Annotated in this window: 50 protein-coding genes, 2 tRNA genes and 1 other annotated feature (1 of these 53 running past the window's edge); of the genes, 25 read left to right on the top strand and 27 right to left on the bottom strand. The window is 61.1% G+C overall.

The features are described 5' to 3' along the window. Nucleotides 1–188: a binding site (T-box leader), on the top strand; it begins 58 nt to the left of the window's first position. Between the two features lie 95 nt (nt 189–283). The 5 genes from D1159_RS10510 (at nt 284) to D1159_RS10490 (ending at nt 4508) form a co-directional block, all read left to right on the top strand. Beyond that, the gene (locus D1159_RS10510) at nt 284–1294 is read left to right on the top strand and encodes an ABC transporter substrate-binding protein (protein WP_161845624.1); all 1011 of its coding nucleotides are present in this window, start codon (nt 284–286) and stop codon (nt 1292–1294) included. 45 nt (nt 1295–1339) lie between these two features. Then, entirely contained in the window at nt 1340–2269 is a 930-nt protein-coding gene (locus D1159_RS10505; RefSeq protein WP_161845623.1) for an ABC transporter permease, read from the top strand. A gap of 1 nt (nt 2270) precedes the next feature. After that, nucleotides 2271–3074, top strand: coding sequence for an ATP-binding cassette domain-containing protein (locus D1159_RS10500; RefSeq protein ID WP_161845622.1), 804 nt, complete (start codon nt 2271–2273; stop codon nt 3072–3074). Between the two features lie 77 nt (nt 3075–3151). Next, a complete protein-coding gene (locus D1159_RS10495) occupies nt 3152–4111 on the top strand; it encodes a glycosyltransferase family 2 protein (protein ID WP_161845621.1) in 960 nt (319 codons plus the stop codon). Beyond that, nucleotides 4098–4508: a GtrA family protein gene (locus D1159_RS10490; protein WP_161845620.1), complete on the top strand. Its 411-nt coding sequence runs from the start codon at nt 4098–4100 to the stop codon at nt 4506–4508. Before D1159_RS10495 ends, D1159_RS10490 begins: the two co-directional genes overlap by 14 nt. Before the next feature lie 230 nt (nt 4509–4738). Here the strand turns inward: D1159_RS10490 and D1159_RS10485 are convergent, their stop codons facing one another. Next, nucleotides 4739–4918 carry a ribbon-helix-helix domain-containing protein gene (locus D1159_RS10485; RefSeq protein ID WP_161845619.1) on the bottom strand — a complete coding sequence of 60 codons (180 nt, stop codon included), beginning with the start codon at nt 4916–4918 and terminating at the stop codon, nt 4739–4741. A 119-nt stretch (nt 4919–5037) separates the two neighbouring features. Between D1159_RS10485 and D1159_RS10480 the strand changes: the two genes are divergently transcribed. Beyond that, on the top strand, nt 5038–5229 hold the full coding sequence (locus D1159_RS10480) for a hypothetical protein (protein WP_161845618.1): 192 nt from the start codon (nt 5038–5040) through the stop codon (nt 5227–5229). 406 nt (nt 5230–5635) lie between these two features. On the opposite strand, the gene ppk1 is transcribed toward D1159_RS10480, so the two are convergent. After that, the gene (gene ppk1 / locus D1159_RS10475; protein WP_161845617.1) at nt 5636–7759 is read right to left on the bottom strand and encodes a polyphosphate kinase 1; all 2124 of its coding nucleotides are present in this window, start codon (nt 7757–7759) and stop codon (nt 5636–5638) included. Further along, nucleotides 7756–8670 (bottom strand): phosphatase, encoded by a 915-nt coding sequence (locus D1159_RS10470; RefSeq protein WP_161845616.1) that lies wholly within the window; start codon nt 8668–8670, stop codon nt 7756–7758. The genes ppk1 and D1159_RS10470 overlap by 4 nt, the downstream gene beginning before the upstream one ends. A 174-nt stretch (nt 8671–8844) precedes the next feature. On the opposite strand from D1159_RS10470, the gene D1159_RS10465 reads away from it, so the two are divergent. Further along, a tRNA-Ala gene (locus D1159_RS10465) sits at nt 8845–8920 on the top strand. Between the two features lie 128 nt (nt 8921–9048). Continuing rightward, a tRNA-Val gene (locus tag D1159_RS10460) sits at nt 9049–9124 on the top strand. Between the two features lie 325 nt (nt 9125–9449). On the opposite strand, the gene D1159_RS10455 is transcribed toward D1159_RS10460, so the two are convergent. The 4 genes from D1159_RS10455 to D1159_RS10440 form a co-directional block, all read right to left on the bottom strand. After that, nucleotides 9450–11606 (bottom strand): molybdopterin-dependent oxidoreductase, encoded by a 2157-nt coding sequence (locus D1159_RS10455; RefSeq protein ID WP_161845615.1) that lies wholly within the window; start codon nt 11604–11606, stop codon nt 9450–9452. Between the two features lie 19 nt (nt 11607–11625). After that, nucleotides 11626–12336: an arylmalonate decarboxylase gene (locus tag D1159_RS10450; RefSeq protein WP_161845614.1), complete on the bottom strand. Its 711-nt coding sequence runs from the start codon at nt 12334–12336 to the stop codon at nt 11626–11628. A gap of 26 nt (nt 12337–12362) precedes the next feature. After that, nucleotides 12363–13355, bottom strand: coding sequence for an ornithine cyclodeaminase family protein (locus tag D1159_RS10445; protein ID WP_161845613.1), 993 nt, complete (start codon nt 13353–13355; stop codon nt 12363–12365). A 63-nt stretch (nt 13356–13418) separates the two neighbouring features. Further along, nucleotides 13419–14801, bottom strand: a complete 1383-nt coding sequence (locus tag D1159_RS10440) for an MmgE/PrpD family protein (protein WP_161845612.1) — start codon at nt 14799–14801, stop codon at nt 13419–13421. 109 nt (nt 14802–14910) lie between these two features. Between D1159_RS10440 and D1159_RS10435 the strand changes: the two genes are divergently transcribed. Together D1159_RS10435 and D1159_RS10430 are read left to right on the top strand one after the other, a co-directional pair. Continuing rightward, a complete protein-coding gene (locus D1159_RS10435; protein WP_161845611.1) occupies nt 14911–15894 on the top strand; it encodes a LysR family transcriptional regulator in 984 nt (327 codons plus the stop codon). A gap of 276 nt (nt 15895–16170) precedes the next feature. Beyond that, entirely contained in the window at nt 16171–16731 is a 561-nt protein-coding gene (locus D1159_RS10430; RefSeq protein WP_161845610.1) for a flavodoxin family protein, read from the top strand. Nucleotides 16732–16872: 141 nt separating this feature from the next. Here the strand turns inward: D1159_RS10430 and D1159_RS10425 are convergent, their stop codons facing one another. The 4 genes from D1159_RS10425 to D1159_RS10410 are packed head-to-tail and all read right to left on the bottom strand — an operon-like array spanning nt 16873 to nt 20179. Beyond that, on the bottom strand, nt 16873–17385 hold the full coding sequence (locus tag D1159_RS10425; RefSeq protein WP_161845609.1) for a 4Fe-4S dicluster domain-containing protein: 513 nt from the start codon (nt 17383–17385) through the stop codon (nt 16873–16875). A 1-nt stretch (nt 17386) separates the two neighbouring features. Then, nucleotides 17387–18652, bottom strand: coding sequence for an NAD(P)/FAD-dependent oxidoreductase (locus D1159_RS10420; protein ID WP_161845608.1), 1266 nt, complete (start codon nt 18650–18652; stop codon nt 17387–17389). A 23-nt stretch (nt 18653–18675) separates the two neighbouring features. Continuing rightward, nucleotides 18676–19737 (bottom strand): NAD/NADP octopine/nopaline dehydrogenase family protein, encoded by a 1062-nt coding sequence (locus tag D1159_RS10415; RefSeq protein WP_161845607.1) that lies wholly within the window; start codon nt 19735–19737, stop codon nt 18676–18678. Between the two features lie 43 nt (nt 19738–19780). Further along, a complete protein-coding gene (locus D1159_RS10410) occupies nt 19781–20179 on the bottom strand; it encodes a tautomerase family protein (RefSeq protein ID WP_161845606.1) in 399 nt (132 codons plus the stop codon). A gap of 309 nt (nt 20180–20488) precedes the next feature. Between D1159_RS10410 and D1159_RS10405 the strand changes: the two genes are divergently transcribed. Together D1159_RS10405 and D1159_RS10400 are read left to right on the top strand one after the other, a co-directional pair. Then, on the top strand, nt 20489–21685 hold the full coding sequence (locus D1159_RS10405) for a M20 family metallopeptidase (RefSeq protein WP_161845605.1): 1197 nt from the start codon (nt 20489–20491) through the stop codon (nt 21683–21685). 194 nt (nt 21686–21879) lie between these two features. Beyond that, nucleotides 21880–23193 carry an amino acid permease gene (locus D1159_RS10400; RefSeq protein ID WP_161845604.1) on the top strand — a complete coding sequence of 438 codons (1314 nt, stop codon included), beginning with the start codon at nt 21880–21882 and terminating at the stop codon, nt 23191–23193. Nucleotides 23194–23614: 421 nt separating this feature from the next. Here the strand turns inward: D1159_RS10400 and D1159_RS10395 are convergent, their stop codons facing one another. Then, nucleotides 23615–24853: a M20 family metallopeptidase gene (locus D1159_RS10395; RefSeq protein ID WP_202621032.1), complete on the bottom strand. Its 1239-nt coding sequence runs from the start codon at nt 24851–24853 to the stop codon at nt 23615–23617. A 246-nt stretch (nt 24854–25099) separates the two neighbouring features. Between D1159_RS10395 and D1159_RS20035 the strand changes: the two genes are divergently transcribed. The 10 genes from D1159_RS20035 to D1159_RS10345 all read left to right on the top strand — a co-directional run bounded on the left by D1159_RS20035 (nt 25100) and on the right by D1159_RS10345 (nt 39775). Continuing rightward, nucleotides 25100–27214, top strand: coding sequence for a sigma 54-interacting transcriptional regulator (locus tag D1159_RS20035; RefSeq protein ID WP_161845603.1), 2115 nt, complete (start codon nt 25100–25102; stop codon nt 27212–27214). A gap of 291 nt (nt 27215–27505) precedes the next feature. Beyond that, nucleotides 27506–28690, top strand: coding sequence for a MalY/PatB family protein (locus tag D1159_RS10385; RefSeq protein ID WP_161845602.1), 1185 nt, complete (start codon nt 27506–27508; stop codon nt 28688–28690). 74 nt (nt 28691–28764) lie between these two features. Beyond that, nucleotides 28765–30327 carry an AbgT family transporter gene (locus D1159_RS10380; protein WP_161845601.1) on the top strand — a complete coding sequence of 521 codons (1563 nt, stop codon included), beginning with the start codon at nt 28765–28767 and terminating at the stop codon, nt 30325–30327. Nucleotides 30328–30417: 90 nt separating this feature from the next. Next, the gene (locus tag D1159_RS10375; protein WP_161845600.1) at nt 30418–31599 is read left to right on the top strand and encodes a Xaa-Pro peptidase family protein; all 1182 of its coding nucleotides are present in this window, start codon (nt 30418–30420) and stop codon (nt 31597–31599) included. A 66-nt stretch (nt 31600–31665) separates the two neighbouring features. Further along, the gene (locus D1159_RS10370; RefSeq protein WP_161845599.1) at nt 31666–33366 is read left to right on the top strand and encodes an FAD-dependent oxidoreductase; all 1701 of its coding nucleotides are present in this window, start codon (nt 31666–31668) and stop codon (nt 33364–33366) included. An 18-nt stretch (nt 33367–33384) separates the two neighbouring features. Beyond that, nucleotides 33385–34674 (top strand): L-serine ammonia-lyase, iron-sulfur-dependent, subunit alpha, encoded by a 1290-nt coding sequence (locus tag D1159_RS10365; RefSeq protein ID WP_202621031.1) that lies wholly within the window; start codon nt 33385–33387, stop codon nt 34672–34674. A gap of 437 nt (nt 34675–35111) precedes the next feature. Continuing rightward, nucleotides 35112–36158, top strand: coding sequence for a BMP family protein (locus tag D1159_RS10360; RefSeq protein ID WP_161845598.1), 1047 nt, complete (start codon nt 35112–35114; stop codon nt 36156–36158). A gap of 63 nt (nt 36159–36221) precedes the next feature. Beyond that, complete coding sequence (locus tag D1159_RS10355) at nt 36222–37304, top strand: ABC transporter permease (protein ID WP_161845597.1); 1083 nt, start codon at nt 36222–36224, stop codon at nt 37302–37304. Nucleotides 37305–37315: 11 nt separating this feature from the next. Continuing rightward, entirely contained in the window at nt 37316–38242 is a 927-nt protein-coding gene (locus tag D1159_RS10350; RefSeq protein WP_161845596.1) for an ABC transporter permease, read from the top strand. Nucleotides 38243–38251: 9 nt separating this feature from the next. After that, nucleotides 38252–39775, top strand: a complete 1524-nt coding sequence (locus D1159_RS10345; protein WP_161845595.1) for an ABC transporter ATP-binding protein — start codon at nt 38252–38254, stop codon at nt 39773–39775. Nucleotides 39776–40313: 538 nt separating this feature from the next. On the opposite strand, the gene D1159_RS10340 is transcribed toward D1159_RS10345, so the two are convergent. The 7 genes from D1159_RS10340 to D1159_RS10310 form a co-directional block, all read right to left on the bottom strand. Beyond that, complete coding sequence (locus D1159_RS10340; protein ID WP_161845594.1) at nt 40314–41132, bottom strand: PTS system mannose/fructose/sorbose family transporter subunit IID; 819 nt, start codon at nt 41130–41132, stop codon at nt 40314–40316. Continuing rightward, nucleotides 41122–41877: a PTS sugar transporter subunit IIC gene (locus D1159_RS10335; protein ID WP_161845593.1), complete on the bottom strand. Its 756-nt coding sequence runs from the start codon at nt 41875–41877 to the stop codon at nt 41122–41124. Before D1159_RS10335 ends, D1159_RS10340 begins: the two co-directional genes overlap by 11 nt. Before the next feature lie 214 nt (nt 41878–42091). Then, nucleotides 42092–42565 (bottom strand): PTS sugar transporter subunit IIB, encoded by a 474-nt coding sequence (locus tag D1159_RS10330; RefSeq protein WP_161845592.1) that lies wholly within the window; start codon nt 42563–42565, stop codon nt 42092–42094. After that, nucleotides 42562–42981 carry a PTS sugar transporter subunit IIA gene (locus D1159_RS10325; RefSeq protein WP_161845591.1) on the bottom strand — a complete coding sequence of 140 codons (420 nt, stop codon included), beginning with the start codon at nt 42979–42981 and terminating at the stop codon, nt 42562–42564. The genes D1159_RS10330 and D1159_RS10325 overlap by 4 nt, the downstream gene beginning before the upstream one ends. Nucleotides 42982–43089: 108 nt before the next feature. Then, nucleotides 43090–44142, bottom strand: a complete 1053-nt coding sequence (locus tag D1159_RS10320) for a zinc-binding dehydrogenase (protein WP_202621030.1) — start codon at nt 44140–44142, stop codon at nt 43090–43092. A gap of 19 nt (nt 44143–44161) precedes the next feature. Beyond that, nucleotides 44162–44935 (bottom strand): fructose-bisphosphate aldolase, encoded by a 774-nt coding sequence (locus D1159_RS10315; protein ID WP_161845590.1) that lies wholly within the window; start codon nt 44933–44935, stop codon nt 44162–44164. A 42-nt stretch (nt 44936–44977) separates the two neighbouring features. After that, nucleotides 44978–45235 carry an HPr family phosphocarrier protein gene (locus D1159_RS10310; RefSeq protein ID WP_161845589.1) on the bottom strand — a complete coding sequence of 86 codons (258 nt, stop codon included), beginning with the start codon at nt 45233–45235 and terminating at the stop codon, nt 44978–44980. Nucleotides 45236–45488: 253 nt separating this feature from the next. Here D1159_RS10310 and D1159_RS10305 point away from each other — a divergent pair, with 253 nt between their 5' ends. Continuing rightward, nucleotides 45489–47129 carry a PucR family transcriptional regulator gene (locus D1159_RS10305; protein WP_161845588.1) on the top strand — a complete coding sequence of 547 codons (1641 nt, stop codon included), beginning with the start codon at nt 45489–45491 and terminating at the stop codon, nt 47127–47129. A 311-nt stretch (nt 47130–47440) separates the two neighbouring features. Here the strand turns inward: D1159_RS10305 and D1159_RS10300 are convergent, their stop codons facing one another. From D1159_RS10300 to D1159_RS10270, 7 genes are all read right to left on the bottom strand, one after another. Further along, nucleotides 47441–47677 carry a helix-turn-helix domain-containing protein gene (locus tag D1159_RS10300; RefSeq protein WP_161845587.1) on the bottom strand — a complete coding sequence of 79 codons (237 nt, stop codon included), beginning with the start codon at nt 47675–47677 and terminating at the stop codon, nt 47441–47443. A 143-nt stretch (nt 47678–47820) separates the two neighbouring features. Next, a complete protein-coding gene (locus D1159_RS10295) occupies nt 47821–48258 on the bottom strand; it encodes a hypothetical protein (RefSeq protein WP_161845586.1) in 438 nt (145 codons plus the stop codon). Nucleotides 48259–48263: 5 nt separating this feature from the next. Further along, nucleotides 48264–49145, bottom strand: a complete 882-nt coding sequence (locus D1159_RS10290) for a DUF4367 domain-containing protein (protein ID WP_161845585.1) — start codon at nt 49143–49145, stop codon at nt 48264–48266. Between the two features lie 76 nt (nt 49146–49221). Continuing rightward, on the bottom strand, nt 49222–49785 hold the full coding sequence (locus D1159_RS10285) for a sigma-70 family RNA polymerase sigma factor (RefSeq protein WP_161845584.1): 564 nt from the start codon (nt 49783–49785) through the stop codon (nt 49222–49224). A gap of 21 nt (nt 49786–49806) precedes the next feature. Beyond that, the gene (locus D1159_RS10280) at nt 49807–50163 is read right to left on the bottom strand and encodes a helix-turn-helix transcriptional regulator (RefSeq protein WP_161845583.1); all 357 of its coding nucleotides are present in this window, start codon (nt 50161–50163) and stop codon (nt 49807–49809) included. A 276-nt stretch (nt 50164–50439) separates the two neighbouring features. After that, nucleotides 50440–51084, bottom strand: a complete 645-nt coding sequence (spoIIR, locus tag D1159_RS10275) for a stage II sporulation protein R (RefSeq protein WP_161845582.1) — start codon at nt 51082–51084, stop codon at nt 50440–50442. A gap of 16 nt (nt 51085–51100) precedes the next feature. Beyond that, on the bottom strand, nt 51101–51385 hold the full coding sequence (locus tag D1159_RS10270) for a translation initiation factor 2 (protein WP_161845581.1): 285 nt from the start codon (nt 51383–51385) through the stop codon (nt 51101–51103). Between the two features lie 267 nt (nt 51386–51652). On the opposite strand from D1159_RS10270, the gene sleB reads away from it, so the two are divergent. After that, a complete protein-coding gene (gene sleB / locus D1159_RS10265; protein WP_347563676.1) occupies nt 51653–52276 on the top strand; it encodes a spore cortex-lytic enzyme in 624 nt (207 codons plus the stop codon). 360 nt (nt 52277–52636) lie between these two features. Next, on the top strand, nt 52637–56920 hold the full coding sequence (locus tag D1159_RS10260; protein WP_161845579.1) for an S-layer homology domain-containing protein: 4284 nt from the start codon (nt 52637–52639) through the stop codon (nt 56918–56920). Nucleotides 56921–56983: 63 nt separating this feature from the next. Here D1159_RS10260 and D1159_RS10255 read toward each other — a convergent pair whose 3' ends face one another. Beyond that, on the bottom strand, nt 56984–57484 hold the full coding sequence (locus D1159_RS10255; protein WP_161845578.1) for a hypothetical protein: 501 nt from the start codon (nt 57482–57484) through the stop codon (nt 56984–56986). Nucleotides 57485–57671: the final 187 nt, after the last annotated feature.

Here is a 57671-nt window from a genome sequence, read left to right as displayed (position 1 = left end):
GGTGAGATCGGGGCGGCGGGCGGCCGGTGAATGGTCTTCAGAGGGCGGCTTGAACGGGAAACCTAGTAGAGGCCGACGGGTCCCCCACCCGTTATCCATCGGGCGCGTATGATGGTACGCGAAGCGAGCGGACGCCGCAAGGCGTCAATTTGGGTGGTATCGCAGAAGCAGGCGCTTTTGTCCCATGTGTGGGACGAAGGCGCTTTTTGTTTCCAAAAACGGCCGTTGGCAGCGGCCCCTCCATCGCCGCCCAGAGCACTTTTATTTTATGGAGGAACACGACATGAAAAAGACTCTGTTTACAACCGCACTCTCTCTGGGCGCCGTCCTGACCCTCACCCTCACCGGCTGCGGCGGCGGCAGCGGCGCGGCCCAGTCCCCCGCCCCCGCCGGCGGCCAGACCTACCGGATCGCCATCGTCCAGCAGCTGGACCACGCCTCTCTGGACGAAATCCGCGCCGCCATCATCGCCGAGCTGGAGGCCCGGGGAGCAAAAGAGGGCTTTACCGTGGAGTACAAGGAATACTTTGGCCAGAACGATCCCACCCTTCTGGGCCAGATCGGCGCCCAGGTGGCCGCGGGGGACTATGATCTGGTCATCCCTATCGCCTCCATGGCCGCCCAGTACATGGTCACCGCCACCGAGGAACAGAACATGCCTGTGGTCTACGCCGCCATCAGCGACCCGGAGGCCGCCGGCCTGACGGGGATCGACCGGGTCACCGGCACCAGCGACGCCCTGAACACCCCCTTTATCCTGGACATGATGCTGGCCTATAATCCGGAGGTAAAAAATGTGGGCCTGCTCTACTCCCTGTCCGAGACCAACTCCGCCGCCCCCATCGCCCAGGCCAAGGAGTATCTGGACGCAAAGGGCATCGGCTATGTGGAGAAGACCGCCAGCGCCGCCAGCGAGGTAGTCTCCGCCGCCAACAGCCTGGTAGGCCAGGTGGACGCCGTCTTCACCCCCACGGACAACGTGATCATGGCCTCTGAGCTGGCCATCGCGGACACCTTTAAGGACGCCAAGCTCCCCCACTACACCGGCGCAGACTCCTTCGTGCGCAACGGCGCCTTCACCACCTGCGGGGTAAACTACACCGAGCTGGGCACCTACACCGCCGGCATGGCCATTGACGTACTCCAGACCGGCGTCATCCCCGAGTACCACGTGATGGAGGGCGGCATCATCACCGTCAACACCGACACCGCCGCCGCCCTGGGGGCGGACTACAGCGTCTTTGCCTCCATGACCTCTTCTCCTCTTAACGAGGTCGTCACCACCGAAGAATAAAAAATAGGGTCCTGTGCCCCCGCAACCGTGCGGGGGCACAGCGCCATGAAAGGAGTTTTTTCTGTGCTGATTGTCCTTCAGGGCGCGCTGGAGCAGGGCTTCTTGTATGCCCTGGTGGCCCTGGCCCTCTTTCTGAGCTACTCCATTCTGGACATCGCCGACCTGACCACCGACGGCGCGTTTACCCTGGGATGCGCCGTATCCGCCACGGTCTGCCTGGCAGGCCACCCGGTGCTGGCCCTGCCTATGGCGGTGGCCGCCGGGGCGGCGGCGGGATTTGTCACCGCCTTCCTCCAGACCAAGCTGGGGGTGCCCTCCATTCTGGCGGGGATTATCACCAATTTCGGCCTCTACTCCATCAATATGATGGTCATGGGGGGCGCAAACCGGCCCATCGGCCTGAAAAACCAGACCGTCTTTACCCTGGCTCAGGGCGCCGGGGTGCTGGGGGGCTGGGCCAAGCTGGCGGTGGCGGCGGTGATTGTGCTGGCCGCGGGCGGCGCTCTGGTTTTCTTTCTTGGCACCCGCCTGGGGCTGTCCATCCGGGCCACAGGGGACAATAAGGACATGGTCCGGGCCTCCTCCATCAACCCGGTGTTCACCATCACTGTGGGGCTGTGCGTGGCCAACGCCCTCACCGCCCTGTCCGGGGGGCTGGTGGCCCAGTACATGAAGAGCAGCGACATCAACCAGGGCACCGGTATGGTCGTCATCGGCCTGGCCAGCCTGATCATCGGCCAGACCCTGATCGGCAGGGGCGGCATGGCCCGCTGCGTGGCGGCGGTGCTGCTGGGCAGCGTGATCTACCAGCTCTTCTACGTGGCCGCCCTGCGCTTCAACGTGCCGGGGGAATATCTGAAACTGATCGCGGCGGTGATTGTGGCCGGGGCCATCGCCATGCCCGCACTGAAGCAGTGGGCCGGGCTGCAAAAGCGCCGCCATGCCGCCCGCCGGCACAGAGGAGGGGAACGCTGATATGCTCAAGCTGGACGGAATCTCCAAAACCTTTTACCCCGGCACCGTCAACGAGAAACGGGCCCTGAACCGCGTCACCCTCCACCTGGAGCGGGGGGATTTCGCCGCCATTGTCGGGTCCAACGGGGCGGGAAAGTCCACTCTGTTCAACGCCATCGCCGGGGTCTTTTTTGCCGACGCCGGCGCCATTACCGTGGATGGAACGGATTTCACCTTCCTGCCGGAATACCGCCGCAGCCGCCAGATCGGCCGGCTCTTCCAGGACCCCATGCGGGGCACCGCCCCCAATATGACCATTGAGGAAAACCTGGCCCTGGCCTATCTGCGCACCGCCAAGCACCAGACGGCCTTTTTCAGCCGGGTGAGCCGGGAGGAAAAGAACTTCTTCCGGGACCAGCTGGCCCTGCTGGACATGGGGCTGGAGGATCGGATGCGCCAGCCGGTGGGCCTGCTCTCCGGCGGGCAGCGGCAGGCCCTCACGCTGCTTATGGCCACGCTGGTGCCCCCCAAGCTCCTCCTCCTGGATGAGCACACCGCCGCTCTGGACCCCGCCACCGCGGAGAAGGTCCTCTCCCTCACCAAGGACATTGTGGCCCGGCACAAGCTGACCTGCCTGATGATTACACACAACATGCACTCCGCCCTGGCCCTGGGCAACCGGACGCTGATGATGGACGCAGGACAGATCGTCCTGGACCTGAAGGGGGAGGAGCGCCGGGGGCTCACGGTGGAGGAGCTGCTGCGCCGTTTCCGGGCCGGCGCGGGAAAGGATTTGGATAACGACCGAATCCTTCTGTCGGAATAATCCGTCAAAAGGCATTGCCTTTTTCTCTCAATAGGGATAGAATAGACCCATCATTCCAGAACTATGAGGTAAATTCAATGGCAGATATTCTATATATCGTTGTTCCCTGTTATAACGAGGAGGCGGTGCTGCCGGAGACCTCCGCGCGGCTCAGGGCCAAGCTGGAGGCGCTCATCGCCGCGGACAAAATCTCCCCGGACAGCCGGATTCTCTTTGTCAACGACGGCTCCAGGGACCGCACCTGGGCGCTCATCAGCCAGCTCCACCAGGAAAACCCTGTCTTCTCCGGCGCCAATCTCACCCGCAACCGGGGACACCAGAACGCCCTTCTGGCGGGGCTGATGACCGCCAAGGACCGGGCGGATATGGTCATCTCCATGGACGCCGACCTCCAGGACGACATCAACGCGGTGGACGCCATGGTGGATCAGTACTACGCCGGGTGCGACATTGTGTATGGCGTGCGCTCCAGCCGGGAGAAGGACACCTTCTTCAAGCGCTTCACCGCCGAGGGCTTTTACCGGGTGATGCGCTTTCTGGGGGCGGACACGGTGTTCAACCACGCCGATTACCGCCTCATGTCCAGGCGGGCGCTGGAGGGGCTGGCGGAGTTTAAGGAGGTCAACCTCTTCCTGCGGGGCATTGTGCCCATGATCGGCTACACCACCGGCATAGTGGAGTACCAGCGGGGGGAGCGCTTCGCCGGAGAGAGCAAGTACCCCCTGAAAAAAATGCTCTCCTTCGCCATGGAGGGCATCACCTCCCTGTCCACAAAGCCCATCCGGTATATCACGCTGCTGGGGTTCTTGATCTTTCTGATCAGCATGATTTCTCTGATCTACTCCATTGTCCGCTGGGCCAACGGGGCCACCGTGCTGGGCTGGGCCAGCGTGTTCTGTTCCGTGTGGGCCATTGGAGGACTGATTCTCCTGTCTTTGGGAATTATTGGGGAATATATCGGAAAAATCTATCTGGAGACCAAGGGGCGCCCCCGTTTCCTGTTAAAGGAGGTGCTGGACCGGCATGAAGAAAACTAAGCTGCTGGACGCCTCCGTTCCAAAATTTCTGCTGGTGGGCGTGGGCAACACCCTGCTGTCCATGGTGCTGATGTTCCTGCTGGAGGGCCTGGGCTACTGGCCCTCCACCGCCATCGCCTACGTGGCCGGCGCAGTGATGAGCTTTTTTCTCAACCGGCAGTTTACCTTCCACAGCGAGGAGACCATGGGCCGCTCTGCCGTCAAATTCGCCCTCAACGTGGCGGTATGCTACGTGCTGGCCTACGGCATCGCCCAGCCCCTGATGTTCATCCTCCCCCGGCCGGAGTTCCTCGCCCCGGTCTGGTGGGAACGCCTGACCAAGCTGGTGGGCATGGGGCTGTATACGGTACTTAACTACTTCGGACAGCGTTTTTTCGCCTTTCGCAAGGGCAAATGACAAAATAAGCGGGGGCGTTTTGCACTGCGGCTGTCGGTATGTCTGGCTTTTATGCTTTACATATCCGCCACAAAAGTGTGCTGACTGCCCGGTAGCGCGAGCAGTCAGCATAGAACATCTATCTACTGAATCGGGCTGACCGTCGTAACAGCGCCCTTCTGTTTTTATTATACTACCTGCCCTTAGTTTGTCAAGGAAAAGGATCCGCGGGACGGCCTGAGCCGTCCCGCTTATTTTTTGTCCTCTTGCAGCAAATGGCTGTACTTCACCAAAAGGTCCTCCACCGCCTCGTCCAGCAGTCTGGATTTTGGGATTCTGGATTTCTGCGCCACAAGGTCCAGCTGCGCGGCGAGTTCTTTTTTTAGAGAAGTTGACAGACGGATTCGGTTTACAAGCATCGCTTCTGGCACAATGCCACCACCTTACATAACCTTACGGAATGATACATGAGTATAGCGCAAGCGGAAAATAAAAACAAGGGCTTGCAATTTAGGCTAAATAGCGTATAATTCATGAAGGAGGTGTTATTATGGACGAGCAAAAACAGGAGGAGCTTAAAACCTGCCAGTACTGCAAACATTTTCTCCGCCACTACACTAAGTGCCGCTACAAGCAATTTTTCCCCCTGGATGTCGGTCACTGCATCAACCCCCGTCTTCGGGATAAGCGGATCGATACGCCAGCCTGCCACCGGTTCGTTAAGGCCGCAAAGCCTAAGTAGTGCGGGGAACCCCCGGGGGAGCGGCCCTGCGCGGGCGGCGCCAGGGCCCTTTCCCGAAAGGGCCCTGGACCCAAAGGGCCAGAGGGGGGATCATCCCCCCTCTGGACTCCCCCAGCGCGGGGGCCCAGGCGGCGTGCCCCGCCGCCACCACTGCCTCAACGTCCTGAGAGCCTTTCGAGATAGGTGATCCCTGCGTAAGTCTTCTGCCAGACCGGGTTTCATGTGCCGGGCCTCCCCAGTCGGCCCGGGGGGAACGTCCTCTGTGGACAAACCCCCGGGCCGACCAGGGAGGCCCGGCGCTTCTATTGTAACGTAAGCCCAAGACTTTAGCTGGGACTGCGTTGTCTGCCAGACTGGCACATCGGCATGGCAGTCATCCGGCGCGGTGCGCCGGGTGGGCCTATCGTCATGGGGGATTCTCAAGGGGGGGCGACCCCCCTTGAGCCCTTTGGGTCCAGGGTCCTTTCGGGAAAGGACCCTGGCGCCCGCTGCGTAAGCGGCCCGTGCGGCGAGCACATATCCCAGGGCCCCCCTGCTCCATAAGATACCCCTGTGCATGAAACGGCAGCGCGGCGTTGGGCCGGCAATAGACGCCGTCTGGCTGGAGGATCCTGGCTTTCGCGGTATCCCGGAGCTGGAGGGCCAGGAGACGCTCCGCCTGACGGCGGACGGCCGGATCCCGGAGGGGGACCAGCAGCTCCACGCGGCGCTCAGTGTTGCGCCGCATCAGGTCGGCAGAGCCCAGGTAGAGCGGGTGGGAGGGGCCCTGGCCGAAGGAGTAGAGCCGGGCGTGCTCCAGAAAACGGCCCACCAGGCTGGTAACCTGAATGTGGTCGGTATAGCCCGGAACGCCCGGCCGCAGGCAGCAGATCCCACGGACAATGAGATCCACCCGCACCCCGGCCCGGGAGGCCAGCGAGAGGGCGCGGATGATGTCCCGGTCGGTAATGGCGTTGCACTTGAACACAATGCGGCCCCGGGGGCCCTTGGCCGTCTCTGCCTGGATGAGGGCCAGCAGCCGGTCCTTGAGGGAGAGGGGGGCGGTGAGCAGCACCCTTCCCTGACCAGGGAGTTTTCCCGCGGCCAGGCTGCGGAAAAAGGCGGCGCTCTCCGCCCCAATCTGGGGGTCAGAGGTGATCAGGGACAGGTCGGCATACTGCCGGACGGTGGACTCGTTGTAGTTTCCGGTACCGATTTGGGTGAGATAACGGGGCCCTCCCAGTCCGGCGAAGGTGATCAGGCAGAGCTTGGCGTGGACCTTATAGGCGGGGCCGCCGTAAAACACCCGGCAGCCGGCCTCCTCCAGCCGCCGGGACCAGGCGATGTTGTTGGCCTCGTCAAAGCGGGCCCGCAGCTCCAAAAAGACTAGAACCTCCTTGCCGCGCCGGGCGGCGGTGCAGAGAATCTCCATCAGCCGGGCCTGCCGGGCCAGGCGGTAGACGGTAATCTGGATGGAACGGGCGCGGGGGGAGACAGCGGCCTCCTGAAGCAGCGCCAGAAAGGGCGCCATGCTCTGATAGGGAAAGGAGAGAAGCACGTCCTGCCGCCGCACCAGCGCCAGCATTCCCCCCGGGGGCGGCAGAGGGGATTTGGGGCGGAACGGGGGATAGTACAGGGCGGGGGCGCGGACAGCGGACTCCAGCCGGGCGATGATCTGGTCCGGGTTCATGGGCATGGCGGAGAGGAAGAACTGCCGGCGGTCCAGGTCCAGAAGCCGGGCCAAGGCGCGGGCCAAAAAGGGGTCCAGGGGGGAGTCGCTCTCCAGCCGGACCGCTGCCAGACTCTGCCGCCGCTGGAGCAGCCGGCCCACATAGCGGCGCAGGTCGCTGTCCTGGGGATCCAGGGGTCCGTTGTCCAAAGGGAGGCGGACACTGCGGGTGATCCGGATACAGCTGCCCCCGGATATCTGACAGCCGGGGAACAGGTCAGGGAGCCGGTCCAGGAGCAGCCGCTCCAGCCGCACAAAGGGGAAGCCGGCGCCGGGGAGGGGGATAAGCCGGGGGAGAGCGGCGGGAATGGGGAGCAGTCCCAAGACGGTGTGTTTCCCCCGCTCCAGCCGGGCGGCGACGGCCAGCTGGCCGCCGGCGAGGAGGGGAAGGGGGTGGAACGCGTCTACAATCTGCGGGGAGAGAAAGGGAAAAATGGACTGCCGGAACTGCCGGTCCAGGGCGGCGCGCTGGCCGGGGTCCAGCGTCCCAGGATCCAGGTCCTGAATCCCCTGGGACTGAAGGGCCTCCATCAGCGTGTTCCAGGTCCAGTCCCGGCCGGGACACAGGGTACCCACGGCGGCGCACAGCGCCAGCATCTGCCGCCGGGCGGCGGACTTCCCATGATCTGCGGCGGCCAGCTGGGCCAGACGGGCCATCCGCACCATGAAAAACTCGTCCAGATTGCGGGAAAAAATAGCGGCAAAGCGCAGGCGTTCCAAGAGCGGAACCTGCTCGTCCAGGGCCTCCTCCAGAACCCGGACGTTAAACGCCAGCCAGGACAGCTCCCGGTCCTGGGTATAGTGCTTCAACTCCACTCTCATTGCCCGTCCAGCCGCCTTGTCCCCAGCACCCGGGTGAGGAGGTAGCCCTCCCGCACGCCGCAGTCGCTGATAAAAATGGTCTCGCTGTGAAAGGTCTGGGCAATCTGGCGCAGGACCGCCATGCCGGGGAGGAGGGTGTGAATGCGCTCTGGGACGGTCTGGAGGAGGAGATCCAGATTCTTTCTCCGCTGGTCGCAGAAGCGATCCAGAAGCTGGGAGATGACGGCGCAGGAGAGGGTGCGGTGGTCAGGGGGGAGGTCCGCCTGCCAGCGGGCCAGCTTGCCAGCCGCCCGGACAGAGCCTCCCACCCCGCAGATCATCGGGCGGCGGTCTTGAGGCAGATCCAGCTTGTCCAGCTCCTTGGCCACCCGGCGCTGGATGCGCGCGCACTCCTTTGGCTCAGGGAGCAGCTGGGAGACATAGCGGTGGAAGAGATTGAGGGAGCCCACAGGGATGGAGAGGGCCCGCTGGACCGCGCCGCCGCGGAAAAAGACCAGCTCCGTGCTGCCCCCGCCGATATCCACCAGCAGTCCGTCCTGGAGAGGGAAGGCGCCGGTGGCGCCGATGAAGTCCATGAGGGCCTCCTCCTCGCCGGAGAGGACCTCAATCTGGCAGCCAGTCCGGCCGGAGAGAAAGTCCAGGGCCTCCTGCGTATTGGAGATATTGCGCAGTGAGGCGGTGGCAAATACCGCCAGGCTGGGAATGGACAGGCGGTGTACAATGGCGCAAAATTGGCAGATCACCTCTGCCGCCCGCTCCAGCCCCAGGCGGGACAGACGGCCCTCCGAGGAGACATAACCCGCCAGCCCGATATGGCTCTTCTCCCGAAAGATGGGTTTGAGGGCTCCTCCGCCGGCCTCATAGACGGACAGACGGATGGTATTGGAGCCGATGTCAATGACACTGTACATAGAGACTCCTCCCGTTGGTGTGGCGTCTTGACGGCAGCCGCCTGAAACAGCCGCCGGGGCATTCTGATGTTCTCTCCTATTATGGAAGAAAAATTTTAAAATATCTCTTGACAACCCAGGAGAATTTTGCTAGAATGAACCTCGCCGCTGTGGCAGAGCGTTGCGGCAGAGTATGGGGGTATAGCTCAGCTGGGAGAGCGCTTGAATGGCATTCAAGAGGTCAGCGGTTCGATCCCGCTTATCTCCACCAAAGTAAAAGAGGACAGTAGGCCGCTGTCCTCTTTTACTTCCCACCTTGAGGATAAAAAGATGACAGGGAAAGTTTTCTCCGGATATTGACAGATTGTCCCCTGCCTGCTATAATAGATTTCGTTGTCTGGACGATTAGCTCAGCTGGTAGAGCATCCGCTTGACGTGCGGGAGGTCACAGGTTCAAGTCCTGTATCGTCCACCATAAGAAGCCGCTGCATTTGTTGAGAATGCAGCGGCTTCTTTCTTGATTTTCGGCTGATTTCACGGTTGAAAATAAAAAACGCTGTATGGGCTATGAGACTGTACCCTACGCTGAGCCCTGTCCCGCGCAGGAGCCTCCCATGAGGGCGCATGTCTACCAAATTTTTATCAAGGAACCCCCGGAATCCGTTGTACTGCAATGGATTCCGGGGGTTCCTTTTTCAGCGGTTTTCCGCATTGCAAGAAGTGTTGCCCCCTTGGCGCCCGCCGCGGAAGCGGCCTGCCCGGCGAGGACAAATTTCCCGCGGGGTATCACCCCCATTATTTTACACGCAAGCGCTCTCCCCCACCTTACGGACGCAGCACCGGTTCGCCCGATACCCGGGAAACCCGCTGTAGGGATCCAAGTGGGTCTCGCTGACCAGGTCGTTGGCGTTGGCCTCCCGGTAGCCATGGTAGAAGTGGACCTCCCCGGGCTGGACTTTGGAGGTAAGGCGGGCTTTAACCCGGACGGATCCGGTGGCAGTGGAAATCTCGATCCAGTCGTCCTGGGCGATGTGGAAGGCTTCCCCGTCTTCGATGCTCAGATCGGCGGTGGGCTCCGGGCGCAGACTGCGCAGCCAGGGCACCTCGTGGAGGCGGGAGTGGATGGCGTTGGGCAGACGGGCCCCGGCAATGAGCTTGAGGGGATAGGCTTCGGGATCGCCCGGGTTGTCGTCGTAGGGATCCCGGTAGGTGGGCAGGGGATCCAGCCCGTGGCTCTGGCTGAACTCCGCCACCGCCTCAGACCAGAACTCAAACTTCCCGCTGGGCGTGGGGAAGCCGTTTTTCAGCAGCTCACCGGCCACGTCGGGATGGGCGCCGGGGACCTTAATAGGCAGATCGCTGGCCTTCATCTGGCCGATGGTGATGTCCAGGTCCCGCAGCATAAAGGCGATCCCCGCCTCGTACCCCTGGCGGAGCAGAGGGTCGTCCAGGTCCATCACGGCTGCCAGCTCGGCCAGGATCTGCACGTCGTTTTTGGACTGGTACAGGGGGTCGATCACCGGGTTGGTGAACTGGGCGAATCCGCCTGGGTAGGCCTTGAACTCCCCCCGCTCGAAGCTGGTACAGGCGGGCAGCACAATATCGGCGTATTTGGCGGTGTCCGTCATAAACAGGTCGATATCCACGAAGAAATCCAGGGTTTTCAGCGCCTCATAAAACTTGCGGGTGTTGGGGAACATTTTGGCGTTCATGCCGCAGGCAAAGACCGCTTTGATGGGGTAGGGCGTCCCCTCGGTGATCTGGCGCAGCAGGTCCATAGCCTGGAACTCATCCACCAGCTTGGACCACAGAGGGAAGCGCTCCTGGCCGATGCGGGGGCGGCTGCTCTTGGGCGCCCGGCAGCGGTAGTACTCGTGCTCGTGGGTGAGATAGCCGGCGCTCTGGTCATAGTAGGTGATGGTCTCCGGCAGGCAGCCCCCCACCCGGTCGAAATTTCCTGTCAGAGCGTTGAGGCAGATCATAGCCCGGTAGTTCTGAAAGCCGTTGATCTGGTGGGCCAGGGGGGCGGAGGACTCCTGAATGCAGGCCGGGCCGCTGGTGGCGTAGATCCGGGTGGCCTCAAAGATGTCGTCCGGGTTCAGACCGGTGATTTTGCTCACCCGGTCCAGGTCAAACTGGCTGACATATTCCTTGTACGGCTCAAAGCCGTGGGTGTACTTTTCAATATAGTCCAGATCCGCCCAGCCGTTGTCAATGATCAGCTTGGCCATACCCAGGGCCAGGGCGCCGTCGGTCCCCGCCCGGATTTGCAGGTGCATGTCCGCCAGCTTGGCGGTGGCGGGAGTCTTGCGGGGGTCGATGATAATAATTTTCCCGCCCTTGTCCTTGAACGCCTGGAGCCGGGGGAGGGCCAGGTGCTTGGAGTAGTAGGGATTCAGAGCCCAGCCCAGCAGGACGTTGGAATTGCCCATATCCGGACCGGCGGCGTACAGGCCCGCCGTGGCCTCCCAGGCCATGACGGCGGATTTATAGCAGGTGGAGCACTCCGAACCGTAGTTGACGGAGCCGAAGGAGTAGGCGAACCGGTGCAGGAACTGCCGGTACCACTTGGTATAGCCGGAGAAGAAGGCCACGCAGTCGGGGCCCAGGGTGTCCTTGACGGCGTTGAGCCGCTGGGCGATCTCCCCATAGGCTTCCTCCCAGGAGATGGGCTCAAATTTGCCCTCTCCCCGCTCCCCCACCCGGCGCAGGGGGGTGCGCAGGCGGTCCGCCCGGTAGATGTACTGCCGGCTGGCGTGGCCCTTGGCGCACAGCTTGCCCTTGTTGCGGGGGTGGTCCTTGGTGCCCTCTACTTTAATGACCTCCCCGTCCTTGACATAGGCGTCAATCCCGCAGTGGGTGCAGGGACAACAGATGTCGCAGATGGTACGCTTCACGGTGATCCCCGTCTCGGGGCATGGAATTTTTGCCTTTAAAAGGGCTTCAATCTTTTCCATCTTGTGCCTCGCCTCTGAATTAAAGGGTAAACAGCTTGCCCAGCTTGGGGATTTTGACCCCCACTCTGGCGTGGCGCAGGGCGCCCCACAGGGTCACCTGGTTGCTGGTCACCACAGGCAGGCCGAAGTCTGTCTCAATGGTCTCAATGATATCCAGCACGTTCAGGCCGGTGCAGCTGATGAAGATACAGTCGGAATTGGCGATATCCATCTGCTTTACCTTCTGATACACAAAGCTGGGCTGGATATCCGCGATGGACTTTTCGCTCTGGTGCATTCCCTGGATGCTGGTGACCCCGATGCCGTGGGACTCCAGGAAGTGCTTTTCAATCTCGTTGGTGTCGTCGGGATAGGGGGTAATGGCGGCCACTTTGCCCACCCCCAGGCGGGCAAAGCCCTCCATCAGCACTGTGCTGGTGGTCAGGCCGGGGGCGCCGCTGGCCCGCTCGATCCGGCGGATGCACTCCTGGTCAAAACCGGGACCGCCGATGAGGCTGCCGGAGGTACAGCCGAACATAACCAGATCGTGGCGCCGGGTGGAAAAGACCTTGGCGCAGTCCTCCAGCAGGTCGGCCATCTCCATCAGCCCCTCGGGGCTGGGCATCCCGCCGAAGGGAACCCGGGTGGTAATCACTCCCACGCCGTCGGGGACAAAGCGGTGGAAATCCCGCTCCATGGAAGCGCCGGTGCCTGGGTTGATCAGGCCGATTTCCGCTCTCCAAGCATACATATCAGATTCCTCCTTCTTACAAACTCTCAAGTCAGGCGCAGGGTCTGTCCCACGCCCAGCCGGCGGGCCTTTTCTGCCAGGCGGGCGCCCACCGCGATATCCAACGTGCCCATGCCCATGTGGGAGAAGACAATGCGCTCGCGGTCGCTCTCCCGGCCAGGAATCCTGCCGCAGATAATCTCCCCCAGGGCGCCGTATACGTCCTCCGGGCGGAGCAGGTGGCCGAAATTAGGGTGCTCCAGAATTTCAATGCGGTCGGAGTCCCGGTTGCCCACCACCCACTTGTCAAATTTGCGGCTGATGGCGGGCTCGATGTCGTTAAAGGCGAACATGGCGTCCACCAGACAGCCCTCCCGCAGCCACTCCTCCCGGATCAGGGGGGTGCGGCAGGTGGTGGCGGTGAGGAGGATGTCCGACTGCTCCGCCAGGGCCTGGGGGGTGGGGACGGCCTCCAGCCGGGCGCGGACCTTGTCCCCCAGCCGGGCGACGCACTCCTCCACCGCCTGGGGGGAGGCGTCGCACAGGAGGATGCGCTCCAGCTGGAAATTCTCGTCAAAGGAGCGTATGGCGGAGCGGCCCTGGGCGCCGCAGCCCAAAATGCCCAACGTCTTCGCCCCCTTGCGGGCCAGATATCTGGCGGCCACCACCGCGTGTCCCCCCGCCGTACGCATATTGGTAATGGCGGTGGCGTCCATAATGGCATAGGGCATTCCGTTGTCCTCGTGGCTGAGGATGAGGACATGGGCCCAGATGGTGGGGTAGTCCTCGGGCTGGGCGGGGTAGAAATTGGTCCATTTTACCCCCGCGGTCTTCAGGTTTTCCAGACAGCCCGGCATGGCGAAGATGCAGTTGGCCCGGTTGGGCCCCACCCGCATCACCTCTTTGGACGGCACGATCATCTGTCCGCTGCCGTCCGCCCGGAAGGCATCCTCCACAGCGTCCACCACATCCCGATAGGTCAGGATGGACTCCACCTCCTGCTTGGACAGAAACAGGACCTCTACCTTGGGCTCGCTCATAGGGCGGCACCCCTCCTTTCTCAAAGGGGCCGGCCAGCCGCCGGCCCCTGTCTGCCCTTTGGCTTATCCCTTCAGGTACTCGCCCAGAATGGACAGGTCTTCCACGCTCTCCAGACGGTCCATGATGAGATCCACCAGCTTGCCGCACTGCTCAGGGGTGAGGATGGTGGCGGTGGCAATGCGGAAGTTTTCGATGCACTCCTCCCGGGTGTAGGGATTGCAGGGGTGGCCCTTGGGGTAGTGGATGGAGTCCTCGTATACCGTGCCGTCCTTAAGGGTGATCTTCATCTCGTAGGTGGGATAGCCCCCCTCCCGGAACTTATCAAACTGGGAGCTCACCCGCTCTACCCGGCCCACGCCCTTGAAGCGGTTGGCCATCTCCAGAATCACCGGGTCCTTGAGATACTTCTCCTCGGCCCACTCCCAGCCCAGCTGGGGACCCCGGAGATACATGGCTAGGCAGAAGGGGATGGAGAACTGGGCGCGGACGGTGGAGGGATAGCCCTCGGGCCAGTTCTCGCTGCGGTTGGGGATGAAGGGGGACATCTCAATGGACTCAATGTCGTCGGCCTTGATATGGTTGGCGGTGACCATGCGGTGGAGCAGGTCCATGGGGGCCTGGATCCACATATTCACCGGCCAGTTCTTCAGCAGCATGTCCATGAGGTAGTAGTGGCTGCCCAGCTCCTTGTCAAACCAGTCCCAGTCGCACTGGTCGGACACGCCGAACCAGTAGCCGCCGTACTCCTCCAGGGCGTCCATCAGGGTGGTGATGCCCTTGTCCACAATGAGGGAGCACTCCACCCCCAGCTTGGCGGTGAGGCCGTAGGTATAGTGATAGAAATCGGTGTTGGTGGCGTTGATCTGCTCTGTGGCCACAGGGCACATACCGGCGGCGGTGCCGATGAGCTGGTTGAGCTTGGGCGCGCTCAGGCCCAGCAGCTTGCCGGACACGGCGGCGGGGGCGAAGATCTGCCAGCAGTACAGGCCCCAGCCGGCGTCAAACCGTTCGGGGGTGGGCTGCACCGCCATAGCGATGCGCTGATAGACCTCGAAGCCCCCCACAAAGGCGGTGAGGTAGTCTTTGCCGGACTTGCCGTAGGCCTCGGCCACCGCCAGGCCCGCCGGCACCGCGCCGGAGCTGGGGTGCCCGGTCCAGGAGCAGTCCTCCCAGTCCAAAAAGTCGCTCATCATGCCGTTGGCGAAAGCGGCGCTGGTGACGGAGACCTTCGTCCCGTCGCCGAAGATGGTGGCCCCCCTGTCGCTGGCGCCCATCACCTTGGCCACCTCCACCGCCTCCCGGACAGTCTTGGCCTTGGCCGCCCCCAGGGCCACGCCCACCGTGTGGAGGGTGACCATCTTGGCCCGCTCGATGACCTCCTGGGGAATGTCCTCATACTTCAGGTTGGCCAGGTAGTCCGCCAGGATCTGTGTGTACTTCTTCATAGTGCACCTCCAAAATATTTGTCTGGGTTGTTATAGAAAAATACCTATTGAAAAAAGGAAACAGAGCGAATATAATGAACTCCACTACACAGATGAGGGGTAATCTCATATGCGGACAGAGTATCTGGAATATCTGCTGGAGGTGGCGCGCACCCGTTCCATCTCGGCCGCGGCAAAAAAGCTGTTTATCGGCCAGACCACGCTGAGCGCCATCATCAACTCGGTGGAGAACGAGCTCAACGTGAAGATCTTTCAGCGCACCCACCGGGGGGTCAAGCTCACGGAGCATGGAGAGCGGGTCATTGCCATTGCGGAGGATATGGTGGAGAAAAACCGCCAGCTGCTCAACCTGAGCGCGGACATTACCCCGGTCCGCCGGAATATTCCCTTGGTGGCCTATCCCAGCGCGTGCAGCGTTCTGGCCCTGTATCTCAGCGCCCGGCTCCGCCAGGCCAAGGACGAGCCCACCCTGTCCATGCTGGAGTGCGCATCCAACAAGGTGGTCAGCTCCGTGGCCAACGGGATGGCCAACATCGGCGTGGGGGCCTCCGGCCACGCGGAGTTCTTCAACAACCAGTATACCGCACACAACAACGGCTTCGCCTTTGAGCCCATCTATAACGACCGCTTCTGCCTGTGTGTCAGCGGGCGCTCCCGGCTGGCGGAAAAAGACTGCGTGGACGTGTCCGCGCTGGGGGAGGAGCATCTGGCAGTAACGGAGCACCACCCCTCCTCCTCCTCCACGTCGGTGGGCTGCGTGCTGAGATACGCCCGCTGCTTCTCGGTGTTCAATAACATGGGGGTGGTGAAACGGGCGGTGTTGGCGGAAAATATGGCGGCGGTGCTGCCCCGGCTGTCCTTCTTCAACGACGATCGGGTGGCCTCTGGGGCGCTGCGCCTCATCGACCTCACCGGGTTTGAGACGGGGCTGACGAACTTTATCCTTGTCAACCAAAAAGTAGGGCTGAATGCCTGCGAAAAACAGCTTACCGAGTTTATCCGGGAGTTTTATCAGGAGCTGGAGCAGCGGGAGAAAGCGGGGTGTCTTGCCGGCAACTCCATCCTACCCAATCCCAGCGGCGGCGTCCAATAGTACTTGCTGTTGGGGGGACAACAAAAAAACTGGTAACACAGGGGCGCCGGGCCTCCGTTGACAGCCCGGCGGGCACCTCCGGCGGGGAAACACCCCCAACCGCCGTTCCTGGCCGGAGAAGCCGCCTGAAATGCGCTCCCCTCCGCCGCCGGACCCCCGGCCGGCCCGCCGCAATCATAATTCTTGCTGACTGGCCTGCAAAAAGAACGCTCATCCCGGCCTTGCCAGGAGGGGCGTTTTCCTTTAGACTAAATAAAAAAGAAGGAGGGAACAGACATGAAGCAGCTATTGGTTTTAGAGGGAAGCCCCCGCCGCGGGGGGAACAGCGCCGCCCTGGCCGGCGCCTTCTGCGCCGCGCTGAAGGGCTGGCAGGTGGAGCGGGCCGCGGTATGCACCATGAAAATCCGGGGATGCGCCGCTTGTGAGCAGTGCTGGACCCGGGAGGGAAAGCCCTGTGTGCAGCGGGATGACATGAACGATCTGTGTCTGAAGATCGAGGCGGCGGACGCTGTGGTCTTCGCCACGCCCATGTACTATTTCGGCTTCCCCGCCCAGCTGAAGGCGGCCATTGACCGTCTCTACCCCTACTGCAAGGGCAACTGCCCCCGGTCCATCCGGGGCAAGCGGTGCTTTCTGCTCACCTGCGGGGCCACCAGCGAGCGGGAAGAGTTTGACGCCCTGTTGGAAAATTACCGCATTCTGGCCCGCTACGTGGGCTGGGAAGACATGGGGATTCTGGCCGCGGACAGCCTGTATGAGAAAGGCGCCGCAGAGGGCACCCCCTGGCTGGCCCAAGCCGCCGCCTTGGCGGATCGCTTGGCCGGCGGGGCGTCCTGACCGGCCCTCCCTTCCCCCCAATACCTCTCTTGAGGATAACACCCGCCGAAAAAGCGCCGCATCCTTCGCAACTCCTGTCTTTCCACGCACTGAGCCCGCCGCAGGCCAATGAACCGCCTGCGGCGGGCTTTTTTATGCTTCTCAGGGCTGGATCAGGCCGGCCAGCTTTTTCAGGGAGCGCTGGACGCGCTCCTTTTTGTAGTCCTCCTCCTCCACGCAGCGCAGGGCGCCGGTGGGGCAGTTGCGGACGCAGGCGGGCTCCAGCCCGCAGTGAATCCGGGTGACGCAGCCGTCGCATTTGCGCATTTTCCCCTCGGCGCTGAAGGAGGGGGCTCCAAAGGGACAGGCCATGGAGCAGCTGTGGCAGCCGATACAGCTGGTGTTGTCAAAAATGGTCAGGCCGGTGGCCTCGTCCTTGCTCAGGCAGCCGCAGGGACAGGCGGTAATGCAGGGGGCGTCCTTGCAGTGCATACATGCGGTGGCCATGTAGGTATACTTGTGGCCCCCCGCGCCGTCGGGCTGCTCCAGATCGAACACAATCCGGAAGGGGGCCTCGCAGCGCTGGGTGTCGATGTCGTTCTGATCCATGCAGGCCACGGCGCAGGCGCCGCAGGCTGAGCACTTGTCCATGTCCAAATCAATGATTAGGGCCATATCAGTTCCGTCCTTCCAAATAGTCAATCAGCGCGGCAGGCACGCCCTCCCGCTCCAGCCGGCCCCGGCCGGCCGGGCCCAGGCGGGCCCCCTTGTCCTCCAGGGTCTTGAGGAGAAAGCGCTTGAGTACGCCGCTGATCCGGTACTCATCCAGGATATTGACGCACACCGGCAGGCCGGCGTGGGTGACGATATCCACCCGGCCCCTCCGCCCCGGCAGGGGGAAGGTCTTGCAGGTTCCGGCGATCCGGTTGTCCCCCAGGCCGATGAAGTCCATGTCCATAAAATGAGTGATATTGTGAGTGATGTTGCCGGGATAGACCGCCAGGGGCGTGACGCCGGCGATATTGGCCCCCGCCGTCTCCCCCTGGCGGGCGGCGTTGTCCCACAGGCCGATGATCTGGGCCTGCCCCGTGAGCAGATTGAGCCCCTCGCAGCAGTCTCCGGCGGCGTAAATCCCGGGGGCGGAGGTCTCCATGCGGGTGTTGACCACAAAGCCCCGGCCGGTCTCTATGCCCTCCCCGGCCAGCTGGGTGTTGGCCCGGGTGCCGATGCACAGCAGGGCCATATCACAGTCCAAGCGTTCCCCGCCGCCCAGGCAGACGGTCAAGCCGTCCGGGCGGGACTCAATGGCCTCAATGGGGCGGGAGAAGCGCAGGCCAATTCCCCGGGCCTCCAGACGGGCCTGGATCTCCCCGGCCACCTCCGGCAGAGCGGCGGTGGGGAAGATGTGGGGCGCCATGTCCGCCAGGATGACCGCAACTCCCTGTGCCTGAAGGAGCTCCACCAGCTTGATCCCCACCATGGACGCCCCAATGACCACCGCCGACTTGACGCCGCCTTCCAGCCGCTGCCGGAGGAGCCGGGCGTCCTCCACCGTGCGCATACAGAACACGTTGGGGGCGTCTGCCCCGGGGATGGGGGGCACCAGGGCCCGGGCGCCGGTGGCCAGCACGATGTGGTCAAAGGATTCCTTGCCGCCGTCCCCCAGGGTGAGGCAGCGGGTTTTGGCATCCAGCGAGACGACAGGGCAGTCCAGGTGCAGGGTGAGGCCGTACTCCCTCTTAAGGACCTCCAGCCCGCCGAAGGGGAACATACCCTCCCAGGCCAGCTTGCCTGCCACATAGTAAGTGGTGAGCATGGGGTTTGCCGGGGGATCCCCAGCGTCGCTGTAGATATGGATTTCGCCGCTGTAGCCGTGCCGGCGCAGGGCCTTTACCGCATGGAAGCCGGCGCAGCCAAAGCCGATAATTGCAGTGCGTTGCATGACACAAGCTCCTTTTCCCGGCCTCACAGGGTTTCGATGATCTGGGGCAGGGACAGATTGGGGGGGTAGCCCAGATTTTCCAGGGTGCGGCCGTGGGCGAGATAGTCCTGGCCGTTGAGCTGGCCAGCCATCACCACAAGGGCCTCCAGCAGGGGGACGGAAACCCCCAGCCGGCGGGCCACGGACACGGCAAAGGCCCCAGCGCACAGGCCGTCCTCTGTGAGATAGCGGTGGGCGGTGTCATAGGGCCCGTCCAGGGTGAGGAACACATCCAGTTGGGGGTTGTGCTCCGGGTCCAGCAGACGGTTCATGTGGATCATGGGGTCGCTGTGCTCCTCGTACCCCATAGCGGCGATGACCCGGCGGCGCTCCTCGCTGGCCAGCTCCGCCAGGCGGATGGAGGCGGGGGTGAGCCCGTCAGTAAACAGGTTGAACTTGCTGCCCTTCTGGTCAATGGAGCAGGCGGACAAAATGGTGGCCCCCAGATGGGTGACAAAGTTGTTGGAGTTGATGGCACAGTCGAATACGTTGACACAGGGCGCCATCTCAATGCAGCCGGCATAGGCGTCAATGACCCGCTGGTTGTCGCTGGCGGGGAGGGCGGCGAAGCTCTTGGCCCGGAAGGGCATCCCCACGGTGGCCTCCGCCCCGCCGGTGAGCCGGGCGGGGAAGAGATTGCCCTCCAGCTCGGCCAAGGTAACGTCCGCCGTTACCCCCAGTTCCGCAAAGACCTTACGGAACACGAAGGAGCCCAGATTGCCGGGAGAGATGAGAATATGCTGTCCGTCGTGGAGGTGGGGGGCGATAAGGCGGGCGATCTCCTCGTGGCGGCAGGCCACCACCGAGATAATCAGCAGATCCCCGCTGGCCGCGGCGGCGGCGAAATCATGGGTGACCCGGTGAATGGGGGCGAAGCCCCGCTCTTTCCCCCGCAGGAGAATCCCGCCGCTGTCCCGGATGGCCTGGAAGCGGTGGGCAAATTCCTCATTGTCGCAGAGGGTTATCTCAAAGCCCTTGAGGGTAAAATAGGCCGCGGCGGCGTGTCCCGTGGAGCCGCCGCCAAAGATACTGATGGTGCGGAACATAATGACTTCACTCCTTGTATTTCCAGAATATAGCATATCAGAGTCAGAGATGCTTTGTGTGATAATACCAGTCCAGGCCACGGGGCAGGGCGCTCTTTTTCTCCGCGTAGCCCCAGTTTTCCAGGGGAAGCTCCCGGATGAGGGAGAGCACCTGATTGGGGTCTTCCCCCGCCTGGGCCAGCTTTTCCAGCAAAATGGCGGAAAAGCCCTCCTTGCAGCGCAGGTCACGCCCGGGGAAGCAGTCCATTTCGACCAGCAGATAGCCCTCTGTTTTTGGGGGCGGGAGATAGAAGTCCTCAGGGGCAAACTCCAACAGGCGGATGCTGTAGCTGTCATCCTCCAGCGCAAGGCCCTCCTGAAGGGCGGCGCGGACACAGCCTACGATGGTTTGCTTTTGCTCCGGCGTACGTCCCCGGCGCATACTGACGGTAAGTACAGGCATGGCTTCCCCTCCTTAGCAGCGCGCCTGGCGCCGCCGGTCCCTGGACGCAGACCAAACCAGCGGCGCCGTTCAGGCAGCCTGGGCAACCCAGGTGTGCGGTCCGGATCGCCTGTCTTCATTCTAGCCCCCGCCCCTGCCGCCGTCCAATCGTTATTCCTGCTTTCCTGTTACCAAGAATTCTGCTACCGTGGGAGCAGAAAGGCCCGTTGGACGGGCTGCCGCCCCGGCTCTATACTAATTTTAGAAGGGGGTTTCTCTACCGAGAATCCTGTTTCTTACCATGTCAAGATCTGAAAGGAGCGCGAGGTAATGAATCCATTCTTAACCCGGGCTTACCAGCTTCAGGACGAGCTGGTGGAACACCGCCGCTGGCTGCACCGGCACCCGGAGCTGGGCCACAATCTGGACGAGACGGCGGCCTATGTAAAAGATCGCCTGCGTACCCTGGGCTATACGCCCCAGGACACCGGCGACCACGGGGTCACCGCCCTGGTCGGGCCTTCCACCGGGCGGTGCATCCTTCTGCGGGCGGATATGGACGCCCTGCCCATGCGGGAGGACACTGGCGAGCCCTTCCGGGTGGAGGAGGATCGGATGCATGCCTGCGGACATGATCTGCACACCGCCATCCTTCTGGGGGCGGCCCGCCTGCTGAAGGAGCGGGAGGGGGCGCTCAAGGGACAGGTGAAGCTGGTCTTTCAGCCGGCAGAGGAGGTGCTCACTGGCGCCCGCAGTGTGATTGACGCCGGTATTCTGGAGCACCCCCATGTGGACGCCGCCTTTGCCCTCCATGTGGATGTGGCCAGCCGGTACCGCCCCGGCACTCTCACCATGCACCGGGCGGGGGTGGCCTCCGCCTCCTGCGACCGGTATATCATCCACATCCAGGGCAAGGGGGGCCATGGGGCTACCCCTCAGGAGTCGGTGGACCCCATCAATGTGGGGACTCACATCTATCTGGCCCTTCAGGAGATTGTCAGCCGGGAGGTGCCTCCCAGCGCCATGGTGGTGCTCACCCAAGGGATCTTCCGGGCCGGGGACGCCCCCAACGTGATCCCCGGCGCCGCCCGGCTGGAGGGGACCCTGCGCTGCTACGACAACCAGGTGCGCCGGCAGGTGCTGGAGCGCATGGAGCAGATCATCCGCTCCACCGGCGAGGCCTTCCGGGCCGAGGCCCGGCTGGAGGTCACCGGAGGCTGTGCCCCGGTGTATAACGACCCGGCGCTTTTTGAGCAGGCAGCAGGTTGGATCGAAGAGCTGGACGGCAAGGAGTGGATGGATATTGACGGCCAGATCTCCCCCGCCTCGGAGGATTTTTCCAACTTCCTGGAGCGGGTGCCCGGCGTCTTTTTCTTCGTCACCGCCGGAGACAGCGCCGAGGGCTACACCTACTCCATGCACCACCCGAAGGTGGTCTTTGACGAGCGGGCTCTGCCCCGGGGCGCGGCAGGCATGGCCTGGCTGGCCTGGCGCTGGCTGGGGGGAAGCCCGGAGGGGGATGCCTAAGATATTCCGGCGTTCCAGACAGAAAATTTCAGCCGGGTATCGTTTTTTCTGTTGGCTTTGAACCAAAAACGGCGATTGGACAGCCTCTAAAATCGCAGATATACTTTTTACAGACCTGGGCAGCCAGTCCCGGCATTGTGTGCGGATGTACCTGCCAAGACAAACTGGACGAGATGTGAAAAGGAGGGGCCTTGATGAATCAAAAGGAAAATGGACAATTAACACGTACTCTGACCCTGTTCCCTTGTATCATGATCATGGTAACATCCGTCATCGGCGGCGGCATTTTTACCGTCCCCGGTGAGATTATGGCCATTGCCAAGGGCAGCGGCCCGAACATCGTGGCCTGGATTGTGGCCGCAGTGGCGGTGCTGCTGATGGGGCTGGTCTACTGCGAGCTGGCGCCGGCGCTGCCGGGGGCGGGCGGACCCGCGGTCTATCTGCGGGAGGCCTACGGGGACAAGATGTCCTTTTTCTACGGCTGGTTTGCCATGCTCAACAACTCTGCGGTACTGGCGGTGGTCTCCATCACCTTTACCAACTATCTGAAATACTTCATTCCCCTCAGCGGCTTTCAGTGCAAGCTGGTGTCCACCGGACTGCTGCTGCTGGCCATGCTCACCAACGTCCGGGGCGTAAAAATGGGCGCCACCGCCACCAATATCCTCACCATTACCAAGCTGGTGGTGCTGGGGGCGATTATCGTCGGCGGCGTGTTCTTCCTGGTCCCCGCCAACTTCCAGCCCGTGGCCGACGCGGAGCTGGGCTGGGGCACTACCTTCTCCGCCGCCATCCCCGCCTTTTTCGCCTTCAGCGGCTATAACCAGCTGACCTACATGAGCGAGGAGATCAAGGACCCGGAGAAGACGCTCCCCCGGGCCATCCTGCTGGGTATTGGTGTGATCTGCCTGTTCTATGTGCTGCTGTCCGTGGTGTGCGTGGGCACGCTGTCTGTGGAGGTGCTGTCCGGCAGCACCAACTCCGTCACCATGGCGGCGGAAGTGATCTTCGGCAAGGCCGGCGCCGCCGTGGTGTCCATCGGCGCCCTCATCTCCATCTACGGGCTGATCAACGCGGGATTTATGTCTATGCCCCGGGTGGCCTTCAACGTGGGCCGGGCGGGCCTGTTCCCCGGCTTTTTCGCCAAAATCCATCCCAAGTACGACACCCCGTACTGCTCCATTATCACCTACTGCTGTCTGTCTCTGCTGCTGATGTGGACGGGGAGCTTCAGCACCCTGCTGACCATGGTGGTCTTCGTGGGCAAGATCTCCGAGTTCCTGGTGGCAACCTCTCTGGTGGCCCTGCGCAAAAAGCGCCCCGATCTGAACCGGCCCATCAAAATGCCCCTCTACCCCGCCAGCGTGATCCTCTCCATCGCACTGACCGTCTTCCTGGCCGCCCGAGTGCCGGTAAAGCAGATCTTCCTCAGCCTCCTCTTCTGCGCCACCAGCGTGCCGGCGTATGTCATCTTTGCCCTGCTGAAAAAGACGGGGAAGAAAAGTTGATGCTGTTCATATCAGTTTTTTCCTCGCGGCGGGCGGCGCCAGGATCCTTTCCCGAAAGGGCCCTGGATCCAAAGGGCCAGAGGGGATGTCCCCTCTCTGGACTCCCCCAGGCCGGGGACGGGCGGCCTCTGAATTTATCGGAAATTTGGACAAACTAGTTTCGCACGCCCGAAAATCAACCAGCAGACAACACCTCACGCCCATGTCGTATACTCTGCAAAACTTGACAGCCGCAGCAATTCAAGAACGCTGTCCGACGGCCGCCTGGGCTGGCACAACGTACCAACCCCGTGGCGGCCGTCAGATCCGCTTCTTGAATCGCAGCGGCTGTCAAGTCATACTGTGTTATCGACGCGGGCTTTGTTCTAATGTCTGAAGTGATCGGTACCGGGCGCGGGTGAAACTGCTTTGAGTCTGCCTCTTACCTGGACATAGAGGCCGCCCGCCCGGGACCCCCAACCTCTGTCAATGGAACTGCCTTTACCCCCCCGTGTTTTTCCAGCCAATTCGCGGCGCACCCCGCCAGCACAGCCGCCCCCAGGGGGAGGACCTCCTCGTTGAAGACGATGGCCGGGTGGTGGGAGCCCGCTCGATTATAGATCTCCTCCGGCCCGCCGGCGCCGATGCCCATGAATACGGAGGGCACCTTCTGGGTCACCTCGGCGAAGTCCTCGCTGCCCATCTGCCGGGGCAGCTCCTCCAGGCGGGTCAACTCCCCGGCGTAGCCCGCCAGCTCCGCGGCCAAATCAGGCTGGTTGTGCAGGGAGGAGACTCCGGCCAAAAATTCCACCTGGCAGCGGCCTCGGAAGGCGGCGGCGATCCCCTGGCTGATCTCCGCCAGCCGCTCCTTGGCCAGGGCCCGGTTGTGGTTGGAGAAGGCCCGGATGCTCCCTGTCAGCTCCGCCGTCTCCGGAATGGAGTTGTGCAGCTTTCCGGCGTGGAGGGTACACACCGTCAGCACCAGGGGGTCCTGGGGATCCACCTCCCGGGCGTTTACCTCCTGGAGGGCCAGCAGAATATGGGCGGCAATATTCACCGGGTCCACCGCGTTCTGGGGAATGGCCCCATGGCCCGCCTTGCCGGTGACGGTAATGCGAAAACTGTCTGAGGAGGCCAGCGCCGGCCCTTTCCGCCAGGCGATGGTCCCCACGTGCATGGGACCGGGGAAGACATGAAGGGCCAGCGCCGCGTCCACCCTGGGGGACTCCAGAATCCCCGCCTCTACCATGGCGGCGGCCCCTTCCAGGCTCTCCTCCCCGGGCTGGAACATCAGCTTGACCCGGCCCTTCAGCGCCTCCTCATGGGCCTTCAGCAGCCGGGCGGCCCCCAGCAGCATGGCGGTGTGGATATCATGGCCGCAGGTGTGGGCCCGGTTTCCCTGGGCCGCAAAGGGCAGACCGCTCTCCTCCGCCATACCCAGGGCGTCCATATCCCCCCGCAGCAGGAAGACCGGCCCCGCCTCCGGGCCGATGCACGCCGTCACGCCCCCGGCCAGCCGCTCCGGCCGGCAGCCCATGGCCTCCAGCTCCTGGCAGACATAGGCGGTGGTCTGGGGCAGCTCCATGCCCAGCTCCGGCATCTGGTGCAGCCGGCGCCGGCAGCGCACCAGCTCCTCTCCGCACTCCCTGGCCTGCTGATACAGCGACTTCATCTCCAGCATTTCCGTACTCCTCTCCGGCGGCTTTGGATGCCCGCGATCCAAATACGCCATTTTTTCTTCCCTACTATTCTGAGCAAATCTGGTGCCAACCCCTCCCCCTTGTTTTTAAACCTGTATTCATAGGTACTGAACGCTGGAATTGCCGTTGCGAATACCGCTTCTTTCTTCCCGGCGCTGGACATTTCTTTCTCTTTTCGTTATAATGAGCCTGATAAAATGGTTTAATAGGAGAAAAGGGGTGGCCATATGGCAAAACGGCTGGCGATTATCACGTGGGACGCCGGCTCCGTCCATCTCTACGCGGATCAGGTCCGGCAGTTTTTTGGGGATCTGGTGGAGATACACACCTACAGCGTCCAGGCCGGGACGGCGGAGCGGGTGGAGCCGGCGGAGGTCTATCTGGTGTCCACCTGCGCGTTTACCTATCGGGATATCACACAGCTCCTCCCCGACAACGGCCCCGTCGTTATCAGTGAGGTCCACATCACCCGTGAGAGCCTCTCCCGCCTGCTGGAGGTTCCTCACAACACCCAGGCGCTGCTGGTAAACATCAATCAGCCCATGGCCACCGAGACGATGGCGCTGCTCAACCAGCTGGGCGTGACGAACATTCAGTTCGTCCCCTACTATCCCGGCGCGCCGGAGCCGCCCCGGCTGGCCTGGGCCGTCACCACCGGGGAGCGGCGGTACGTCCCCTCCTGGGTGGACCACGTGATGGATCTGGGCCCGCGCCTGCTCAGCGGCAATACCTTTATTGAGCTGGCCTTTCATCTCAAGTGCGAGCACATCATTGACCAGCCCGCCTTTCAGGCCTATCTGTCCACCCTGGCCGAGCGCACCTACAGCATTCAGCGGATGTTCCACCGGTCCATCCAGGTGGAGAGCCTGTTTGACCTCTTCCAGCAGACCTTGGACGCGGGGGTCATCGGCGTGGACTCCGACGGCACCGTGTTCGCCTGCAACGCCAAGGCGGAGGAGATTCTGGACCTCCCTGTCCACCAGCTCCTCGGCCACCGGGCCAAGGACTGCCTGGCCCTGCTCCCCATTGAAGAGTGCTTCTCCCACCAGAAGGCCATCCACTCCCGGCTGATCGATATCAACGGCAGTCCTGTCAATGTCAGCCTTCAGCCTGTGCTGCGCGGCGGCCGGTTTATGGGGGGCTTTTGTATTCTCCAGCGCTTCCGGGATGAGGAAAACCGCCAGCAAAAGGTGCGCCGCCAGCTTTTGGGCAAGGGCCACGTGACCAAGTACACCTTTGACAGCATTGTGGGCCAGAGCCCCACCATGCTGGCCGCCAAGGCCCTGGCCCAGAAAATGGCGGCCAGCAGCGCCGCCATCCTCATCAGCGGGGAGAGCGGCACCGGCAAGGAGCTCTTCGCCCAGGCCATCCATGCCGCCAGCCCCCGCCGGCAGGAGCCCTTTGTGGCCATCAACTGTGCCGCCATTCCCGACTCCCTGCTGGAGAGCCAGCTCTTCGGCTACGAGGCCGGCTCCTTCACTGGGGCGCAGAAGGGCGGGCACATCGGCTTTTTCGAGGCCGCCCGCCGGGGCACCCTCTTTTTGGATGAGATTGAGGCCATGAGCCCCATGCTCCAGGTAAAGCTGCTCCGAGTGCTCCAGGAGAAGGAGATCGTCCGGCTGGGGGGCGTGGATGTGGTTTCGGTAGATGTGCGCGTCATCGCCGCCACCAACGAGGATCTGCCGGCCGTGGTGCGCCGGGGCGGTTTCCGCAAGGATCTGTTCTACCGGCTTAATGTCCTCCCCCTCCAGCTCCCGCCCCTGCGGCAGCGGGGGCAGGACGTGCTGCTCCTGCTGGAGTATATCAAGGAGGCCCTTGGGGCCCGGTTCTCCCTCAATCCCGCCGCCCTCCAGGCGCTCACCCTCCACCCCTGGGACGGCAATGTGCGGGAGCTGCGCAACTGCGTGGAGTACCTGGCCTATCTGGACAAGCCCCTGATCCAGCTGGAGGATCTGCCGGCCACCATCTTTTCCCCCGCCGCCCTGGAGGCGGGGGAGAACGCCTCCGGCATCCCCTCCTCCCAGCCCGCCTGGGGCGGGGACGTGGCCGGCCAGACCATCGCCCGGCTCCGCCAGCGCACCGGCAGCGACTTCGACTGTTACGCCTTCGTCCTCTCCGCTCTAGGCTCCGGCGCCTCCGCCGGACGCAAAAGTTTGTCCGCCCAGGCCGCGGCCCGGGGACTCCCGCTGACGGAGCAGACCGCCCGCACCGTCCTGCTCCATCTGGAGGAGTGGGGGCTGGTGGACATCCGCCGCGGCCGGGGCGGCAGCCGCCTCACTCCCCTGGGCCGCGCCCTCTCCCTCCGTCTGGAAAAGGAGGCGTCCTCCTCCCCCATTTTCTAAATTGGTGGTTAATGGGCGAAAATGGGTTGACTAAATGGGTGAATTATAGAACTGAACGGGTTGCTTTATTCAATTTTTCCGGATAAGGCAACCCATTTTATTTTTGTTTTCTATGACCCCTTGTGTGCGATGTAAAATTTATCGCTGCTTTTTCGGGTAGAATAAACAAAAATTTCACAAACTTTAGACTTGGCATACCGACTGCATAATAAACAGTTGTTTGACAGAAACTGCCGTTGGAGCTGTTTTTCCTCCAGCCGGCAGGAACATCAACGAAGGAGATGAGAAGCATTGCAGTATGACTTTAATGCGCCCATTGACCGCTGGAATAATTTCGCGGTGAAGTACGACGAGATGGAGCAGAAGTACGGCCGCCGGGATCTGATCCCCATGTGGATTGCCGACATGGATCTGAAGACCGCCCAGCCCATTCTGGACGCCATCGACGCCCGGAACCAGCAGGGTATGTTCGGCTACACCAGCCGTCCGGAATCCTATTTCCAGGCGGTGTGCGACTGGCAGGCCAGGCGCAACGGCTGGCGGCCCAATCCGGCCCTGTGCGTTTTCACGCTGGGGGTGGTCCCTGCCCTGTGTACCTGCGTACGGGAGTTCTCCAACCCTGGCGACGAGATTCTGTTCCTCACCCCCGTTTACGGCGAGTTCTTTGACTCGGTGGAGAACTGGGGGCGCAGGCCCCTCACCGTCTCCCTGAAGGAGACGGACGGCCGCTACGACGTGGACTTTGACGCGCTGGAAACCGCCCTCCAGCGCAGACCCCCCCTCTTCATCCTGTGCAACCCCCATAATCCCGTGGGCCGGGTGTGGACGCCGGAGGAGCTGCGCCGCATGGGCGAGCTGTGCGTCCAGTACGGCGCCCTTATGGTCAGCGACGAGATCCACAGCGACCTGATCCTCTTCGGCCACAAGCACACCCCCCTGGCCTCTGTCAGCCCGGAGATCGCCGCCCGCACCATCACCTGCACCTCCGCCACCAAGACCTTCAACCTGGCCGGCCTCCAGGCCGCTACCGTCACCTTCCCCAATCAGGAGCTGCTGGACAAGTACCAAACGTTCTGGAAGGGCCTGGATGTCCACCGCAACAACTGCTTCAGCCTGGTGGCGGTAGAGGCCGCCTTCCGCCACGGGGAGGAGTGGCTAGAACAGCTTATCGCCCATCTGGAAAGCAACGTCCTCTATGTGGAGGAGTTTTTGAAAAACCATATTCCCGAGATCACGCTCCGCCGGCCGGAATGCACTTACCTGCTGTGGCTCAACTGCAAGGGGCTCGGCCTCCCCGGCGACGCGCTGCCCCGCTTCATGACGGAGCAGGCCCGTCTGGCCCTCAACGACGGCCGGGGCTTCGGTCCTGTGGACGGCGAGGGATATATGCGCATGAACATCGCCTGCCCCCGCTCCACCGTGGAGAAAGCCATGGAGCGGCTGAAGGCCGCCGTGGACCGGCATATGGGCCGCTGAGAGAGGGCCCCTGTTCCTGATCGATCCCTCCCTCCGGGGAGGAGGAGATATATTTGAAAAGAGGAGGATTCTACATGTCCAAGAAAGGAAAAACCTTGGAGAAGAAGAGTTGGATTGTCCGCTTTCTGGACGGTGTGGAACGCGCCGGCAACGCGCTCCCCAGCCCCGCCACTATCTTCTTGATCCTGACCCTGGCCGTTATGATCATCTCGGCCATCTGCGCCTCCATGGGCGTATCCGTCACCTACGAGGCCATTGACACCGCCAACGGCAATGCCATTGTAGAGAAAACCGTCCATGCGGTCAATCTGTTCTCCGGTGACTCCATACGCCACCTGATCACCACCATTGTGAGCAATTTCTCCGGCTTCTTCGCCCTGGGCACCGTGTTCACCATCATCGTGGGCGTCAGCGTGGCCGACGGCTCCGGCCTGATCTCCGCCCTGCTGCGCAAGGCCGCCACCTCCGCCCCCAAGACCCTCATTACCGCTATGGTAGTCTTCCTGGGCATCATGTCCAACATCGCGTCTTCCACCGGCTACGTGGTGCTGGTCCCCCTGGGCGCCATCCTGTTCATGGCTGTGGGCCGCCACCCCATCGCCGGTCTGGCCGCCGCCTTTGCCGGCGTGTCCGGCGGCTGGAGCGCCAACCTGCTCATCGGCACCAACGACCCCATGTTCGCCGGCATGTCCACTCAGGCCGCCAACATGCTGGACCCCAACTACGTAGTCTCTCCCGTGTGTAACTGGTTTTTCATGTTTGTCTCTACCTTTGTGGTCACTGCCGTCGGCACGCTGGTCACTGACAAGCTGGTAGAGCCCCGCCTGGGCAAGTACGAGGGCGCGGTGGAGAGCGTCTCCAACAGCCTCACCGCCCAGGAGAAGCGGGGCCTGCGGTTTGCCGGCATCGCCGCGCTGGTCTATGTGGTGCTGGTCCTCATCACCGTGGTGCCCCCCAACGGCCTGCTGCGCAATCCTGAGACCGGCGCCGTCCTGTCCAGCCCCTTCATGAGCGGCATTATCTTTATCATGATGCTCCTGTTCCTCGTCCCCGGCATCGCTTTCGGCGTGGGCGCCGGCACCATCAAGAACGACAAGGACGTTGTGGAGCTGATGACCAAGGGCATCGCCGGCATCTCCGGCTTCATGGTGCTGATCTTCTTTGCCGCCCAGTTCACCAACTTCTTTACCTACTCCAACCTGGGCACCATCCTGTCCGTGGCCGGCGCCAACTTCCTGAAGAGCATCGGCTTCGTGGGCCTGCCCCTGCTGATCTGCTTCGTCATCATCACCGCCCTGCTTAACCTGCTGGTGGCGGTGGACTCCGCCAAGTGGGCCATTATGGCGCCCGTCTTCGTGCCCATGTTCATGCGCCTCGGCATGTCCCCGGAGCTGACTCAGGTGGCCTACCGCATCGGCGACTCCTGCACCAACATCATCGCCCCCACCATGCCCTTCTTCGTGCTCACTGTGGCTTTTTTCCAGAAGTACGACAAGAAAGCGGGCATCGGCACCGTGGTGTCCACCATGCTGCCCTACTCCCTGTGCTTCCTGCTGGGCTGGATCGTCCTGCTCATCATCTGGTATATCACCGGTATTCCCCTGGGCCCCGGCTCCCCCATGTTCTATCCCGCCTAACCAAACTAACTCCATTACAATCGTGCAGGACTGCGCGCGCCGGGCGCGCGCAGTCCTTGTCTTATCACCATGCCAAAGGAGGAATCCATCATGCAACCCAAAGAGGGTAAGATCAAAGAGCTGCTGCGCCGCAACGGTTTAGACGGCGCCATTGTCTCCTCTCCCGAGAACTTCCACTACGTCACCGGCTTCGCCGGACACCAGCACACCGTGTCCCGCCAGCCCGGCTTCTCCGTGGCTGTGGTATCCGCCCGGGAGGACGTGCCCACCCAGCTGACCACCATGGACTTTGAAGTGCCCACCTTTGAGAAGAAGAGCGCCGGCCGGTTTCTCGTGCGCAAGTACGACACCTGGGTGGGCGTCAAGACCTGGGACGAGATCGCCCGCGGCGCCGTTCTCCCCGCCCCCGCTGTGATGGAGAGCTCCATGGACGTGCTCAAGCAGATGGTGAAGGAGATGGACCTGGCGGACAAAAAGCTGGGCCTGGAGCTGGACTATCTCACGTTGGGGTATTATAATGGTCTGTGTCAGGCTTTCCCTGACGCCAAATATGAAAATATTTCCGACCTGTTCGTCTTCGCCCGCAGCGTAAAGACCCCGGAGGAGATTGAGATGTTCCGCACCCTCTGCCGGGCGGCGGACGCGGGCTTCACCGCCGTCAGCCAGATCGCAAAGCCCGGCGTCAGCGAGCGGGAGATGGTCCAAACCTTCCGCCAGACCGTTATCGCCACCGGCGCGGCCGCGCCCAGCGCCTGGTCCATGTTCTCCACCGGCGAGTCCGGCTCCCGGCTGACCATCCCCGGGGATGCCGTCATCCAGCCCGGCGACGTGGTCAAGTTTGACGCCGGCGTCAACGCGGAGTTTGATTTCTACACCACCGACACCTCCCGCTCCTGGGTGATGGACGGCGCAGACCCCGCCCTGTACCGGCTGAAGGACCGCCTGTACGAGGGCCAGCGCCGGATGATCGCCGCCGCCAAGCCCGGCCTGCCCATCTGCGATCTGTACCACATCGCCTGCGACTATGTAAAGGATGCCTATCCCTCCTACCGCCGGGGCCACCAGGGCCACAGCATCAGCATGGGCCCCGCTACCGCCGAAGCGCCCTATATCAACGCCGCCACCCAGCGCCCCCTGGAGGCTGGCATGGTCCTGGCTATGGAGGTCCCCTGCTATATCGGCGGGGTCAACGGCTTCAACATCGAGGACATGGTGCTCATCACCGAGGACGGCTGCGAGGTCCTTACGCCCAACACCCCCCACTATCTGTAAGCGAGATTGAATACCGTGGACCGGGCCAGCCGGCCCGGTCCACAGCCACGGAAAGGAAGCGGTTTTATGAAAGTTCTCATTGTAGGCGGTGTGGCCGGCGGCGCCGGCGCCGCCGCCCGTCTGCGCCGCAACGACGAGCACGCGGAGATCATCCTCTTTGAAAAGGGCGGGTTTATCTCCTTCGCCAACTGCGGCCTGCCCTACTATATCGGCGGCGCCATTGCGGAGCGGGCCAGCCTCCAGCTCCAGACGCCCGAGGCTTTCCGCGCCCGTTTTAATGTGGATGTGCGCATCTTCCACGAGGTCACGGCCGTGGACTGCGCCGGCAAGACTGTCACCGTCACCGACCACGCCACTGGCAAAGCCTACACCGAAACCTATGACAATCTGGTGCTCTCCCCCGGCGCATCCCCCATCCGGCCCCGTATGCCGGGGATGGAGGACAACCACGTCTTCACCCTGCGCAGCATCCCCGACACCTACGCCATCTATGACCACATCCAGCAGGCCAGGCCCAAGACCGCCGCGGTCATCGGCGCCGGCTTCATCGGCCTGGAAATGGCGGAAAATCTGGCCCACCGTGGGCTGAAGGTCTCCGTGGTGGAGGCCGCCCCCCACGTCATGGCCCCCATGGATCTGGACATGGCCCACCCGGTTCACAATTATATCCGCGCCAAGGGCATGGGACTGTACGTGGGCAAAAAGTGCGCCAGCTTCACCAAGGATACCGTGGTGCTGGAGGACGGCACCGCCCTCCCCGCCGACATGGTGATCCTCAGCATCGGCGTCATGCCGGAGACCCGCTTCCTCCAGGGCAGCGGGGTGGAGCTGGGCCAGCGGGGGGAGATTCTCATCGACGGCCAGATGCGCACCAGCGCTCCCGGCGTCTTCGCCCTGGGCGATGCCGCCGTGGTGCGCAATATCGTCTCCGGCCGCACCCAGGTCATCCCCCTGGCCGGCCCCGCCAACAAGCAGGCCCGCATTGTGGCCGACGTAATCTGCGGCAAAGACGCCTGCTACAAGGGCAGCCAGGGCACCTCCATTATGAAGTTCTTCGATATGGTGGTGGCCTGCACCGGCGAGAAGGAGGAGAGCCTTCAGGCCGCCGGCACCCCCTTCCGCAAGATCTTTACCGTCTCCTCCAGCCACGCCGGATACTACCCTGACGGCGCCCAGATGACCATCAAGCTGCTGTTTGCCCCCGACACCGGCAAAGTACTGGGCGCCCAGATCGTGGGCGGCGAGGGCGTGGACAAGCGCATCGACCACCTGGCCAACGCCGTGCGCTTCGGCCTGACGGTCTACGACCTCCAGGAGATGGAGCTGGCCTACGCGCCTCCCTTCTCCAGCGCCAAGGATCCGGTGAACATGGCCGGCTTTGTGGCCCAGAACGTGCTGGAGGGCATCATGACTCCCTTCTATGCCGAGGAGGTGGCCAATATCCCCGAGGACGCCCTGTGCCTCGACCTGCGCAAGCCGGAAGAGCTGGCGGAGTGGGGCGCCATGCCCCCCAACTTCCGCAACATCCCCGTAGACGAGCTGCGCGGCCGCATTGGCGAGCTGGATTTGACCAAGCCCGTCTATGTCACCTGCCAGATTGGCCTGCGGGGCTATCTCGCCCAGCGGATGCTGGAGCAGCACGGCGCCAAGGTCCACAACCTGTCCGGCGGATACACCGTCTACTCCGCCTATGTGAAGGATCTGGCCAGCCAGGGCGACGGCGAGCTGAAAAACTGTACCTCCTGCGGTATGCAGGTGGAGCGATAGAGAGATAGGAGACGCACTATGCTGGAACAGGCCACTTACCAGACTTATGTCAATATTCTGAATAACGAGCTGGTCCCCGCCCTGGGCTGTACCGAGCCCATCGCCATCGCCCTGGCCGCCGCCAAGGCCAGGCAGGCCCTGGGCGTCATGCCGGAGCGGATCACCGCCGCGTGCAGCGGCAATATCATCAAAAACGCAAAAGGGGTCATCGTGCCCACCACCGGCAATATGAAGGGCATTGACACCAGCGCCGTCCTGGGCGCCGTGGCCGGCGACCCCGCTTTGGACCTGGAGGTTCTGAGCAAGGTGGGGCCCGCCGACCTGGAGGAAACCCGCCGGCTGCTGGCGCAGGGCATCTGCACTGTGGAGCTGCTGGACACCCCCGCCCGGCTGCATATCCTCATCACAATGTCCGGCGGCGGACACACCGCCCTGGCGGAGATCCGGGACGAGCACACCAACCTGATCCGGCTGGAGCGGGACGGGGACGTCCTGCTCCAAAAGGAGGAAGCCGCCGTCCAGGAGACCCCAGAGGACAACGTCTTGGACAGCCTGAATCTGGCCGATATTCTGGAGTTTGCCAATACGGTAAATCTGGACGACGTGCGCCCCGCCCTCTCCCGCCAGGTGGAGTTCAACACCCGCATCGCCCAGGAGGGCATGACCCACGTCTACGGCGGCCGGGTGGGCGCCACCCTGATGCGCCACTATGGCGGCGATGTGCGGGTGCGGGCCCGGGCCATGGCCGCCGCCGGAAGCGACGCCCGCATGGGCGGCTGCGTCCTGCCGGTGGTCATCAACTCCGGCAGCGGCAACCAGGGCATCACCTGTTCGGTGCCTATTGTGGTCTACGCCCAGTATCTGGGCGCTTCTGAGGAGACCATGTACCGGGCCCTTGTGGTGAGCAATCTGGTGGCTCTGCTGCAAAAGCGGGGGATCGGCCGCCTGTCCGCTTTCTGCGGCGCGGTGTGCGCCGCCTGCGGCAGCGGCGCCGGCATCACCTACCTCCACGGCGGGGACTATGAGACCATCGGCCGCACCATCACCAACACCCTGGCCAACGTCTCCGGCATTGTGTGCGACGGCGCCAAGGGCAGCTGCGCCGCCAAAATCGCCGCCTCGGTGGACGCCGCCATCCTCGCCCACGAGATGTCCATGGACGGCAACACCTTCGGCGCGGGCGAGGGCCTGGTGAAGGAGAGCGTGGAGCAGACCATCGCCAGCATCGGCCGCATGGCCGCCGAGGGTATGCGGGAGACCGACGCGGAGATCCTGAAGATCATGATTGACCAGGGTTCCGGGTGCTGACTGTTTAGTCAGTAAATAATTTCTGAAACCGTGGTAGGAGACAGCTTTCTGTCTTCTACCACGGTTTTTCCTTTCGAAATCTGATATCTCCAGACTCGCAGTATACAAACTATACAGTTTAGCTTGTATTTTTGCCAGTTAAAAATCAATGATATTTGGACTTATGGATAAAATGGACACCTCATAATTCGATTTTGTTATTTCGCCCAGTTTTTTTTCGAATTTTTCCTTTCCTTTGTAAAAAATCTCCCAGCCCCTTGACGCGCAAATTCATATAGTATTATAATCAGTATAAGACTTAGCCAAATAAATGCTGCTGTTTCCTCTTTTTTTATTTGCTTTGTCTAAACATGCGGGTCTGGGAGCTGGCTGGACGGCACACACGCTGTATATCCTCCCATCAGGCCCGAAACAACACATATGGAGGAGAGATCTCAATGAGAAAGAAATTCATAACCTTGCTTCTGGCCCTTGCCATGTCTGTCTCCCTGTTTGGCTGCGGCGGCGGACAGGGCAGCCAGCCCTCCGCGGCTCCCAGCACCGGCGCTGACAATCCCAGCACTGACAATCCCGGCGGCGGCGAGGGGGTTGACTACTCCGGCATGAAGATCGCCGTGCTTCTGGCCGGCCCCGCCAACGACAACGGCTGGAACGCCACCGCCTACAACGCCCTGACCAACATCTGCAACAAGTATGGGCTGGAGCCTTTGGCCTACTCCGAGAGCGTGGCCGCCTCCGATATGGAGGAGTTCCTCCGGGGCTACGCCCAGGACGGCTACGACATGATCGTGGGCCACGGCTCCCAGTTTGTGGACGCCATCCACGCGGTGGCCCCCCAGTTCCCTGACTCCAAGTTCGTGGTCTCCTTCGCCGGCGAGGGCACCGAGCAGTCCCCCAACGTGGCCGGTGTGGGCCCTGTGAACTCCGGCTTCCTGGCCGGTGCCGTGGCTGCCTCCGCCTCCAAGAGCGGCAAGATCGTCATGCTGGGCGGCGAGGACACCCCCTCCATCGCCGAGCTGGTGGATATGTTTGAGCCCGGCGCCAAGTACATCAACCCCGACATCACCGTGGAGACCGCCTACATCGGCACCCTCACCGACGCCGACCGGGCCAAGGAAGTGGCCCTGGGCTACACCAATCAGGGCTTTGACGTGCTGTGCGCCAGCGCCAACAACGCCGGCCTGGGCGTGCTCCAGGCCGCGGACGAGGCCGGCGTCTACGCCATCGGCTACAACGCCGACCAGTACGACCAGGCCCCCGACGCCGTCATCGTCAGCGTGGTGCGCAACTTCGAGGGCATGTTCGACAACATCTTCCAGGAGATCGCCGCCGGCACCTTCGAGCCCAAGATCTACTCCTACGGCCTGAAGGACAACGGCACCATCCTGTCCGACTGGCACGGCTGGGACGAGAAGCTGCCTGAGGCCAAATCCGCTATGGATCAGCTCTTTGCCGATCTGGAAAGCGGCAAACTGGACAAATAACAGTAAGTTGGCGCGGGGGGCGGCACTCGCCCCCCGCATTTGCTTTAGATTGGAGCGTGTACCATGCAGAAGTTTGACAAAATCAAATTCCGCAACAACATGTCCACGGCGGCCCGGCAGGCCATCATCTCCATTCTGGCGGTGGCGGCGGCACTGGCCATCAGCATGATTATCATCGCCGCCATGGGTGTGGATCCCGGCCGGGCCATGTCTAAAATGCTGAGCGGCGCCCTGGGCAACAAAAACGCCGTGGCCGAGACGCTGGTCAAAATGACCCCCCTGCTCTTCACCGGCATCAGCTACGCCCTGGCCAACCGGTGCGGCCTGACCAACATCGGCATGGAGGGGCAGCTTTACATGGGCGCCCTCTTCGCCACCATCTCCGGCGTCTATCTCCCCGGCCTCCCCCTGGCCATCCATCTCCCCCTGACCATGCTGGCCGGCTTTGTGGGCGGCGGCATCTGGGGCTGGATTGTGGGTGTGCTCAAGGTCCGCTTTGGCGCCAGCGAGATTATCACCACCGTTATGCTCAACACCGTGGCCATCCAGCTGGTGCAGTTTATGGTCAACGGGCCTATCACCGAACCCCCCGGCAATGACGCCCAGAGCTCCCCCCTGCTGGACAGCGCCCGCCTGCCCATTATCCTCAAAAACACCCGGGCCCACCTGGGCATTCTCATCGCGCTCCTGTTTGTCTACCTCTTCTGGATGTTCCTCTGGTCCAGCAAGAAGGGCTATGAGATCCGCGTCTCCGGCCAGAACCCGGACGCCGCCCTCTACTCCGGCATCAATACCAAGCGCAACGTGGTGCTGGTCATGCTGCTGGCCGGCGGCGTGGCCGGCCTGGCCGGCGCCACCGAGGTTATGGGCGTCCAGGGCCGGCTCTTCCCCACCGTCTCCCCCGGATACGGCTTTGACGGCATCGCCGTGGCCCTCATCGGCGCCAACACCCCCCTGGGCATCGTGGCCGGCGCTTTCCTGTTCGGCATTCTCCGGGCCGGCGGCAACTCCATGCAGCGGGCGACCGGCGTACCGGTGGCCATCATCAAGGTTATCCAGGCCATTGTCATCCTCATGGTAGTCGCCACCGCTATCCTGCGGGAAGTCAATCTCAGGCGCAAGAAGCCTGAGGCGAAAAAGGCATAGGAGGGACGAATATGGACGTTATCAATATTCTGGGCGGTCTGCTGTCCTCCGATCTCCGTATGGCCACCCCCATTCTGCTGGGGGCCCTGGGCCTGCTGATTATGAACCGGGCCGGCCTTATCAACATCGGATGTGAGGGCATTATGCTGGTGGCCACCTTCGTGGCCGTGGCAGGCACCTATTACACCCATAATGTCTGGCTGGGCATGGTGTGCGCCATGCTGGTGGGCGGCCTGATGGGCCTGCTCTTCGCCTTCCTCACCGTCAGCCTGCGGGCCAATCAGGTGGTGGTGGGCGTGGCCTTCAACACCATGGGAGCGGGCATGAGTACCGTACTGTACCGGATGCTCTTCGGCATGGACTTCGTCTCCGTGAAGGACTATGCCTTTACCCACGTCTCCATCCCCGTCCTCAAAGACATTCCCCTCATTGGCGACGCCCTCTTCCACCAGATGCCGGTGGTCTATCTGGCCTTTTTGCTGGTGCCGGTGGTGTCCTACTTCCTCTTCCGCACTCCCGCCGGCCTGAACCTGCGCTCTGTGGGCGAAAACCCCAAGGCGGCGGACACCCTGGGCATCGACGTGTATAAAATGCGCTACGCCGCCACCATTGTGGGCTGTATGCTCATGGCCATGGGCGGGGCCTTCCTGTCCACCGGCCTGCTCAACTCCTTCCAGGAGGATATGACTGCCAACCGGGGCTTTATCGCCCTGGCCGCTGTTATCTTCGGACGCTACAAGCCCACCGGCGTCATGCTGGCCACCATGCTCTTCGCCTTCGGCCTGGCCGTGGCCAACCTGCTGCCCTCCATCAACTCCCCCATTCCCTACAACTTCGTCACCATGATCCCCTATATCCTGACCATCGTGGTGCTGGCCGGATTTGCCGGCAAGACCGTGGCCCCCGCCGCGGCGGGCAAACCCTACAAGAAAGGCTAGGTGACCGTCATGTCTGAACTGATTCTGGAAATGAAGCATATCACCAAGCAGTTCCCCGGGGTTCTGGCTAATGACGATGTGAACCTCAGCATTGAAAAGGGCGAGGTCCACACCCTCCTGGGGGAGAACGGCGCGGGAAAGTCCACCCTGATGAACGTGCTGTGCGGCCTGTACCACCCCACCTCCGGTGAAATCTGGCTGGAGGGGGAGAAAGTCCGCTTCAGCTCCGCCAAGGACGCCATGAACCGGGGCATCGGCATGGTACACCAGCATTTCATGCTCATCCCCACTCTCACGGTGGTGGAAAACTGCCTTATCGGCGCCAGGTCGGACAGTATTCTGAAGCTGGACCTGGCCGGCGCCGCCCAGCAGATCAAGGCCCTGGCCGACGAGTACAATATGGACGTAGACCCTATGGCCAAGGTGTCCGACATGCCGGTGGGCGCCCGGCAGCGGGCGGAGATCATCAAGGCCCTTTTCCGGGGGGCCAAGATCCTCATTCTGGACGAGCCCACCGCCGTCCTCACCCCCCAGGAGACGGAGGAGCTGTTCAACATGGTGCGCAAGCTCACCAAGGACGGCTACACCGTCATCTTTATCAGCCACAAGCTCAACGAGGTACAGGAGATCAGCGACCGCATCACCGTCCTGCGCCAGGGGAAGAGCGTCACCACCGTAAAGAACGACAACATCTCCGTCAACGAGCTGGCCCGCCTGATGGTGGGGCGCGAAGTGGACATGACCGTCACCCGGCACGAGACGGACCAGTCCAAGGCCATGCTCACTGTCTCCTACCTCACCTTGGGGCAGAAGTCCGGCAACCGCCTGCTCAACGACGTCAGCTTTGAGATCCACAAGGGCGAGATCTTCGGCATCGCCGGCGTGGACGGCAACGGCCAGGGGGAGCTGGTGGAGTGCCTCACCGGCCTGACCAGGGCCACCTCCGGCACCGCCATCTATAAGGACCTGGACCTGGCCAAATCTACCACCCGGGAGATTATGAAGAGCGGCGTCTCCCACATCCCCCAGGACCGCCACAAGAGCGGCCTCATTCTCTCCATGAATCTGGCGGAGAACATGATTTTGCAGGACTACTATCAGCCGCAGTTCGGCAAGGGCGCCCTGCTCAACTGGAAGTACATTAACACCTTTACCGATCAGCTCATTCAGGACTTCCAGGTCAAGGCGCCCAGCCGTTTTGAGCTGGCCCAAAACCTCTCCGGCGGCAACCAGCAAAAGGTCATCATCGCCCGGGAGGTCAGCCGGGAACCCGGCCTGCTCATCGCCATGCACCCCACCCGAGGGGTGGACGTAGGCGCCATTGAGTACATCCACAAGCGCATCGTCCATGAGAGAGACCAGGGCCGTGCCGTCCTGCTGGTTTCCACCGAGCTGGAGGAGGTCCTCAAGCTCTCTGACCGGGTGGCCGTGATGTACGAGGGCGAGATCGTAGGCATCGTGAAGCCCAGTGAGGTCACTGTGGAAGAGATGGGCCTGATGATGGGCGGCAAGCGCCTGGCGGAGATCCGCTGAACTTTTCTCACGGATAAAAACGTAGGGATTGCCGTCCTCTAGGGGCCCTGCGCGGGCGGCGCCAGGGCCCTTTCCCGAAAGGACCCTGGACCCAAAGGGCCCAAGGGGGGTTGACCCCCCTTGGGGAACCCCCATACGATGAGCCCACCCGGCGCACAGCGCCGGATGACTGCCATGCCGATGTGCCAGTCTGGCAGACAACGCGGTCCCAGCTGGGGCTTTACACTAACGTTACAATAGGAGTGCCGGGCCGACCAGGGAGGCCCGGCACATATTGTGTAAGTCTGGCGGGAGACTTACGCAGAGATCACCTATTTCGAAAGACTCTCAGGACGTTGAGGCAGTAGTGGCGGCGCGGTGCGCCGCCTGGGCCCCCGCGCTGGGGGAGTCCAGAGGGGGGATCCTCCCCCCTCTGGCCCTTTGGGTCCAGGGCCCTTTCGGGAAAGGGCCCTGGCGCCCCCCGCGCAGGCGGTCGCCCGGCGCAAAAGAAACCGGACAGCACAGACACGTGCCGTCCGGTTTCTCTTATGATGTACGCTTAGAAAATGCCAATCATACCGCCGGCGAAGCCGATAACCACCATCCCCAGCAAAATCTGGGTGGCGTTGAACTTCTCCTTGCGCAGCAGGGCGTAGACGCCCAGCGTCACAGCCAGGGGAAGCAGGCCCGGCATAATCGCGTCGAAGAGCTGGCTCTGGAGGTTGAATTCCTGCTCGCCGATGTTGAAGGCAATGGCGGTCTGGAAGGAGACGGAGGTGGCCACCAGGCCGCCCATAACCGTACAGCCCAAAATTCCCGCCGCGCCGATGATCTGCTTCATCCGGCCGCCGGCCAGCATGTCGGTAATGGCCCGGCTGCCCAGCTGATAGCCTTTCATCCAGCAGCTGTAGGCGATGGCCATCAGGATAATGGGCAGGCCGATGAGAACCAGAAGAGGACCGAACAGGTTGCCGGTACGGCCGAAGCTGATGCCCAGCGCCACCAGCAGGGGGATGATGACGCCTTGATCCAGCGCGTCGCCGATGCCGGCCAGGGGGCCCATCATGCCGGTTTTGACGGCGTTGATGGCCTCATCGCTGATGTCCGCGCCGTTGGCCCGCTCCTCCTCCATGGAGAGGACGGCGCCGTGGATCACGGTACCTACGTTGGGGTTGGTGTTGAAGAAGGTCAGGTGGCGCTGGAGGCCGGCCACCTTCTCCTCCTTGTTGGGATAGAGCTTGGCGATGATGGGAGCCATGCACATGGCGAACGCGCCGCCCTGCATACGCTCGTAGTTGTAGTTGGCGTGGGAGAAGAACTGCCACAGCCAGAAGGATCTTTGGATATCCTTCTTATCCAGCTTCACGTTAGCCGCCATAAGTCGCACCCTCCTTGTTCATCTGCATATAGATCAAGGCGAACACCACGCCGAACAGAGCGACGCCCACAATGCTGATCTGGAAATAGGCCACCAGCAGGAAGCCCACCAGCAGGAAGGGCATGGTCTCGTTCTTCAGAATGGCCCGCAGGTTCAGGCCAATGCCCAGGGCAGGCAGCAGGCCGCCCACGACGCCCAGCGCGTGGAGGATATTGGTCCCCTCGATCATGTTCAGGAAACGCTCCATCAGGGGTACGCCAGCCATCAGAATGACTAGGGCGACGATGACCTTGAACACCAGCATCATCACCGCGCTGGGCAGCCAGTTCATCCGCATGACGCCCTTCTCGTCGCCCTTGGCGGCATAGCTGTCCGCCCAGTGGACGAAGAAGGAGTCGATGGTCATCTTGCCAACCCACCAGATGGTGCCCAGCAGGCCCAGAGGGACCGCGATGGCCAGGGCGACCTCAGTGCTGACATTGGTGGCCAGGGCCAGCGCGGTTCCGATGTAGCCCGCCACGGCCATGTCCGACGGCATGGAGCCGCCCACATTCAGGTGGCCCAGATAGATCAGGTTGATGGTGGCGCCGATAATCGTGCCGGTTACGGGGTCGCCCATAACCAGGCCCGTCAGGAAACCGGCGACGATGGGGCGCTGCAGGACGTAGTAGCCTTCACCGAAGAACCAGGGGGCGTCGGAGAAGTAGTACAGCAGTCCGATGATGAACGCTTGCAGCCAATTCATAACAATTTACCTCCTCTTTAAGACATTCGCTTGCGTTTGGCGTCGTGTATTTAAAAGGCGCGTGTAAGCCCACACCTGTCTACCTTAGGGCTTGTATTCATAACCGGGGGCCAGATTGCCGCGGGGCGGCAAGGCAGCGTTTCGTCCCTGTGAATACAGGCTCTTATGTTTTCCAACAGGCTTTCAGACGCAGAGATAAGGAGGAACGGACCGATCAAAGCTTTACCTTGTCGATCTCGATACACTTGCCGTCGGGAACGATCTGGCAGAAGACCCGCACTCCCTTGGCTTCAATGGCCTGAAGCTGGGCCAGCTCGTCCGGAGAGACCTGGATGTTGCGCAAAATCATCTTCCGGCCGGCCACATAGCCCATGCCGCCCAGATTCAGCTCCTTCATGGGGGCGCCGCTGTCCAGCAGCTTGGCCATTACCTCCGGCGTCTTGGCCAGCACGATGGTACGCAGCTCCGGCGGGTCGTTCTGAATGGCCTCTATGGCCTGCTCTATGGTGAGGACATGGACATCGTAGTCCTTGGGCACCGCCATCTTCATCACCTGGCACAGAAACTGGTCCTGGGCGGTCTTGTCGTCCACCACAAAGATACGGGTGGCCTTATATACCTTGCTCCATCCCGTCATCACCTGGCCGTGGATCAGCCGGTCGTCAATCCGATAGAAGACTACGCTCATACCCTTCCCTCCCTTTCTTTGATCACGTCATCCGCGTTTACAAACGCCTCCCGGCCGGCCTCCATGGCGGCGGCAACCAGCTCGCCCGGCCCCATCTCCTCCCGCAGGGTCAGGATCTCCAGCAGCGCCGGAAGGTTATAGCCGGACAGGGCGTGTACATGGTGTTTCATCACCATCAGCATGGCGGTGTTGGAGGGGGTGCCGCTGGGGAGATCCGCCAGCAATAAGGTGTGATCCGGGTCTCCGAACCCCTCAATGGCCTTCTCCAGCTTTTCCGCAAAGTTGTCCGCAGTGTCCCCGGGATAGAGGCCAAACACCTCCAGCTGTTCCTGAGGACCCAGAATCATCTCCGCAGCCTCCCGCATACCGGCGGCAAAGGCTCCATGGCTAATCAAAATCAGGTTGATCAAACTCATTCATTCCTTCCCTCAGGAAATTTTCAGGCCGGCGCAAAAGGGATCCCTTTTGCGCCGCGCGGCGATAAATCGCCGCTTTTTAATACTGTCTGTGGTATGGGGGCTGGCTTAATCCACGCTCAGGTCAATGAGCACCCGGTAGGTCTCCGGGCTGGCCGCCCGCTCAAACGCCTTCTGGCATTGGATCAAGTCATAGCGCTCCGTAATAAAGGGGGCAACATCGATGAGGTGATAGCCCAGCAGCCGGGAGGCGGTCCAGAAATTCTTAGCCGTGGGGCTGTAGGAGCCTGTAATCCGCTTCTCGCTGTAGTGAATCTTGTTGGGGTCGATCTGGATGGGCCCGCTGGGGTGGAAGGACCCGTAGTAGACCATCCGTCCCCGCTTGGCCAGACAGTCCAGGTAGTCCTGGGCCAGAGAGAGCACGTTGACGGTGTAGAAGCACACGTGGGCGCCCCGGCCGTTGGTCAGGTCCATGATCTTCTGAATAGGATCCCCTTCCATGGGGTCCACCACCACATCGGCCCCCATGCGCCTGGCCATCTCCCGGCGGGGGGCGTCGGGCTCCACCAGGATGGTGCGGGCGCCCCGCTTTTTGCACAGTACATTGTGGAGCTGGCCCATAATGCCGCCGCCCACAATCACCACGTCTTCGCCAAACTCGATCTCCGCCTGATCCAGGCTGCCCAGGCAGCAGGCCAAGGGTTCGGCAAAAGCGGCCGTGGCCAGATCCGCCTGTCTGTCCGGCAGGGGGTAGACCCGCTCAGACCCGATGGCCAGATACTGGGCAAACCCGCCGGTGCCCGGTATTCCATCATACACCCGACCCTTGGCCTTACCGGTACACTCGTTGTCGTGACCCCGGTAGCACTGCTCACATTGGCCGCAGCTGTCATAGGTCTTGACCACCACCCGGTCGCCTACCGCCACATTGGTGTAAGTTCCCTCGCCAATGGCGGCCACGGTGCCGGAGATCTCATGGCCGGGGACGAAGGGCAGGGCCATGTCTCCGCCGGCGAAGATCCGCTGCTCCCAGGTACAGATGAGGCACTTTTCCACCCGCACCAGCACCTCTCCCGCGGCGGGCTTGGGGGTGGTGAGCTCCTTCACCTCCGCCTGACGGGGCGCTGTGATAACAATTCCCTTCATTTTCTCTGGAATCATAGTCGCTTTTCCTCCCGTCTTACAGGCCCTGAATGCCGGACGCCTTTTTTCCGTTGTGGACCAGGTCCACCAGGGCCCGGGTGACCGCCTCCGGGTCGGGATGCTTCCAGATATTGCGTCCGATGGCCACACCGACGGCGCCCACGGACATGGCCTGCTCAATGCACACAAACAGATCGGACAGCTGGCTGGTCTTCTCGCCGCCCAGCACTACCACAGGCTGATAGGAGGCGGCAATCACCTGCCGGAATTCCTCCGGCGTGCCGGCAAAGGTGGTCTTGATGATGCTGGCGCCGTACTCGCAGCCGGTACGGGCGGCCAGACGGACATTTTCCACCGTCTTGGGCACGTCGCTGCCGAAGCCGCCGGGGAGCATCTCCGCCATAACCGGCATCCCCCAGGCGTTCCCCTGGGCGGTCAGCTCGGCCACGTTCTTCATGCAGTCCTGTTCCGTGGGGGTGCCGGGGAAGCCGTTGCAGGCCACCGCGTCGGCGCCCACCCGCAGGGCATCCTCCACAGAGAAGAGCATTCTGGGGTGTCCGTTGGCTGCGCTGGGAATGGCGGAGTAGCCGCCGTCGCAGCGGAGAATCAGGCCCACATGCTTCAGGATGTCCCGATACTTGTTGGCGATTCCAAAGGTAGTCAGCACCGCGTCGGCGCCGCCGGCCACGATGGCCTCCAAAATCTCACCTGTGCGGTCCAGGGCGGGGTTGACGTTCAGACCCATGCCGTGGTCCATGGCCGCAATGACCGTCCTGCCGTCCTGCCGGAAAATCTTGCCCAGTCGTCTCATCTTGTTCTGCCTCCTATTTTACTGCACTGTCCCGACCGCTGTCTATAGGATCTCTTCACAGATCTCTCTGACCTTTGGAACGACCTCCTCTTCGTCAGGGCCGTCCATAAAAAAGGTGATGGAGTCGCCCTGCTTAATCCCCATTCCCATTACCGCCAGCAGACGGCCGGCATTGACCTTTTTCCCGTCTTTTTCAATCTCAATGGCCGACTGCACCTGCTTGGCCAGCTTGACAAACATCCCTGCGGGGCGTGCGTGCATCCCCAGCTCGCTTTTTACGGTATAGGTATACTCTTTCACGTCTATCCCCCTCTTTACAAAGGTTCCTGCCTTTTGCGGGAGTTCCCAACGGATGTTTTTATTATACATAGTAATTTCCGCCAAAGCAATGGGGTGACACACCAATTTTAACTGGTCATTTTTATCGTCATCCCACAAATTTTGACGAGAACTTTTGGATTTACTCTTGCATTTTAGGGCAAATAGACTATACTATATTTAAAGCCATTTCATTCACCGGCATTTACTGATACGATTTGGGAGGCGACTGACGATGAAATTACCGGCTCCAGACTTGGTTGTGGAGTTCCCTTTTACCCTGAAAGATTTGTTAAACCTGAGCTCTATGGCCGGGGCACACCTGCTCTCCGGTCTGGATCAGCTGGATCGCCCCATTCTCCGGGCCAATGTGGTGGAGAGCGCCAGCCTGTCCAACTGGTCAAAGCCGGGGGACTGCGTCATCAGCTCCGGCTATTCCTTCCGCAACCAGGACATGCTGCTGCTGGACGAGCTGGAGCAGCTCAAGAACGCGGACATCGCGCTGCTGTGCCTGAAGCCGCCCCGCTTCCGCCAGGGGCTCTCCCCCGACGTGGTGCAAAAGGCGGTCAGCCTGGGTTTCCCCCTGATTGAGCTGCCCATGACCGCTATTTTCTCCAACATTGTACAGGAGATTATGGAGAAAATATTCCAGCAGGAGTCCAAAGCCTTCCAGCTGGTACAGGATAAGATAGAGCTGCTGCTGGACGCCTTTATGCGCGCCGATGCGCCGGAGGCCACCCTCACCGCGGTGGAGCAGGCCATCTCCAACCCCCTGATGATCTTTGACGAGGAGAACGAGCTGCTCATCTCCCCCCAGACCAGGACTATGCTGGGCCTGTCCCTCCAGGACGACATCATCAAGCAGCTGTACAAGCGCAACGACCGGGACACCCTCTCCATCCCCCGCAACGGGCAGGTTGAGCAGGTCCCCGTCCATTTCTTTGACATCGGCGGCTCCAGCGGCATCCGCGTCATTATCCTGGAGTACTATGGCCCCCTCACCGCCATGGATCACCATGTGATCCGCCGCATCAGCCACCTGCTGGCCGCGGAGATGAAAAACACCATCGCTTTGAAAAAGGTGCGGCGCAAGTACAAGCAGCAGTTTGTGGAAAACTGGCTCTTCGGCCAGCTGGGGGATCCGGTGAACATCTGCGTCTCCGCCCAGACGGACGGATACCGGGTGAGCGCGGACCGGGAATACTGGGTCGCCATCGTCAACCTGAATACCCCCCGCAACGGCACCGCCTTTGTGGAACAGGATGTGAACATCATCCGCCACATCATCCGCAACCTGGACTCCAACATCATGTTTACCATCCTGGAGGGCAAGCTGGTGCTGGTGGTGGAGAACCGGCCGGACAGCGATCTCTCCCTTCACGAGCTGTCTCTGCTTATGGACAAGCTCAACTATATCATGGACAAGGGGGATATGAGCTTCTGCATCAGCGATCCCTATTCCGTCCAGGATCTCCCCAAGGCCTATCAGCAGGCCAAGACCGTCAGCTCCATCAGCCTGCGGTGCAACATCTGGGACCACGTCATCACCTACCAGAAGCTGGGCGTACTCTATCTTCTGGCCCTTCTGCCGGAAAACGAGATTTTGGAGCAGTATGAGGAAAAATTCCTCCGCCCCCTCAAGATGTACGACACCGGCCACCGCACCTCTCTCATGGAGACCCTGCGGGTCTATCTGGACTCCAACTGCAACACCCAAAAGACCGCCCAGCTGCTCCACAGCCATTATAACACAGTTGTCTACCGTTTGTCACAGGTAGAGCGGCTTTTAGGCTTCCCAATTCACGATGTAGAGACCCAGCTTCAAATCCGCATCGCCTATAAGCTGGATCAGCTCCACACCTTCGGTAAGGGGTAGTCCTTGTTTTCCTCCGCAAGCACAAAGGTCCTGTGGACAGACGATGCCATTCTGTCCACAGGATCTTTTTACTCAAAGTACACTTTATGTACCCTCTTATAACCCTTCCAGTCCAATTTTTGGCCGCACCGATCGCAGAATGTCATAAAATTCCGCTCCATCGTAATAGAACAGCGCGGACACACGTAGTATCCCGTCTCTCCGTACAGTCCGGAGGAGAAAATCCGGATCTCTGCCACCCGCATTCCTCTCCGGTAGCCCGCCAGCCGTGTATACTGCCGCAGCAAAAACGTCAGCAACACCGGGCCCCTTCAAGCACCCGCTTTTCTTACGCGGTTCTGTACCACAAGGAGATCTTCCATCGGGGTATCAAGCCTTTGGCTGATTCTGTAGAGTACGGATATTGACACGTCAATATCCTGCTTTTTCAGATTCCGGACGTGCCGGTCGCTCAACCCCACTTGCTCCGCAAAAGCCTCCTGATTCAACTTGGTCATCTCTACTCCTTTGTTAAATTTCTCACGGTCTAACAACGCCGTCATTGTCATTTTTTTCACCTCCCTCCATACTCATAGCATAGTCGGAGATGTTTAAAATGACCAGGAATTCAAGTTCCCTTTTGTCGAATTTCGTCAGTTTTGCTCAAGAATAATGGGCCCGCGGCCAGCGGGCCCATTGCTGCATCTAAAAGTTAGGGGGCCTTCACCACAGGTGTTACGATTGTCCTGCTGTCATAGTCGTCTTTTGTTGCAACAAAAACTGTCACCGCAGCGAAATATGAAGCACCGGCCTTTCCAAAGTACGGGTAGGAGCCTGCATGAAGACTCTGGCCAGAATTGTTAATTAGCCCGTTCCCTACTGTACCAGTAATGCTCCAGGCATGAGAACCATCAGAGTTCAAAATCTCAATTGAAGATACACCAACGGAAGTGGGAAGTTTACTAGCACCAACGTGATAGCTGACCCATATCTCTCCACTGCTTGTCCCTGGTGCTAGAGAGACATAGTAATCAGATATTGTAGGGCTAGCTCTTACTTCTGTTTCCATGGTCTCTGTAGCAGATACCATCCCAATACATCCAGACACCACCAATAGTATAGCAACAACAACTGCTGAAATTCGCTTCACGCTTATTATCCTCCAATCGAATCAATAATAGCAATTAGCTCTTCTTCAGAAAAATTTCCAGAGATCGCCATAACCAACGCTTCTCCATCTGACCAAGTCGCAGTTTTGCTATTCGAGTTTGATAGTGTGTAGAATACCTTCCCTGATGCACTGTATACTTCAACACTATCTGGATCTTTTTCAAAATCCTGTTTTTCTGTATTTAGCATCGCTCCATAGTCATGTATGCGTATACTAAAAAACTTACCAGTATCATTGGAAAAGTCACAGAAAATTATATTCTCGTCCTTATTCTTTGAAATCACCGGTCCCGCTGTCTCAAATCCGTCTGGATACCAGGTTGGCGCCAAATCTTCTGCAATTCCACAATCATCCAGAGCGTATTGGAGCATCAGGCAGTAGTGCTCGTTTCTCTCATTCTCCACAGGCGCACTTCTGCCTGCGGGGGACGTGAAATGGAACAGCTCCCCGCTCCAGCGGCTGAGCGCCCCCAGCACATCAATACCAATGGCCTGGGCCATTACCACGCTGAACAGGATCACCCCGGCCACCGCCGCCACAAGCCCGCGTCTTCTCACGCCGCCTGCGGCGGGCTTTGGCTTGCAGCAGGGCTGTCCCTCCGGGAACTGGGTCAGATAGAGAGAGATACCATCTCCTTCCGGAATATTATAGTACGTCTGGAACTCTGCCCAGGCTTTCTCCACGTCGGGAATGGCCCCCGTGGGATTGGCCCGCTCCCGCCTCACTATCACCTCCAGTATGTAATCAATCATCGCCTCATCACCGCCTTCTGGCGAATCGGACTCCAGCCGGAGCAGCTCTTCCAGCTGTTCCGTGTCGAATTGGTTCAGATAGGCATATTTCTCGTCCCGATCCTTTGACGCCATCTCGGAACCTCCTTCTCATATAATATATAACCGCACCCTGCGGAATCTGACATCCTATCTTAAAATTTTTCCCCTTTTATTTTTTCTTTTTTCGCTCCTGCTCCGGAAACGCCTTGTACAGCTTCTTTCGAACCCGTTCCAGGCGCTTTTGGCTGGTGTAGATGGTGATCCCCAGCCTTTGGGACACCTCCAGATGGCTTTTCTTCTCAAGGGTAAGCCATTTCAGCAGCTTGAGATCCTCCGGGACAAGGACTTCCCGGATCTGCTCTACCGGCGAGGGGCCCTGCCCGCATTGCCCCACGCCTGTCTCCTCCGGCGCCGCCGGCTCGCGGAAGTGCTCGGATTCCAGGGACAGGTACCGGCTGACATAGCGTCTCTGCCACCGCCAGTACACCAGAATTTTGTTTTTGGCCGTCTTTTTCAGCCAGCCTATCTGATTGGGATGCCGTATCAGTTCATCGCTTTCTCTAAGGGAATTCAGTGCGTCGTGAAAGACATCCTGAACAATATCCTGTGATACATCGTAATTGTCCAGCCTTGCGTTGACGTATACAAACAATACCTCAAAATACTGGCGGTAAAGGCGCTCCACAAACTCATTCGCTATCGCCTCTCTGGACTCCGTAGACTTAGACGGCACCGTTGTTCCCCATCCTCTCTGCTATTCTCTATGTTTTCCTTTCTTTTCCCTTGCGTCAAACTCCTCCACACAAGTCCGAATCAGCTTTTCGATCCCCGAGAGGTACTCTGCGGACTGATCCCTCAAAAGCACATTGATGTTTTCCAGATACGTCCTCGGACTTGGCGGATTTACCAGCGCGTCGCAGCTCACGTACAGGGCCTGCGCCACGGCGCACAGGGTGTAGACCTTCATCATTTTCTGTCCCCGCTCCACGCGGGAAATAAATGCGGTGCTGATACCGATCCGTTCCGCAAGCTCCGCCTGGGTCAGACCGGCTTCCTCCCGGTATTTTGCCACATTTTGTCCAATTATCCTTTTGATTGCTTCAATATCCACTTTGCAACCCCCCATTTGGTAGAATTATATTGTCCAAATAGGGAGATATCGAAGCACCATTGGTTCTATTTTATTTAACCAAATATCAGATTGCAATCCCTTACAGGCAATAAAGCAAAAATTTGTTCTGTTTGCACATGAATCCCACCGTTATTTCCGCCAATTATTACATTCAAATACAATAATGTACCATTTTATGAATCAAAGAGGCCCCCGGACCGCATTCTATATCAGAATGAGTCCGGGGGCTTCTTTTAGAATTTTATCACAGTGCCCTTATGACAGCCAGCGCTGGACATCCTCCAGCAGCTCGATGGCCTTGAATTTGACCACATACCCTTCGCTCTCCCCAGTGATGAGCGCCACCTCCTTGGCGTTCAGCCCTCCCTCCAGGGCGGCGGGTACTGTCTCGCTCACCGACCCCAGACACAGGGGCGGGAAAACCACACACCACCAGTTTTGGCCGTCTCCCTGGCCGATGACCACCCGCAGGGCGGTGTATGTCCCGCAGGGCAGGGCGAAATCGGTGTATGTCTTAGTGGGGAACCACACATTTTCCTCTACAGATACCGTGACGGCATAGGGATATCCCTCCGCCTCCACCACACCGGCGGCGGCCTGGGCCAGCTCCGGCAGGGCGTCTTTTAAGATTGCCTCTGCCTCCGCCCGGCCGGCGTCAGGAGGAATGCGGCCCTCTGCCTCCGCCAGGACCGCGTCGCGCACCTTCAGCTTCAGCGCCTGGTCCTCTTCGCTGTCCGAGTTGGCCAGCACATGCAGCCGGATCACCTTCTCCGCCAGGGCGGCCTGCTCCGTATCCAGCCTGGCTCCGCACAGCAGAACCACAGCCACCGCTGCCATCAGCGCCGCCTCCCACCGCCGCAGCCTTTCGTTGACGGCCCTCTTTTTTTCCCGTTTTCCCATCGTCTCTTCTCCTTTGTCAGCCCAACGTCATGGTATAAAATCCAATCCCCCAGCAGATGGTGGAGGCCGCCGCCCCCATGGCCACATACGCCGGAGCGGGGATCTTCCGCAGCAGCCGCCCCAGGGGCGTGTTCCGGCGGACATAGCCCTTAGCCACCTTCCGGGCCTCCTGAAGGACCTGCTCTGCCGACACCCCCTTCTGGCTGAACGCCTCCTCCTTGACAATAAAAATCGCCTCTTCAAAGAGACGCGGGTCGGGGGACTTTACCACAATCACCCGGCGGGACACCCCTTTTACCACTTCCCCACATCCTTTCCGCTTGTTTCTTCCAGTATGGCCCTTTTATGGAAAAATCATACCCTCTCTGTAAAATTTATCTCACCGCGCCGGCGCATAACCCCGCGCCTCTTCCCGTACACTAAAAAGCAGCGGCGGCATGTCCGGTACGCGCCGCAGCTTTATTCCAATTTCGCTCCGGGCGGTCCGCCCGGACAAGGAGGCGCTCACATATTGTATCAGGATAAAAAGCGGCTCACCAAGGGGCTGGTGCTTCTGTTCGCGGTAAATATTTTGGTCATCTGTCTCTTTCAGAACGGCGCCCTTGCCGCCACTTACCGCCAGGGATCCACCGGCGAGCCGGTGCGCACCATACAGACCAAGCTAAAAAACTGGGGCTACTACACCGGCAGCGTGGACGGCATCTACGGCAGCGCCACCACCGCGGCGGTCAAATACTTTCAGCGATCCAACGGCCTGACGGCGGACGGTATCGCCGGCCCGGCCACCCTGGCCGCTCTGGGAATGCCATCCAGCGGCGGCGGGAGCACCACCGGCGGCCAGTCCGGGGAAGTAGAGCTGCTGGCCCGGGTCATCTCCGCTGAGGCCAGAGGAGAGCCCTACTCCGGCCAGGTGGCTGTAGGGGCGGTTATCCTCAACCGGGTGAACCACCCCTCCTTCCCCAACTCCATTGCCGGCGTAGTCTACCAGCCCGGCGCTTTCACCTGCATGGTGGACGGACAGTTTGACCAGCCTGTGGCCGACTCTGCCGTCCGCGCCGCCCGAGATGCCATCAACGGCGCCGATCCCAGCGGCGGCGCCATTTATTACTTTAATCCCAGCACCGCCACCAGCGGCTGGATCTGGAGCCGGCCGCTGATCAAGGTCATCGGGCAGCATCGGTTCTGCGCTTAATTGCTCCGTGGTGCATAGGAAATGGACAAAAAATATTGTCCATTGGTGCTGCTTCTCCGATGAATTCAGAGGCCGCTGATCCGCCCCAGCCCCACCCTTGCGGGCCCATGTCTACCAAATGTCTACCAAGGAAACCCCGGAATCCGTTGTGCTGCAACGGGTCCCGGGATTTCCTGCGTTCCGGGCAGAAGAAATGTCTACCAAATGTCTACCACGGGAACTTCTGCGCCTGATTTTTGGCGCTTTTGAGGCGGTTTTCAGCAGTTTTCCGCCCGTTTTTCGCGATGTAAGAAGTGTTATACTTTCCTGGCTGGATAACAACCCCTTTTGACTCAAATTTTAGCAAGGAGGAACATCTAGATGAGAAACCTCAAGAGAGCTCTCAGCATGGGCCTGGCGTCCACGATGGTTGCCGGCATGATGGCCACCGGCGCTGGTGCTGCGAGCTTCAACGATTTCACCGACAAGGATGAGATCGTTCACAAAGAGGCGGTCGCGATGGTGACTGAGCTGGGTGTCATCGCCGGCGTACCCGGCGGCGGATATGACCCCGCCTCCAACATCGACCGCGCGTCCTTCGCCCGCCTGTGCTGCGTCGTCCTCAACGGCGGCGTGGAGCCCGTGCTGGGCGCGGACGTAAAGTCCACCTTCACCGACACCCAGGGCCACTGGGCCGAGGCCTACATCGCCTACTGCGTACAGCAGGGCATCGTGGCCGGTCGGGGCAACAACACCTTCGCCCCCGGCGACAATGTGACCGGCTCCGCCGCGGCCAAGATGCTGCTGGTGGCGCTGGGCTACAACACCCAGTATGAGAACATCGGCGGCGCCGGGTGGCAGCTGACCACCGACACCCTGGCCAACTCCGTGGGCCTGTACGACGAGCTGGAGAACATGAACACCTCCGAGCCCATCACCCGCGACCAGGCGGCCCAGATGATCTACAACGCCCTGAATGCGGACACCGTGAAATACGAGATGGTCACCGGCATCTCTCCCAACGGTCAGGTAACTGTTACTCCCCAGCGGGTCTTCGTCACCCGGCTGGCCGGCGGCACCACCCGCAACGTGAGCCTGCTGGAGGACAAGTTCAAGGCCGTCAAGGTTGAGGGCATCGTAGTTGCCAACGACTACGCCGACCTGGGCGCCAGGAACACCGACAAGGACCGGGACACCAAGGGCGGCGTGGTCGGCTCCGCGCTGGACAGCGGCCGCACCAAAATCCTGGTTACCAACGGCGAGGACCAGGGCGCCTACGCCGACAACCGCGAGTACACCTTTGTCACCCAGACCGAGGCCGATCAGCTGGGCCGGGGCGTGTATTTCTTCGTCAAGCCAGACAGCACCTCCCTGAAGTCCAAGGTGCTGGGCAGCGTCATCACCAGCGATGACAACAAGGAGTTTAGCGACTACTCCGGCGACACCATCAACAAGATGGCCGACAAGAACAACCTGGACATCACCCCCGACACCAAGGTGGCCGAGAACTACGCCTCCCTGCGTACGCTGGACGCCGCCCTGGCCGCCAAGAGCGGCACCACCGGCGTTGAGAAGATCCTCATCGACACCGACAACGACGGCGATGTGGACTACGTTCTCCTGAACACCGTGGAGCTGGGCAAGGTCACCAAGTACTCCGAGAAGGACGACGGCTCCATCACCGTGGCCCGGGCCGGCGGCAAGACCTTCACCGCCGACGACAAGGACGACGTGGTTGGCTTTGAGGACGTGGCCCGGGACAGCGTGGTCCTCACCTCCTACATCGGCGGCCGCCTGTATGTGGAAGAGGCGGAGTCCGTTACCGGCACCGTGGATGCCTACAAGCTGAAGGAAGTGAACGGCGACAAGACCGACTATGTGGGCACCGCCAAGGGCAGCTACACCAGCAACCTGACCGTGGACGGCACCAACTACACCGTGTCCTTCGCCCCCACCTACACCGACTCCGCTGATTTCTTCGCCGCCAGCGATCCCGCCGACAAGGGTATTATCGGCAGCGACGCCACCTTCTACCTGGACGGCCAGGGCTACATCGTCGCCCGCACCGAGGTGGACGAGGCCGCTTACCAGTACGCCTACGTCTGGGGCGCGGAGGCCGGCGGCTCCATCGGCACCGACCGGGTGAAGGTCACCCTGGCTGACGGCACCACCAAGACCTACGAGCTGGACAACAAGAGCGACATCGATGTTGTGGGCGGTGATACCGATACCACAAACTTCCTCGTCAACGAGGAAGATATGCGGGGCCTGATCTTCTCCTATACCGTGAACAAGTCCGGCGCGATCAAGCTGATGCTGCCCAAGGGCGGCGCGGTTGAGACCGCTGACGGCAGCTTCCCCGAGCACGACAAGGGCATGACTGCTGTCAAGCTCACTTCCTCCAATGCGGATCAGGTGGACATTCTGACCGCGAAGGATCTGCGCGGCGCCGGCACCGGCAAGACCCCCGAGCTGCGTACCTATTATGCCAATAACTCCTCCGTGTTCTTCTATGTGAACACCAAGGCCAACGGCGAGATCGACAAGGTCTCCGTGTACGTGGGCCGCAGCAACGCCCCCTCTGTGGACGGCACCAAGGGTTCCGCCCTGCTGGCCCTGAACAGCAAGTTTGACATCGGCGCCGTGGCCCTCACCGACACCTCCGCCAAGGAGGAGGCCGGCGACCACCTGTTCGTCTACAACAGCGGCTATGTGACCAGCGACTATATCAATGTGGGCGCTATCCTCAACGGCGAGACCGAGGGCAAGGACATTCACGTCTCCCGCTACCTGGGTTCCGATGTGACTAACAACACCGTGGTCAAGGACGGCCTGTACCTGTACACCGTGGACACCAACGGCGACTACGAGCTGACCAGCCCCGCAGGCAACAGCTTCTATGTCACCGGCTCCGTGAAGCGCCAGCCCATTAAGGACACCCTGGTCCTGGACGGCGGCACCGGCGAGGAGTACAAGATCACCGACAAGTCCGTCATCATCGACAACACCAGCAACCCCAACCCCGCCGACGGCATCCTGGGCGGCGCGGTGAACCTGAACGACGACGTCTGGGTGCTGGTCAACAGCAGCGACGAGATCCTCATGGCTTACTATGTCACCCCCGATGAGAAGGGCGGCGATGGACACGCCGAGTACGATCCCACTGTGGCCATCAGCGGCAGTAGCCTGAACGTCCGTTACTACTACGGCGACGGTATGCCCAGCAACGCCAAGATCGCTGAGCTGGTCCGCGAGAAGTATGACGACGTGGATCGGGTAAGCATCCGCGATGGTAAAGTTATCATTAGCTACAGCGACGGCTTTACCGATGAGCTGACCATCAACGGCGTGCCTCTGGCCAGCGTCACCTACAACGGCAAGGACCCGGGCTTCCTGGCCAACGGCGAGACCCTGAAGATCACCGACCAAGCTAACAGCACTCTGCTGGCCAAGAGCGGCACCACCTACAGCGCGGCCACTTCTATCGGAAGCAGCACCGCTGTTGGTACTACCTTTACTCTTGTTGCCACAGTTAACAACAGCACGAAGGACATTGTCCTGTATGACGGTTACGGCTACACCAACAATGTGGGCACTGTCTCTGTGAAGAACGGCGACACTCCTTACGCCAGCGGAACAACCAGCTATGTCCCCTCCGGTACCGTTCTGAGCGTCGCCGCTAGTGCGGACCAGACCATCAGCGCTGCGTACAATGGCGAGACCAAGGAGATCAACAAGACTACCACCGCTGTTGACTTCACCATGCCCGCCTACAACGTGACCTTCTCCCAGGCCGCTACCCCCACCGCCGCCACTGTGACCTTCCAGAAGAAGGCCGCCATGGCAGGTGAGGCCGCATACGCCAGCGGAGTGTACACCGCCCAGGACGGCACCAAGTTTGACATCACCTGCACGGGTGTTACCAACGTCGGCGACGAGGCCACCATCACGGTTAAGCCCCAGAAGGCTCCCGCGGCCGATGTTACCATCACTCTTGAGGTCAGTGGCGGCGCTAAGATTGGCGATGCTGTACTGAAGGCCGGAAGCACTAACGCCTTTACCATGTACTACACCACCGCCGCGGCCAGTACTACCATCGACATCTCCGACGGCACTACGCCTGCGCCCACAGCTATTACTGTTACTGTGACCAACGGCGATGCCAACAACAAATTGACGCTGGTTGGCGGCGGTGATGTTGCTAATGCTGATACCACAAGCACTTATAGTGTGACTGCTGAGGCAAGCAAGATGGTTAAGGTTGGCAGCAACTACTACGAGAATGGCGACACGATTCCTGCTCAGGCCAGCGACTTTAGTGCTGAGTTTATGGATAAGCCTACTGTAACTGTTGCGGCTACTGCCGTTACTAAGAACGGTGTCACTGCTACGCCTACTGCTATTGCTCAGACCGCCAAGATGCCTGGCGATACCGTCACAGTGACTGTAACTCTTAGCGGTACTGCTTCCGGTGATGCTGTATTCAGCTTTGCTGATTTGACTGGCACATATGCGGTTGGTACCCTTTCCGGTACTGCTGGCACTGATTACGTGCTTGATGCTAACACTAGTGTGACAGTTAAAGACACCAAAACTGCTACGGGAACCTTTACTTTTGAATTTGAAATCGGCGCAACCTCTGTTGCCCCTGCTTTGGCACAGTAACTAAGTTTTTCATAACAACAAGCACCCCCGGGTCCAAATGGGCCCGGGGGTGCTCTTTTGCCCTTATCCCAGGGCCAGGTAGTTGTAAATCCAGGTGCTGTCGTTGGTGCCGGCGCCGCCGCTCCCATAATAGACGGTGAAGCCGAAGCCGGTGAGGGTGACGTACAGGTTGTTGCCGTTCTTTGCGGGGTACCCCAGCAGGGCCAGCCCGCCCCGGTGCCTTCCGTCCCCCTGCCGCAGGCCCGCGGCAGCCTCCACAAACACCGCCTTGGGAGAGAAGGGCAGGGAGATGGTCCGGCTGGCGGCATTGTTGCCGGTGTAGCTGCCGAACGCCATGCGGCACCGCTCCGCCACCGTCTGGGTGACGGCCTGGAACCGCTGGTCCACGGCGCTCTGGTCCGCCTTGCCGTTCACCTGAGTTTGCAGGGCGGCCAGCGCGGTTTTCTCTGCCTTTTGCCCCAGGGCGGCGTCGATTTTGGCAAAATCCTCGTTAAAATCCGTCCGCCGGAACTGGTCGCTGCCCACCCACTGGTGGAGCTGATAATTTGGTGTGTAAGCTGCCATGCTGCATTCCTCCTTCGGTGGATTGAGAGGGACTCTACTGCTTTTGAACGGAAAGAGGCAACTTTTTCCTTAAAACGCGGGGGAGCTCCCGGGGAGGGCCCTACGCGGGCGGCGCCAGGGGCCTTTCCCGAAAGGCCCCTGGACCCAAAGGGCCCAAGGGGGTTGGCCCCCCTTGGGGAACCCCCGG

Source organism: Pseudoflavonifractor sp. 524-17 (assembly GCF_009935845.1).
In the GTDB taxonomy this organism is placed as follows: domain Bacteria; phylum Bacillota; class Clostridia; order Oscillospirales; family Oscillospiraceae; genus Pseudoflavonifractor_A.
This window is presented reverse-complemented; position numbering and strand designations above follow the sequence as displayed.

Bases quoted from the DNA above. Each gene is read 5' to 3' on its own strand.
- D1159_RS10455 (WP_161845615.1), bottom strand. From the start codon at position 11,606: ATGGAAAAGATTGAAGCCCTTTTAAAGGCAAAAATTCCATGCCCCGAG.
- ppk1 (WP_161845617.1), bottom strand. From the start codon at position 7,759: ATGAGAGTGGAGTTGAAGCACTATACCCAGGACCGGGAGCTGTCCTGG.
- D1159_RS10370 (WP_161845599.1), top strand. From the start codon at position 31,666: ATGAAAGTTCTCATTGTAGGCGGTGTGGCCGGCGGCGCCGGCGCCGCC.
- D1159_RS10330 (WP_161845592.1), bottom strand. From the start codon at position 42,565: ATGAGCGTAGTCTTCTATCGGATTGACGACCGGCTGATCCACGGCCAG.
- D1159_RS10395 (WP_202621032.1), bottom strand. From the start codon at position 24,853: ATGCTGGAGATGAAGTCGCTGTATCAGCAGGCCAGGGAGTGCGGAGAG.
- D1159_RS10335 (WP_161845593.1), bottom strand. From the start codon at position 41,877: ATGAATTGGCTGCAAGCGTTCATCATCGGACTGCTGTACTACTTCTCC.
- D1159_RS10365 (WP_202621031.1), top strand. From the start codon at position 33,385: ATGCTGGAACAGGCCACTTACCAGACTTATGTCAATATTCTGAATAAC.
- D1159_RS10290 (WP_161845585.1), bottom strand. From the start codon at position 49,145: ATGGCGTCAAAGGATCGGGACGAGAAATATGCCTATCTGAACCAATTC.
- D1159_RS10315 (WP_161845590.1), bottom strand. From the start codon at position 44,935: ATGAGACGACTGGGCAAGATTTTCCGGCAGGACGGCAGGACGGTCATT.
- D1159_RS10480 (WP_161845618.1), top strand. From the start codon at position 5,038: ATGGACGAGCAAAAACAGGAGGAGCTTAAAACCTGCCAGTACTGCAAA.
- D1159_RS10355 (WP_161845597.1), top strand. From the start codon at position 36,222: ATGCAGAAGTTTGACAAAATCAAATTCCGCAACAACATGTCCACGGCG.
- D1159_RS10400 (WP_161845604.1), top strand. From the start codon at position 21,880: ATGAATCAAAAGGAAAATGGACAATTAACACGTACTCTGACCCTGTTC.
- D1159_RS10440 (WP_161845612.1), bottom strand. From the start codon at position 14,801: ATGAAGAAGTACACACAGATCCTGGCGGACTACCTGGCCAACCTGAAG.
- spoIIR (WP_161845582.1), bottom strand. From the start codon at position 51,084: ATGGGAAAACGGGAAAAAAAGAGGGCCGTCAACGAAAGGCTGCGGCGG.
- D1159_RS10445 (WP_161845613.1), bottom strand. From the start codon at position 13,355: ATGAGCGAGCCCAAGGTAGAGGTCCTGTTTCTGTCCAAGCAGGAGGTG.
- D1159_RS10470 (WP_161845616.1), bottom strand. From the start codon at position 8,670: ATGTACAGTGTCATTGACATCGGCTCCAATACCATCCGTCTGTCCGTC.
- D1159_RS10305 (WP_161845588.1), top strand. From the start codon at position 45,489: ATGAAATTACCGGCTCCAGACTTGGTTGTGGAGTTCCCTTTTACCCTG.
- D1159_RS10375 (WP_161845600.1), top strand. From the start codon at position 30,418: ATGCAACCCAAAGAGGGTAAGATCAAAGAGCTGCTGCGCCGCAACGGT.
- D1159_RS10430 (WP_161845610.1), top strand. From the start codon at position 16,171: ATGAAGCAGCTATTGGTTTTAGAGGGAAGCCCCCGCCGCGGGGGGAAC.
- D1159_RS10500 (WP_161845622.1), top strand. From the start codon at position 2,271: ATGCTCAAGCTGGACGGAATCTCCAAAACCTTTTACCCCGGCACCGTC.
- D1159_RS10420 (WP_161845608.1), bottom strand. From the start codon at position 18,652: ATGCAACGCACTGCAATTATCGGCTTTGGCTGCGCCGGCTTCCATGCG.
- D1159_RS10255 (WP_161845578.1), bottom strand. From the start codon at position 57,484: ATGGCAGCTTACACACCAAATTATCAGCTCCACCAGTGGGTGGGCAGC.
- D1159_RS10360 (WP_161845598.1), top strand. From the start codon at position 35,112: ATGAGAAAGAAATTCATAACCTTGCTTCTGGCCCTTGCCATGTCTGTC.
- D1159_RS10435 (WP_161845611.1), top strand. From the start codon at position 14,911: ATGCGGACAGAGTATCTGGAATATCTGCTGGAGGTGGCGCGCACCCGT.
- D1159_RS10490 (WP_161845620.1), top strand. From the start codon at position 4,098: ATGAAGAAAACTAAGCTGCTGGACGCCTCCGTTCCAAAATTTCTGCTG.
- D1159_RS10495 (WP_161845621.1), top strand. From the start codon at position 3,152: ATGGCAGATATTCTATATATCGTTGTTCCCTGTTATAACGAGGAGGCG.
- D1159_RS10510 (WP_161845624.1), top strand. From the start codon at position 284: ATGAAAAAGACTCTGTTTACAACCGCACTCTCTCTGGGCGCCGTCCTG.
- D1159_RS10450 (WP_161845614.1), bottom strand. From the start codon at position 12,336: ATGTATGCTTGGAGAGCGGAAATCGGCCTGATCAACCCAGGCACCGGC.
- D1159_RS10380 (WP_161845601.1), top strand. From the start codon at position 28,765: ATGTCCAAGAAAGGAAAAACCTTGGAGAAGAAGAGTTGGATTGTCCGC.
- D1159_RS10350 (WP_161845596.1), top strand. From the start codon at position 37,316: ATGGACGTTATCAATATTCTGGGCGGTCTGCTGTCCTCCGATCTCCGT.
- D1159_RS10505 (WP_161845623.1), top strand. From the start codon at position 1,340: ATGAAAGGAGTTTTTTCTGTGCTGATTGTCCTTCAGGGCGCGCTGGAG.
- D1159_RS10410 (WP_161845606.1), bottom strand. From the start codon at position 20,179: ATGCCTGTACTTACCGTCAGTATGCGCCGGGGACGTACGCCGGAGCAA.
- D1159_RS10325 (WP_161845591.1), bottom strand. From the start codon at position 42,981: ATGAGTTTGATCAACCTGATTTTGATTAGCCATGGAGCCTTTGCCGCC.
- D1159_RS10340 (WP_161845594.1), bottom strand. From the start codon at position 41,132: ATGGCGGCTAACGTGAAGCTGGATAAGAAGGATATCCAAAGATCCTTC.
- D1159_RS10425 (WP_161845609.1), bottom strand. From the start codon at position 17,385: ATGGCCCTAATCATTGATTTGGACATGGACAAGTGCTCAGCCTGCGGC.
- D1159_RS10345 (WP_161845595.1), top strand. From the start codon at position 38,252: ATGTCTGAACTGATTCTGGAAATGAAGCATATCACCAAGCAGTTCCCC.
- D1159_RS10300 (WP_161845587.1), bottom strand. From the start codon at position 47,677: ATGACAATGACGGCGTTGTTAGACCGTGAGAAATTTAACAAAGGAGTA.
- D1159_RS10405 (WP_161845605.1), top strand. From the start codon at position 20,489: ATGAATCCATTCTTAACCCGGGCTTACCAGCTTCAGGACGAGCTGGTG.
- D1159_RS10320 (WP_202621030.1), bottom strand. From the start codon at position 44,142: ATGATTCCAGAGAAAATGAAGGGAATTGTTATCACAGCGCCCCGTCAG.
- D1159_RS10415 (WP_161845607.1), bottom strand. From the start codon at position 19,737: ATGTTCCGCACCATCAGTATCTTTGGCGGCGGCTCCACGGGACACGCC.
- D1159_RS20035 (WP_161845603.1), top strand. From the start codon at position 25,100: ATGGCAAAACGGCTGGCGATTATCACGTGGGACGCCGGCTCCGTCCAT.
- D1159_RS10260 (WP_161845579.1), top strand. From the start codon at position 52,637: ATGAGAAACCTCAAGAGAGCTCTCAGCATGGGCCTGGCGTCCACGATG.